Raw genomic sequence first — 51,181 nt, forward strand, 5'->3', positions numbered from 1 at the left:
GGTTGCGACGGTCAACCCTCTCACGCTCACTGCACGCGCAGAGCAGCGAATGCGAGCGACAGGGCGCAGGACAGCAAGTAAAAACTCACCCTCAGACGTCTCCAACATCCAGACGGCGAAGCGTTCAGCCACCTCGTCGACTGTACAAAGCTCCAAGGGCTCGGTCGAGACGCCCGACGCTAGATAGGCTGCAAACAAAGCATGCCCTAGCTATCAAGACTCCTGCAAAGACGCCACGAAAAGTGCGCAAGCCTCCCGCGAAACTCTCTCAGGTATCCCAGCTATCCCTCAATGTGCGACGTCCATCCAAAGTAGTGCTGAACTCCTCGTAGACCTCTCGGCTGCTCACCCCCAGAGCCTCGCACCAACGGTAAAACTCGCATACGTCAAGCCGCCGCTGCCCCGCCTCGACCTTGCTGACGTACTGCTGCGTGACTCCCAGACGCTCTGCAAGCTCAACTTGCGACATGCCAGACTTTGCTCGACGCTCACGAAGCAAAACAAGTAAGAACTCGTGCTCTGTTGTGTGCAAAGGCATGCGCTGGCGTCCGGCGTCTAACAGTTAAGGGGCGCCCAGCGTGCACACGTTTTAGGATTACACCAAAAAGGTGTACACTATTTTGATGTATTAACAATTACTTATTTACTCATGGAATCTTGCACCTCCCTGGGTGGCTCAGCCACGCCTGCCGCAAGCGCCCTCGCAACGTTAGAACTTGCGTACGTCAAGTCCAGCGGGCTGCCCTACGTTGAGTGCGGACCCGGACGGTTCGCGATGTTTGACAGTGCAAGCAACGAACTCGCTCTCTTCTTCGGCCCAGACGACCAGGACCTCCCTACGGTCGTCCCAGGTTCTTTTCTCGACACCCTGGCTTACTACGTTCTCATCGACGCTCAAAAGCACAACGCGAAATTCACCGTCATCGACAGAACTTGCTTTTGCGAAATCGCGACCATAAGAGAAAGCGGAGGGACATATATCGAATCAGCTCTAAGGGCTCTTTCGTCTCTCAGAGCTCAGCAATCAGCAAAATGAAACTGCACGCAACGAGGAGAGCTCAATGACCCCAAATCCTCGACTAAAGCAGAGAATCATTTTTCTGGATTTCGACGGAGTTTTACACTCACCAAAGGCGATAGCTGGAGCGAAACCACCACTCACTCCAAAGCAAATACTCCTCGGATGGCCCGATACGTTTACGCATCTTTATTTACTTGCAAATCTGCTCAACGGGCATGAGGATATATCGGTAGTCGTATCAAGCTCCTGGCGATTATTTCTGAGCGATACCGAACTACACGAGCTCTTGAAACCAATAGAAAATTGGTACGAAGGTTCCATCGGACAACCTGGCCTAGGCCGCGAGGAAGCGATACGAGAATTTATATCCATCAACGAAATATCGGACTTCATCATCCTCGATGACGTGCCAACATTTTTTAAAGGTGTATGGACTAATCTCATCATCTGCCCTGCTGAGGAAGGGATATCAGATGATTACGTGCATAGCAGGATTAAAGCATGGATAGAAAGCATCCCGTAGACATGGCCAAGCCCGCTCTTGAAATACATACTTTCCCAAAATATCGATACGCAAATATTCTTGGATTTTGACAAAGTTATATGCTTGAACGAAACCGTGTCATGCCACGACGCATTTTTATTATTTCAAGAGGCACATAAACCACAATCCGAAGACGACCCGAAGGACCCGCTTTGGATAACCTATTCAACGCCAAAGCAAAGCTGCTTCTGTTCGATATTCACCGGGAATTTTCACCGGCGTATGTACTCTCGAAAACATGGCAGTGGCTAGTCGACCAGTAATCTATCTCCAAAACAATTTCGCTCGGCGGTCTCGACTTCGTCGCTCATAATCCGTTCATCGACTGGTGCACGCCGAAAAAACTCACCAATCACTTCGAGCAACAGAAATACAAGACTGGCCAAATAAGCATCCTGAATACATCGAAAATTGGGTCGTAGTTGACGACGTACTTTCAGGCACCGGGTTCGACTCATATTGTCTTAAGGTAACGGGAGCACCGCCAGAAACTCGAACACAAAAGCCCAACCATCACGGACACACCACTGGAACAGAGCGCCAAGCAGGCACACCTGCCCCGCTCTGCCGGGGACTTTTACAGCGAACACGAAATTGCGCAATACTAGGCTTGAAATAGCCCCCTGATTCCCCGGACCCGTCCTATCGCTTATCTTTGAAGATAGGAACAGGACTGTGCATATGACTAGGCATACGGAGTCAATCGAGGTAGTCGTGAAGGACCAGCGCCGCAGGCGCTGGTCTCTCGCAGAGAAGGCGGCGCTGGTGCGCCGAACCTACGAACCAGGCATGAGCGTGTCATTGGTCGCTCGGCAGGAAGGCGTTTCGGCTGGACTGCTGTTCCAGTGGCGCAAGCTCGAACGCCAGGGGGCTTTGACCGCCGTCTCCGCTGGCGAGGCAGTCGTGCCCGCATCCGAACTGGCGGCTGCCCGCGCGAAAATCGCCAAGCTGCAGCGCATGCTCGGCAAGAAAACCTTGGAGAACGAAATCCTCAAGGAAGCCGTGGAGTACGCCGCAGAAAAAAATTGGATTGCGCGCTCGCCCTTGTTGCCCGGGGACGACCAGTGAAAACGGTCTGCCGGACGATGGGGCTGGCGCGCTCGCATGTGCGCGACCTGCTTGGGCGCGGTGAAGACTGGGCCGATGGCCGCAGCCATCGCACACCCAGCGACGATGCCGGGCTGCTCGCCGAACTGCGCCAGCAAATTGCCGACTTGCCCAGCTATGGCTACCGACGGGCCTGTGCCTTGGTGAACCGCCAGCGTGCGGCACGGGGCGCCCCGAGGGTCAATGCCAAACGCGTCTATCGCGCCATGGCACAAGCCGCTCTGCTGCTGCCCAAGGCGCCTCGCCGGCGCCAGTCCGCACGCACGCATGAGGGCCGTGTTGCGGTCTCGCGCAGCGACCTTCGATGGTGCTCCGATGGTCTGGAAATCAAGTGCGATTCGGGTCAAACCGTGACGGCCACCTTCACCAAGGATTGCTGCGACCGTGAGGTGATGGCTTGGCGCGCGAGGGAGGGCAAAGGGCTGCCAGGTGAGCCGGTACGCGAGATGCTCATCGAGGCCGTGGAGCGCCGCTTCGGCTCGGTCGAAGCGGTCCCGCAGGGCCAGGAGTTGGAGTTCCTCAGTGACAACGGCGGAGCCTACATCGCCGCCGAAACGAGGGCACTGGCGCGCGCTCTGGGTCTGAAGCCCATCAACACGCCCGTCTGCAGCCCGCAGAGCAACGGCATGGCCGAGAGCTTCGTCAACACCTTCAAGCGCGACTATGTGGCGCGCATGGACCTGAGTGACGCGCAGACGGTACTGGCGCAACTGCCAGCGGCCTTCGAGCACTTCAACGAGGTGCATCCGCATTCTTCGCTGAAAATGCGTTCGCCTCGGGAGTTCAGGCGGCAACAGGCTGCAGGGGCTGACCAAGTGCTTTATTGCGAATAGGGCGGGGTCGGGAATACGGGGGCAACATCAGGCTGACCGAGCTGAATGAAACCTACCAAGCGAACGATACGCAAGCAGCTGCCAGCTTACGCGTTATGCGAACTCACCAACGCCATGTCGAACAAGCCTAGCGCTAAGCATACGTGCCCCCGTCCGTGTAGGTCAGAGCATTGCGCACCATAATACGCACCCGATTGCATATTACTGATATGGCTCTGTGTATAGAAAGTCACAACACCTACCGAACAACTGGCAGTCTCTTACCTAATATAACGGTTCGAGTCCCTCCGGGCAGGCCAGTCTTTCCCCTCTGAAGCGCGACTTTTCTCAGGTCCCCTGGGAAGAACTTGGGAAGAATCAGCCTTCAGAACGACAAAGCCCCCTCGGCGCCGTGATGGCAGCCGAGGGGGCTTTTTTGCGTTTGGGCTCAGCGCGACACCTTCGGCCATGCATCCCGTATCAGCGCAGCGTCACCGGCCCATACGCTGTTTGACGTATGTATGAAGTTTTTTGATTTCGTAATACTGGGCTGCAACAGGAAGCCACCCATGCGGACAAGCGTCGCAAATCCTCTCCGCTTGTGATCAAGCTGGTGGCCTCCACATCGCTCTACCTACCGATCAAACATGACCAATACAGCGTTCTGGACTATCTCCGACTGGCAATCTGCCTACCAACGTGGCGCCGCGCCCTCAGATCTTCTGGTGCCTCTGCTAGCCAGTCTGAAGGACGGTGATACCGCCTGGATTTCCCGTTTGTCCATGGACGGCCTGCACACACGGCTGGTTCAGCTTGGGCAGCAACGGGAAGCGGTTGGTGGAGACTTGTCCAAACTCCCGCTTTACGGCATACCGTTTGCCGTCAAGGACAACATCGACGTGGCAGGGCTGGCAACGACCTGCGCCTGCCCCGAGTTCGCATTCCTGCCAGCCCACAATGCAACGGTTGTCGACCGGTTGGAGGCGGCAGGCGCCGTGGCCATCGGAAAAACCAACCTCGACCAGTTCGCTACCGGCCTGGTGGGCACGCGCTCCCCTTATGGCCCCGTGCCCAACGCATTCAAGCCCGAATTCATCAGCGGGGGCTCCAGCTCGGGCTCTGCTTCGGTAGTGGCGCGCGGCCTGGTGCCATTCGCATTGGGCACCGACACGGCCGGCTCCGGCCGCGTGCCTGCTGGTCACAACAACCTCGTGGGCTTGAAACCGACACGTGGCCTGGTGAGCAACACCGGTCTCGTGCCGGCCTGCCGCACGCTGGACTGCATCACGGTGATGGCACTGAGCGTCGGCGATGCCGATGCGGCGCTGCGCACCATGGGCGGCTTCGACGCCACCGATGCGTACTCGCGCAGCGCCCCTGCTCGTCCCGCTGCATGGCCTGCCAAGCCGGTGCTGGGCATTCCGGCATCGCCCGACTGGTTCGGCGATGCGAATGCCGAGCGCGTGTACAGCGATGCGCTGCGCCGGCTGGAAGCCATCGGCGTGGAACTGCGGCCCATCGACTTCGCCCCGCTTTTCGAGGTCGCCGCGCTGCTGTACGAAGGCCCATGGGTCGGTGAGCGCTACGCGGCCATCGAGGACCTCATGAACACCAGGCCCGAGGTCGTGCACCCCGTCGTGCGCAGCATTGTGGACAAGGCGAAGAACTTCAGCGCCGTGGACACCTACAAGGCCGAGTACCGCCGGATGGCGCTGGCACGCAAGGCAGAGGCGCTGATGCAGGGGCTGGACGGCCTGCTCGTGCCCACGGCACCCAGTATCTACACCATTGAGCAGTTGCAGGCCGATCCAGTCACGCTGAACTCGCGCATGGGCATCTACACGAACTTCGTCAACCTGCTCGACTGGAGCGCCATCGCGCTGCCCGCTGGCATGCGCGCCGACGGGCTGCCCGCCGGAATCACTCTGATCGCGCCCGGCTGGCATGAGGCACGGTTGGTCGAGTTCGGCCGACGCTGGCAGGCGGCCGCCCCCTGGAAACGTGGCGCCTCGCAGCAGGACCTGCCGCCCATCGACGCACCTGCATCAACCAATCTGGACGGACAGGTCGTCGTCGCTGTGGTGGGTGCCCATTTGTCAGGCATGCCGCTCAACGGCCAGCTCATCGAGCGCGGCGCCACGCTACTGGAAAGCACCCACACCTCTGCCGCGTACCGCTTCTACGCGCTGCCCGGCACCGTGCCTCCCAAGCCCGGCCTGGTGCGCACGGGTGATGGCGCACCCATCGCCGTGGAACTGTGGGCGATACCGGTGGAGCGCTACGGCTCCTTCGTGGCATTGATCCCTTCGCCATTGGGCATCGGCACGCTGGAACTGATCGACGGCCGCACGGTGCAGGGCTTCGTCTGCGAAGCGTGGGCCACGCAAGGGGCCGAAGACATTACGTCGCTCGGAGGCTGGCGCGCCTACATGGCTCGCAAGTAACCCCGCCCTCCCCTTTGACCATCTACTTTTCGAGCGGCCTGCGCGACAGGCCAGGCCGCTGCATTGCCTGGAGTCCGCCCATGTTCAAGACCGTACTCATTGCCAACCGTGGAGAAATCGCGGTACGCATCGCCCGCACCCTCAAGAAGATGGGCGTGCGCTCGGTGGCCATCTATTCGGACGCCGACCGCGACAGCCTGCACGTGGCAGCGGCCGACGTGGCCGTGCCCTTGAACAGCGATGGCGGTAGCAGCCCGGCGGAAACCTACCTGCGCGGCGACCGCATCCTGGAGATCGCCAGAGAAACGGGGGCCGAGGCGGTGATCCCCGGCTATGGCTTCCTGTCCGAGAACACCGAGTTCGCCGAGCAGTGTGCGGCAGCGGGCATCGTCTTCGTTGGCCCGACACCGGACCAGGTGCGGCGCTTCGGCCTGAAGCACACCTCGCGCGAGATCGCCGAGGCGGCGGGCGTGCCGCTCACACCAGGCACCGGCCTGCTGCAAAGTCTGGAGGACGCCAAGTCAGCTGCACAGCACATCGGCTATCCGGTGATGCTCAAGAGCACGGCGGGCGGCGGCGGCATCGGCCTCTCGCGCTGCGACAACGAGGCCGAGCTGATCGCGGCCTACGATTCGGTGCAGCGCCTCGGCCAGAACTTCTTCAAGGACAGCGGTGTGTTCATCGAGCGCTTCATCGCCGATGCGCGCCATGTCGAAGTACAGATTTTCGGCAACGGCCAAGGCCGCGTCGTGGCGTTGGGAGAGCGCGATTGCTCGCTGCAGCGGCGCAACCAGAAGGTGGTCGAGGAAACCCCGGCACCGCACCTGCCGCCAGCCACGCGCAAGGCGCTGCTGGCCGCTGCCGTGAAGCTGGGCGAGGCCGTGGGCTACGTCTCGGCCGGCACGGTGGAATTCATCTACGACGGCGCGCGCGATGCCTTCTACTTCCTGGAGGTGAACACCCGGCTGCAGGTCGAGCATCCGATCACCGAGGAGGTGACGGGGCTGGACCTGGTGGAGTGGATGGTTCGCATCGCCGCTGGTGAGCCGCCATCCTTCGACGACCTGCCTGAACCCAAGGGTGCCGCCATGGAAGTGCGCGTCTATGCCGAGAATCCCGTGCGCGGCTTTCAGCCCGCGCCCGGTGTGCTGACCGACGTGCAGTTTCCCGAAGGCGTGCGTGTGGACACCTGGGTGCAGACCGGCACCGAGGTGTCGGCGAACTACGACCCGATGATCGCCAAGGTCATCGCCTACGGCGCTGACCGAGAGGAAGCGCGCCACAAGCTGCTGATGGCCCTTGAGTTGACGCGCCTGCACGGCAGCGCCACCAACCTGGACTACCTGCGCAGCATTTTGCAGAGCCAGGAGTTCGTCACCGGCACCGTGTCCACGCGATTGCTGGACCGCTACGAATACGTTTCGCCCGTGGTCGAGGTGCTGGAATCTGGCACCTACACCACGGTCCAGGACTACCCGGGACGCACCGGCTACTGGGACATCGGCGTGCCGCCGTCCGGGCCGATGGACGACTATGCCTTCCGCCTGGCCAACCGCATCGTCGGCAACCACGAAAGCGCGGCCGGACTGGAATGCACGCTCCAGGGTCCGACGCTCAAGTTCCACGGCAACGCGGTGATTGCACTCACCGGTGCGCCAGCCCTCGCGACGCTCGACAACGGCGACCCGCTGCCCTGGTGGAAGCCCATCGCCGTCCGCGCAAACCAAGTGCTTCGCATCGGCAAGGCCACCAGCGGGTGCCGCAGCTACGTGGCCATCCGGCGCGGCATTGACGTGCCCGACTACCTGGGCAGCAAATCCACCTTCGTGCTCGGCCAGTTCGGCGGCCACGCAGGACGAACGCTGCGCGTGGGCGACGTGCTGCCCGTCAGCCGGCCCGACCTGGCCGCCTGCAGCACGCCAGCCCCCGCCTATGTGCCGGCGACGCCTCCCCATGAACTGGTGCCAGCCTATGGCAAGCACTGGGACATCGCTGTGCTCTACGGCCCGCATGGCGCGCCGGACTTCTTCACAGAAGACAGCATGGCGGCCTTCTTCGCCACCGACTATCAGGTTCACTACAACTCCAACCGGCTGGGTGTGCGCCTGATCGGGCCGAAACCTGAATGGACACGCAGCGACGGCGGTGAGGCGGGACTGCACCCGTCGAACGTGCATGACTGCGTGTACGCCATCGGCAGCATCAACTTCACGGGCGACACGCCGGTGATCCTGACCTGCGACGGTCCGAGCCTGGGTGGCTTCGTCTGCGCAGCGACCATCGTCAAAGCGGAACTGTGGAAAGTGGGACAGGTGAAGCCGGGCGACACGATTCGCTTCCGGCGCATAGGCTTCGAGGAGGCACTGGCGCTGGAGAAGGCGCAGGACGAGGCCATTCGCCTGCTGCGCCCGCAGACCGAGCGACCCGCTCAGAGCCTGTCCACTGCACTGGCCACGGCTTCGCAATGCGTCTTGGCCGAATTGCCCGCCGAGGGCAGCCGCCCCGCCGTGGCCTATCGCCAGGCTGGCGACAAGTACATCCTGTTGGAATACGGCCCGAACGTGCTGGACTTGCGTCTGCGGCTGCGTATCCACCTGTTGATGGAGGCGCTCAAGGCCGCCAGGGTCGACGGCGTGCAGGAACTCTCGCCGGGCGTGCGTTCGGTGCAGATCCACTACGACAGCCGGGTGATCGCGCAGTCCGAACTGATCGGCAAGCTGATCGCGCTGGAAAAACAGCTTCCAGACGTGGAAGGCATCAAGGTGCCCAGCCGCATCGTGCACCTGCCCATGGCCTTCGAGGACTCGGCCACCCTGGGCGCAGTGCAACGCTATCGTGAAACGGTGAAATCCGAAGCACCCTGGCTGCCCAACAACGTGGACTTCATTCAACGCATCAACGGACTTGGCAGTCGCGAAGATGTGCGCAAGACGGTGTTCGACGCCAGCTACATGGTCATGGGACTGGGGGATGTGTACCTGGGCGCCCCCTGCGCGGTGCCACTGGACCCGCGTCACCGGCTGCTGACCTCCAAGTACAACCCCGCGCGCACCTACACGGCCGAGGGCACGGTGGGCATCGGTGGCGTGTACATGTGCATCTACGGCATGGACTCGCCCGGCGGCTACCAGCTCGTCGGCCGGACCGTGCCGATCTGGAACAGATTTCTCAGCAATGGCCAGTTCGGCGCTGACCCCTGGCTTCTGCGCTTCTTCGACCGGGTGCGCTTCTACCCGGTCAGCGAGACTGAGCTGGACAAGTTCCGTGTGGACTTCCGCGCGGGGCGGGCACAGACACGCGTAGAAGATGCAGTGTTTGACCTGGCTGAGTACGAAAGACAACTTGCGCAGAACGCGCAGGAGATCAACACCTTCAGGGAGAAACAGCACAAGGCCTACGCGAACGAGGTGGCACTCTGGGAAAGCGACGTAAAAGCCGATGCGAGCGAAAGCGCGGCTGAATCTGCCGCAGGCCCTTTGGATGCCAACACAGTCACTGCCGACATATCCGGCAATGTTTGGAAGTTTCTCGTCGAAGTAGGCCAAGAGGTCGAAGCCGGGCAACCACTTTTGGTGTTGGAAGCGATGAAGATGGAGTTCCAGGTGGTAGCCAGTCAGGCAGGCAGGATTGCTGCCGTGCATTGCCAAGCTGGAAAGGCTGTGGCTGCGGGAGATGCGTTGATGGTGCTCGAAGCGTTACAACCGGCCGGCTCCTGAAGTCCTGTGCGGCATTCAAGGAGACCGACCTTTTCAGCTCAGCGCGGTGTGCTGGCTGGGCGATGGGGAGTATCAGGTGGGTTCGCGTCGCCAGCTACGCCTTCAGAAGCGGTGATGCAACGTGATCTCCGCACGCCGCCCCTCGCCCACCAGCCACTGCGTCGTGGTGTAGTAGGCCGTGGAGAAATAGTGCTTGTCCAGAACGTTGAACCCGCGCAGCGTCAGCGTGGTATCTGCAGTGGCCTTCCATTGCAGTGCCATATCGAAGGTGGTGTACGCCCCCAGCTTCAAGGTATTGGCGTTGTCGGCATAGCGTTTGCCGACATGGCGCAGCCCTCCTGACAGTGTCCAGTTCGAAGCGAGGTTCCAGCCCACCCAGACATTGGCGACACGTTCAGGCACGTCGGTGGGCACGTTGCCATTGCGGGACACGGTGACGCCGCCAACCGACTCGCTGAAGTCGTCGTACCGCGCCTTGAGCAAGGCCACGTTGGCATCCAGCCGGACCGTCTTGGCGACCTGCATCGACAGGGTGCTCTCCATGCCTTTGGATGACCGCTGCCCCACCTGGATGCGCAGCGCGGGGTTGGCAGGGTCACGCGTGAGCAGATTGTTCTTGGTGATGGAGTACATCGCCAGCGTCCAGTCGCCCTTGCCTTCCCAGAACGATTGCTTGAGGCCGATTTCGAACTGCCGCCCTGTGGACACGTCGAAAGCGGCGTTGGCGGCAGACAGCATCAGCAGGCCGCTCACCGGATCCGCCGCCTTGGATGCCTGGGCATACAGTGACAGGCCGGGGTGGAGTTGGTAGACCGTTCCCAAGCGCCACCCCGCATTGGAGTAGCTGCGCTTGAAGGCCTGCGTACCAGCCACCAGGTCCTGGCGCGAGAGATTTGTATGGTCAAACCGCGCACCTGCCACCAATGACCAGCGGTCCGTCATCTCCAGGCGGTCCTCAGCGAACAGCGCATATTGCTCGGCCTTGTTGCGATAGCGGGGAATGAAGGGAATGGAGCTGGTGTATTGACCGGGATCGGGGTTGTAGGGGTCCACCGGACCGGAGCTGCCCGCATAGGTGTTGTTGGAATGCCGGAATGCCGCGTGGTTGACATCGAAGCCCAGGGACACCTGGTTCTTGCGGCCGAAGAGACTGCCGCTGAAGGTCGCATCCGTGGTGTTGCCGGTCTGCGTCTGGTCATGGGCGATCTCGGTGTTTCCGGATCGGTCGATCAGGCCGGTGGAGGCGTTGTACAGGTAGGTCTCGGCGTTGCGCCAGTAGCGGTCGCTGGCTATGTGATAGAGCTTGCTGCGCACGATCACGTTGCTGGAGGGCGTCCATTGCGCCGCCAGTTCGGTCCAGCGGTCCTTGTACTGGATGCGGCTGTCGGCCACGTTGTAGTTGCGTTCGCGTACCGCCGGATCCTGAACTCCATTGATCAACGGCGTGCCGAAGTAGCGCATGGGCTTTTGCCTGCCCAGCGCGTGGGACAGTTGCACGCTGAAGTCCTGCACCGGATCCCATCGCAAGGCTGCGGAGAGGGTGCGGTTGCTGGAATCACCCCGGTCAACCCATCCGTCGGCGCGGTCGCCACTGGCATCCAGGCGGTAGGACCAGTGCTCATTGATTGCGCCGCCGCTGTCAAAGGCCAGGCCGCGTTTTCCGTCGGTGCCTACCGTGGCCTGGACCTCGTTGCGTATCGGACTGCGCGTGGGCTTCTTGGGAATCACATTGATGACCCCGCCAATGGCGCCATCGCCATAGATCACGGAAGCCGGTCCACGCAGTACTTCGATGCGGTCTACGGACCAGGTGTCGAAGGGAAAACTCACGCCCACACCGCCATATTGGCGAGTGCCGTCATACAAGCGCATGACCGACGTGGTGTCGGTGAAGCCCCGTGCCGACAGCGAACTGCCGCTGTTGCCCGGATGCCCCAGGCTGGTGATACCCGTGGAGCGGGTGATTGCATCGACCAGCGAAGTGTCTCCCCTGGCCTGCAGTTGCTCGCGCGTGATCACTTCGACACTGGCGGGCGTATCGCGTGCGCTGAGATCCAGTCGGCTGCCGGTGGCCAGCGGGCGCTCCAGGGCGCTGTCGCCGGATGAGCGCACGGTGACGGTGTCCAGGGTTGTGGAGGCCTGCCCCCAGCTTGCCGAGCAAGCGAACGCCATGGGGAGCAACACCACGGCCCGGGTCTGGCGAGAACGTTGCAAAAAGGTGGACGAAGAAGTGTGAACGATGCCTTCGGGCATCGCGGGGCCAATGGAACGGGTCATGAGCGATTTGCGTGCAAGTGAGACCTGCCGTGCCCCGCAAGGCCCGGCGGCGAAGGTGAGGCAGGCATCGGGGCCCGCCGCACAAGGCTTACACGCGCGCCGGCGGACCTCTGGGCGGAAGCGGTGCCCCCACCAGCGCGGCAATGCGCGCCGACTCCACGGGCTGCACCGCCAATCCCAACGGCTGCGGCTGTTCAAACTCCGGCGAAGGGTGAAGCAAGGCAGGCGTGACCACCAGGCACAAAGGACAGTCGAGCGAGTGGTGCGTGCCGGCACTCGCCTGTCCTTCGTCATCCAGCACGACGACCTGCATGCTGCCATTGCCCGTGCAAACCACTTCCAGGGAGCGCGGATGCACGATGGGCGACGCCACGGCCATCGCCAATGCCAGCATGAACCACGCCAAAGCAAGGCGGGGCAGCATCAGGCAGTTGCGCAAGGTTTGCATGCGTACGCATTATGGGGGGCCATCGCCCGTTGAGCGAGGCAACTGCCTGGCAAGCTGTTGTGAGTTCCATGCAAAACTGCCTTGCCATCCGCCGCCTTCAAGCGGCGGCAGCGCCTTGACCAAGATCAACCGAGCCGGATCTGCATCCGCCATTGCGCAAGAAGGTTGCTGTCGGTCCGATATCGCCGCCATAATCGCGGGCTATGCACACCCTTCGCACATCGTCATTCTGGAAGCGCCTCGCCCTGGCGTGGTTCCTGCTGACGCTGGGTGTTGCAGGGGCTTCGCCCTTCGTCAACCCCAAGACCATGGAGTTCATCTGCTCCAGCGGCGGAGCCATCACCATGGTGGTTCTTGACGACGAGGGCCAGGCCCAGGCGCCAGGTCAGCACACGCTCGATTGCTCGATGTGCCTGGCCCCTGCATTGCCTCTGCCTCCCGTCAGCCTGGCGGTGGCACAACCCCATCCTCTGGCGGCAGCCCTGCATCCTTTTGCAGCGGCCCATATCGCAGCCCTGGTCGGCGCGCCGCTTCCGCCCCGCGGGCCTCCCGCACAGGCCTGATTCCCTCGCATCGATAGCGCGGCTGCCTTGGCCGCGACACCATGGCAAGGCCTTGCGCCACGCCAGTTGCGAGGTCATTTCCTGGCCTGCCCCAAGCCCCCATTGCGCCCGCCTGTGACCAGGCCGGCGGTGCGGCGCACGGGCAATGGCCTGCCCTGGATCGTCCAACAATGATTTGCGCAGTTCAGACGGACTGCGTGCACACCCATGCTTGCCCAACGCTTCACCTGCATTCCGGCCGTTTTCCACAGGTCCTCCATCGCCTCGGCCCTTCTCACACTGGCTGCCGGCGCGCATGCCCAGGAGCCTCAGATGGCCCCCGTCACCGTCAATGCCCGCCCCGTGGTGGAAGAGATGGAGCTGGATGCGTTTTCCTCCAACTCGGCCGTGATCGCCCAGGACCAATTGCGCGACCAGAACGCGGTGGACCTGGCCTCGGCCCTGCGCCGCACGCCCGGTGTGCAGATCTCGCGCTACAACCCCGTGGGTGCCTTTGGCGGCGATCAGGGCGGCGCCGTCTATATCCGCGGCATGGGTGTGAGCCGGCCCGGCAGCGAGATCAAGACCTATGTGGACGGCTTGCCGTTCTACATGGGACTGTGGAGCCATCCCCTGCTGGACCTGCTGCCCGTCAACGGCATGCAGTCCATCACGGTCTACAAGAGCCCGCAGCCCCAGATCAACGGCAACAACTTCGCCTCCATCGACTTGCTCACGCGCCGCGCCACCGAGGACGGCGTGCACGGGGATGCCAGGATCTCGGCGGGCTCCTACGGCACCCTCACCGAACAGGCCAGTCTGCTGGGCAGAAGCGGCAACCTGGATTGGAGCCTGGCCCAGGGCTTTGCGCGCTCGGACGGCCACCGCGCCAATGCGGATGGCCGGCTCAGCAACCTCATGGGGCGCATTGGCTACAGGCTGGATGCGAACTGGTCGGTGGCGGCCAGCTTCCTGCAGGTGGACAACAAGGCCAGGGACCCTGGCGACGCACGGCTTGCCGCTGCAGCGCTGGCCCCCCAGTACAACACCAAGGCGAGCATGTTCAGCAGCTCCGTGTCCCACGTGCATGGTGACTGGCGGGGCGAGCTCAAGCTGTACAGCAACCATGGCCGGGGCGACTGGCTGGACCAGCCCGCGCCGGACGGCGACAGCATCAACAAGTTCCGCATGAGCGGCCTGCGCTGGAAGGAACAGTTCTCGCCCTGGAGGGGGGCCACCGTCACTGCAGGCCTGGACCATGACCGCATTTCGGGCGATGCCTCTTTCAACCGCGTCGCACCAGCGCCGCAGGGATTTTTCCAGGCGCCCACCTTCAGGATCACCTCCCCCTATGCGGGACTCAGCCAGGAGATCCCGCTGTCGGCGACATGGAGCCTGGTGCCCTCTGCCGGCCTGCGCATGTACGACCACAGCCAGTTCAGCTCCAAGGCGGCCCCCCATGCGGGCCTGTCGCTGGCCTCGGAGCAGTTCACCGTCTACGCCAACCTGTCGCGCGGCATCAACTACCCCGGGCTGGAGACGCCGCTGCTGGCATCGCTGATTCCGGCCCTGGGCTCCACGTGGCAGCAGCTGTCCGCCGAGGAGATGGACCACGCCGAACTGGGCTTCAAGTGGACGCTGTCGCAGGCCACGCAGCTTGACGCCAGCATCTTCCACGACAAGGTCAAGAACCGCTATGTCTTCGGCTTTCCGCCCAATGTCCCGCCCCCGCCGCAGTTCATCAACCTGGGCGGCTACACCATGCGCGGCATGGAGCTGTCGCTGCGCCAGGCGCTGGGCGGCGGCTGGTCGGGCTTTGCCGGCCTGACGCTGCTGGACCCCAGCATGGACAACCTGCCCTACAGCCCGCGCCGCGCGCTGACGCTGGGCGTCAATGGCAAGGCCGGCCCGGTGCGGGTCGCCTTCGATGCGCAGTACCAGTCGGCAGTCTGGGCGCTGAGCCGCGCGCGGGGCGCCGATGCCGCCAACACCGAGCGCGTGGCCGGCTTTGCCGTGGCCAACCTGCGAGTGGCCTATCCGGTGCCTGCCCTGGGCAGCAAGGGAGAGGTTTTCCTGGCCGTGGAGAACCTGTTCGACCGCAACTACGCCTATCGCCCCGGCTACCCCATGCCCGGCCGCTCGGCACAGATCGGCGTGGCGGCCAGCTTCTGATCCCCCGCCCGCACAGCCCGCACAAGGAGCACGCATGAGACATCTTTCTTTGAGCAGCATCGCCCTGTCGATGGCCCTGGTCCTGGGCCTGCCCGCCATGGCGGCGGCCTCGGGCGCGACGCCCCCCGCCACGGCCGGATCGGCTGATGCGGCGGCCATCCGCAGCGTCATGATGGCCACCTGGGACAAGCCCGAGGCCAGGCTGGAGGTCGCGCCCATCTCCATCGAAGGCGGCCATGCGGTCGCCGGATGGATACAAGGCGATCGCGGTGGCCGGGCCCTGCTGCGGCGCGACGCGCAGGGCCAATGGCTGGTGGCCGTCTGTGGCGGCGATGGACTCAAGGACCCCAAGATGCTGGCAATGGCTGGCCTGTCTGCATCGGCCGCGCGCAGCCTGGCCAGCAAGGTCGTGCAGGCCGAGTCCGCCATGCCCGCCCCGCGCCGCGCCCTGCTGTCCCTGTTCGACGGCATGGTCCATATGGACGCGCAGGGCCAGCATCCCCCATCCGCACATCCGGCCCATTGAGCCGATCGCATCCTCCACACCATCCACCGTCTGCCTCACGTGATGTCTGTCTCCCTCTCCTTCTCGCGCAGCCCGCTGGCCCTGTCCATCACCCTGGCACTGGCCTCGGTGGCCCATGCCCAGGGCCTGGTCGCCCCCCAACCGTTGAGCCAGGACGACTCCGCCCTGACGCTGGGCACCATCCACATCACCTCCAAGGCCTCCGGCCCGCTGTCCACACGCAGCGTGTTCAGCTCCGTGGACATCGTGGGCGCGGACATGCTGGAGAACGAGCATGTGGACTACAGCTGGGAGCTGCTGTCCAAGGCGCCCGGCGTGCAGGTCACGCAGTTCAAGCAGGGCACGGATGCCGGGCGCTTCTCTTTCCGGGGCTTCAATGGCGAAGGCCGCATCAATGCGGTCAAGCTGTTGATCGATGGAATCCCCAGCAATGACAACGCCGGGGGCATGCCCTTTCTGGACGCGGTCTTCCCGCTGGACATCGAGGCCATCGAGATCGTGCGCGGCACCAATGACGCGCGCTACGGCCTCAACAACATCGCCGGCAATGCCAACGTGATCACCCGCACGGGCGGCAACGAGGGCCGTGCCAGCGTGACCGTGGGCAGCTTCGGGACCCAGGAGTTGCAGGTGTCCAAGGGCATCGAGAGCGGCAACTGGAGCCAGAACTACTTCCTGGCCTGGCGCGATTCGGACGGCTACCGGGACCATGCCGATGCCCGCAAGCTGTCCCTGTCCGGCAAATGGTTCTACACCTCGGACGATGGCCGCTGGCGCACCGGCGTGATCGCGCGCTACTACCGCAACAAGGCGCTGGAGTCGGGCTACCTCAGCTACGAAGAAGCCATCAAGGCGCCGCGCAGCTCCCCGGCCTACGCGGCGGCCGACCGTGGCGAGCGGGAAACCGGCCAGCTCAGCGCCCACCTGGATGGCGAACTGACGCCCGAGCTGTCGCTGTCCGCCAAGGTCTACGCCAACCAGTACGAGAACCAGCGCTGGGTGCGCTTCTCGGCAGCGGGATCGCAGCAGGAGCGCTACAACGACGAGCAGCAGCAAGGCGCCATCACCACCCTGACCTGGCGCCCCAAGGTGGCCTGGGCGCATGAATTCACGCTCGAAGGCGGTCTGGACGCCCAGCGGCAAAGCAACCTGGGCCAGCGCTACCGCACCACGGAGCGCGTGCGGACCTCGCAGTTCCGCGACTGGGACTTCGACCTCCATACGCAGGGCGCCTACGTGCAGGCCGTGATCCGCCCCATCGAAGCCCTGCGGATCATCCCGGCGCTGCGCGTCGACAATGTCGATGGCCACTTCATCGACCGCCTGGCCGGCACGCGCGCCCCCGTGCATGACTACGGCCTGATCAAGCAGCCCAAGATCAGCATCGCCTACACCCTGAGCCAGCAGGCCAGCGTCTACGCGAACTGGGGCCGGACCTTCCAGATCGGCTCGGGCATCGACGCCTACCGCACGCAGGATCGCAACCTCAGGCCCTCCATCAATGATGGCTGGGAAGCGGGCGTCAAGTTCTCTCCCCTGCCCTGGCTCAACGGCCGCCTGGCCTACTGGGAGCAGCGCGCCTCGGGCGAGGTGGCCCGGGTGCTGGGCGTGGACGGCCTGCCCGACCCGGGCGGCCTGGGCAACGTGGGCAAGACGCTGCGCAAGGGCTACGACATCCAGCTCAACATGAAGCCCCATGCCCGCACCACCGCCTGGATCGCCTACTCCCACCAGGTGGCGCGCATCACCGCGCCCGACCCCAGCGCACCCGCCACCCTGGGCAAGGAAATCGAGAACGTGCCGCACTACCTGGTCTCGGCCGGCGTGGACTGGCAGGCCACGGACCGGCTGAAGCTGTCGGCCTGGGGCAATGCCCAGGGCGACTACTACCTGGAGCGCACCAATACCCAGGGCCGCGCAGGCAAGTTCGCCGTGCTGAACCTGGGTGCCAGCTACCGGCTCTCGGACACCATGGACCTGGGCCTGCAGGTCAAGAACGTCACCAACCGCAAGTACGTCTACGCCTGGTATGACAGCGGCTCCTCGGGCTACTCGCCCGCCGACGGGCGCGGCGTCTATGCCAGCATGAACCTGCGCTTCTGATGGACACCTTCCAGCCGTCCACCGCACCAGTCGCGTACCAGTCACGCACCAGGCACGCACCCGACACACACGACATTTTTGCCAACGAAGGAGAAACCCATGAAACGCCACGTCCGTTTGCTTGCCCTCGCCGCCGCCATGATCAGCGGATTCGCCAATGCCCAGGTCAGCGTCAGTGATGCCTGGGTGCGCGCCACCGTGCCGCAGCAAAAGGCCACTGGCGCGTTCCTGAAACTGCAGGCCGCCCAGGACAGCAAGCTCGTCGCAGCGACTTCGCCCCTGACGCCGGTCGTCGAAGTCCATGAGATGGCCATGCAGGACAACGTGATGAAGATGCGCCAGGTGCCGTCCATCGCGCTGCCAGCAGGCAAGACCGTGGAGCTCAAGCCCGGCGGCTACCACGTGATGCTGCTGGACCTCAAGCAGCAGGTGCAGGAAGGCCAGACCGTGCCCCTGACCCTCATCATCGAAGGCAAGGACGGCAAGCGTGAATCCGTGCAGGTGCAGGCGCCCGTACGCCCGCTGGCCACCAAGGCGGCGCCCTCGGGCCACGATCACAAGCACTGACACAGGGCCCATGCGCTGCAGCAGCTTCCGCATCAAGCGCTGGGTGGCCTTCGGGCCACCCGCCTGGCCGTGGGCGTTGCCGGGCGCACGACAGCGGCGCGACCAGGGACGGCGCTTTGCCGCATGGATGGCTGCGGCGCTGCTGTTCGCCTTTGTGCACCCTGCCCTGGCGATGGTGCTGGCATCGGGCCAGGGCAGTGGCGACCCGCTGGCGCGGCTGGCCATGGAAGTCTGCACGCCCCTGGGACTGCAGCAGGCGCAACCGGTGTCTGCTGCAGGCGAGCCCAAAGCCGATGGTCAAACCACGGCCGCTGGCCAGGCGCATTGCCCGCTGTGCCGGGTCGTGGGCGATGCCCCTCCTGATGTGTCCCGCGCGGACCTGCGCTTTGCCGCGCCGCCGCCTCCCACCCCGCTGCCGCCCCAGGCCCTGCGCCCGCGGGACACCGTGCTGCGCGTGGTGCTGAGCACTCCCCCCAGGGCGCCTCCCCTTCCCTGAAGCCCGAAAGGGCCGCACGGGCGGCATGCCGTCGCCCATTCCCGAATTCCTTTCCCATGCCAAGCCGCGACCCGTGTCGCAGCCTGCAGGGTTACCCACGCCTGCGCGCAGCCATGGCCCCAGCGCAGGCACCAAGAAACCGTTTACCCATGCGTACCACTTACTTTGACAACTCCCGCTTTCCCCTCGCCCTGATCGCCACCGCGCTGCCGCTGCTGCTGGCCGCCTGCGGTGGCGGCGGAGGCGGTGACAACGGCCAGCCCACCACGCCCACCACGCCCACGGGCCCCCAGCCCGTGGCCATCGAGTTCGCCGCCAAGGCCGGCAACCTGCCCGCCAAATGCGGCACGCCCATCCCCGGCATGGGAACCAGCCAGGCCACGGTGGACCTGCATGACCTGCGCTTTTACGTCAGCGGCGTCTCGCTGATCAATGACAAGGGCGAGGCCGTGGCCGTCACCCTGGACGTCAACGACTGGCAGACCAAGGAGGTGACGCTGATCGACCTGGAGGACGGCACCGGCGCATGCGCCGACGCAGGCACGCAGGCGCAGAACACGCAGGTCAGGGGCACGGTGCCCGCAGGCACGTACAAGGGCATCAAGATGACCGTGGGCGTGCCCTCCTCGGTCAACCACACCGACTATGCTGTCGCACCCAAGCCGCTCGATGTGCAGGCCCTGGCCTGGTCCTGGCAGGCCGGCCGCAAGTTCGCCCAGATCGAGGTCAACCCCGTGGGCGGCGTGGCCCGCCCCGCGCCGGCCGCCCCCGGCAAGACCTTCTACGTCCACCTGGGCTCCACCGGCTGCACGGGCAACCCCGTGACCGGCGAGACGGTCAGCTGCGCGCGTCCGGACCGCATGGATTTCGGGTTCGGCGATTTCAATGCCGGCACCCAGAAGGTGGTGCTGGACATAGCGCAGCTGCTGCAGGGCTCGAACGTCAAGGAAGACCTGGGCGGCGCCGCCGGCTGCATGTCCGGGGCCACCGATCCGGAATGCGTGCCCATCTTCAGCGCGCTCAAGATCGATCTGACCACGGGCCGCTCCATCAATGAAGGCAGCGGCCAGACCGTGTTCCGTACCGAGGCCAAGTAATGCACAAGCCCCATTCGCTTCGGCGGGTGGCGGCATGGACCGCCGCCCTGTGCGGCCTTGCCGGGGCCATCGCCCTGGCGGGCTGCGGGGGCGGCGACACCGCCGTCCACGATGACTCCGGCAGCAGCACGGGCTGGTCCTGGGTGCTGCCCTCCTTTTTCCCCACCCCCAAGGTGCCCGACACCAATCCCATGACGGCAGAGAAGGCCGAGCTCGGCCGCTTTCTGTTCTATGACAGGCGCCTGTCGGGCAACGGCACGCAGGCCTGCGCGAGCTGCCACATACAGTCCAAGGCCTTCACCGATGGCCTGACGACCTCACTGGGCTCCACGGGGCACGCACATCCGCGCAACGCCCAGAGCCTGGCCAACGTGGTCTACAACGCCACGCTGACCTGGGCCAACCCCTCGCTGGTCACGCTTGAAAAGCAGATGGAGACGCCGCTGTTCGGCACGGACCCGGTGGAGATGGGCGTCAACGACAACAACAAGGAGGAAATCCTCGCGCGGCTGGCTGCCGACACCGGCTACGGCCCGCGCTTCGCCAGGGCCTACCCGGACCAGGCAGCGCCCATCACCTGGGGCAATGTGATCCACGCCATCTCGGCATTCCAGCGCACCATTCTTTCGGGCAACAGCAAATATGACCAGTACCTCAAGGGCAGCACGGCACTGAACCCGGCCGAGCAGCGCGGCATGAACCTGTTCTTCGGCGAAAAGGCCGAATGCTTCCACTGCCACAGCAGCTTCAACTTCAACGACCAGATCGTGCACGCGGGCAGCCGCATCGTCGAGACCCCGTTCCACAACACGGGCCTCTACAACATCGGCGGCACCGGCGCCTTCCCCGAGCCCAACCGGGGCGTCTACGAACTGACCCAGCTCTTCAAGGACATGGGCAAGTTCCGCGCGCCCAGCCTGCGCAATGTGGAAGTCACCGGCCCCTACATGCATGACGGCAGCATCGCGACGCTGGAGGAAGTGCTGCAGTTCTATGCAGCCGGGGGCCGCAACATCACGTCCGGCCCGCATGCCGGCGACGGGCGCGCCAACCCCAACAAGAACGACTTCATCAACCAGATCGCCCTGACGGCCGACGACCGCGCCGACCTGCTGGCCTTTCTCAAAACCCTCACGGACCATGAGCTGCTCACCAACCCCAGGCTCGCCGATCCCTTTGCACAGCAGGCAGGCCAATAGCATGCAACGCACCTTCCTCGCGCAACGCACGCCGCTGGCGGCAGCCATCGCCATCGCCATCGCCTTGTCGGCAGGCAGCGCCGCCGCGCACACCCTGGATGACGGCATACCGCAGACCAACGGCCTGCGCATCGACATGGCGGCGGTGGCCGCCTATCTCCATGGCGATTCCACCTTGCCGGCGCCCAGGCTGGCCGGCACGCTGGGCCTGGGCGACACGCCTGACGACCAGCGCGGCTGGCGGCTGGAGCATGGCACCCTGGGCGCCGGCCTGCGCGTATCTCCCCAACTGGGGGCCAACATCGCGATGGGCTGGCACGACAGCGACCCAGCCCACGTGGAGGCCGCCTGGATGGAGGCGCGCAGCGGCTCAGACGCCGAACTGACCCTGGGCGCAGGCCGCAACCGCGTGCCCATGGGGCAGGTGCTCACGCGTGCCGGGCACTTCGACCGCTACGGCCAGATGCCGCTGGCCAAGCGGGCGGCCTTCAACGGCGACTGGATCGAGGATGGCGTCAACGCCGCCTGGCGTCCCCACCTGCAAGGCGCCATGTCCTGGCTGCAGGGCATTGACCTGGGGCTTTGGCGCGCCCGGCGCTTTCCCGGCAGCGACAACGCCGCCTGGGCGCCCGTCGTGCATGCCAGCGCCGCCTGGACCTCGGTGCAGGCAGACGTCTTCTACAGCCGGATGCAGCCCAAGGGCCGCGGCGCCTATGTGCAGCGCTCCAACAGCGGCCACATCCACACGGCGCCACAGTGCAACGCCAGCCTGCGCGACATCACCTGCTTCGACGGCACCGTGGACCTGGCCGGGGCCAGCGCCACCTGGACCACGCCGTTGCTAGGCGTCCAGCTCACCGCAGCAGGCATCTGGCGGCGCGAAAGCGGAAACCTCTATTCCCAGAACGGCGACACCCGCTACCAGGGCCGCACGCTGGGCGGCTGGCTGGAGGTGCTCTGGCAGCCGCACGCGCGCTGGGAATTCGGTGCCCGCCAGGAATGGCTCAGAAGCACCAATCGCGTCAGCGGGCCGGGCGCCCTGCTGGTGGCCACGGACGCCAACCTGCTGCCCAACAACCCATCGCGCCGCTTCACGGCCATGGCCGGCTGGCGCCCCGTCAAAAGCGTTCTGATCGCGCTTGAAGCCGGGCGCGAGCACATTGCCGGCAAAGGCCATACGGTGGCAGGCCTGCGGCTGATCTGGACCCCCGATGCCCTGTTGGAAAGGAACTGGAAATGACCACAATGCTTCGCCGCCAGGCGCTTGGAATGCTGCTGGGCACGGGCTGTACCCTGACACTGCCGCTGACGGCACGGGCCCATGACTTCCGGGCGGGAGACCTGGTCATAGACCACCCCTACGCCACGCCCTCCATCGCCGGCTCCAGCAACGGGGCGGCGTATTTGCGGGGGATCAGGAACAAGGGAAAGAACGCCGACCGGCTCATCGGGGCAAGCACGCCAGCGGCCACACGCGTGGAGCTGCATGAGATGAAGATGGAGGGCGACATCATGCGCATGCGCGAAGTGCCCTTCATCGAACTGCCCGCAGGCCAGGAGGTCCAGTTGCGCCATGGCCAGTCACACCACCTCATGCTGATCGGACTCACGCAGCCCCTGCGCGAGGGTGATCGCTTCGACCTGACGCTGCAGTTCGAAAAGGCTGGCGAATACAAGGTCAAGGTCTGGGTGCAGCAACCCAAGCGCATGCCATCCGGACACCAACACCCGCATTGAACGGACATGCGGCAGGAGCCGTGCCCCACAGGTCGAGATGCAGCCATGAACTGCTGCAATCGCCACCATGGGGCTTGCCGGCAGCTCAGTCTTCGTCCAGCGCCTCAAACCGCTCGGCCAGGAAATCCAGCAGCGCCCGCACGGCCGGCAGCAGCCCGCGCCGAGAGGCGAACACCGCGTGGATGATCTCGCGCCGTGGCGCCCAGCCCGGGATGACGTGGACCAGTTCACCGCGCGCGATCTGCTCGCGCACCATCATCGAGGGCAGTTGCACCACGCCCACCCCCGCCAAGGCCGCCGCGCGCAGCGCCAGCATGCCGCGCGTGACCAGGCGCGGCCGGTGGCGGATGGCCGCCTGCGTGCCGTCCGGGCCGATCAGGTGCCACACATGCTCGTGCTGCGGCAGGCCCAGGTCCATGCTCGGCAAGCCTGCCAGATCGGCGGGCACCTGGGGGATGCCGCCTGTCAACAGCTGCGGGCAGGCCACCAGGCATTGCCCGCGCTCGGCGAGCATGCGCATCACCAGGTCGCTGTCTTCCAGCGGCGGCGGGCGCACGCGGATGGCAACGTCGATTCCTTCGCCCACCACGTCCACGCGGCGGTTGGTTTCCTCGAGGTGGATCTCCACGCGCGGATACGCGGCCATGAAGGCCGCCAGCATGTCGGCGATGCGCGCATCGAGCAGCGCCACCGGGCAGGTCATGCGCACGATGCCGCGCGGCTCGGCGTGGGTCAGCGCGATGGCCTCGTCGGCGGCGTCGGCCTCCACCAGCATCGCCTTGCAGTGGCCGTAGTAGGTCTGGCCGGTCTCGGTGACGGCAAATCGCCGCGTGGAGCGCTGGATCAGGCGCGTGCCGAGACGCTCCTCCAGCTGCGCGATGCGCCGGCTCAGCTTGGATTTGGGCATCCCCAGCGCGCTGCCCGCGGGCGCAAAGCCGCCGTGGTCCACCACCTGCACGTAGTAGTAGAGGTCGTTCAGGTCTTTCATTGCACACCGTCTTCATCGTTCCTCAGATAAGACTCTGATGGCAAATATTAACGACTACCGCGTTCATCGTTCAAATCCTATTCTCCTTCCATCAGCCAAGACCTTTGTCTGGGCGACCCAAGGAGATTCACCATGACCAAGCCCTACGTCCGCCTGGACAAGAACAACGCCGCCGTGCTGCTGGTAGACCACCAGACCGGCCTGCTGTCCCTTGTACGCGACATCGACCCGGACAAGTTCAAGAACAACGTGCTGGCGCTGGCCGACATCGCCAGCTATTTCAAGCTGCCCACCATCCTGACGACCAGCTTCGAGAACGGCCCCAACGGACCGCTGGTGCCGGAGCTCAAGAGCCAGTTTCCCCAGGCGCCCTACATCGCCCGGCCCGGCAACATCAACGCCTGGGACAACGAGGACTTCGTCAAGGCCGTGAAGGCCACGGGCAGGAAGCAACTGATCATCGCCGGCGTGGTGACCGAGGTGTGCGTGGCCTTCCCGGCACTGTCGGCCATCGAGGAAGGCTTCGACGTCTTCGTGATCACTGACGCCTCCGGCACCTTCAACTCCATCACCCGCGATGCGGCGTGGAATCGCATGTCGCAGGCCGGCGCGCAACTGATGAGCTGGTTCGGCGCTGCCTGCGAACTGCACCGCGACTGGCGCAACGATATGCAGGGGCTGGGCACTCTGTTTTCCAACCACATCCCCGACTACCGCAACCTGATCACGAGCCACACCACGTTCACACAGGGCAATTGAGTCCAGGGCAGGACGGCCCGCCAGCGACTCGCGAGTTTGTCAGCCGGACTGCAGGCTTGCGGCGTCTCCCAGGCCAGGGGCAGAAGTCATTACACTTGTCGCCAAGCCGAAAGGCCCGGTGTGTCGTAACACCTATCTGGAGAGGTTGCAGCCCCCACCTTCAAGCGGGGTTTTGTCATGCCCAAATTTAAGAGGCTGGTGCGCCCGTGCGCGCCAGCCTGCATGGTTTCGGGCGAGATGGGCCTACCCGCGAGGATGGCCGCACGGCTCCGGACGTGTTACGAACATCTCGTCCACCCGTCGCCCTTCGTAAGGCAGCGTGTGGTGCTCAATGAGCCCGGAGCAAGAACCATGACCGCATCTTCACCCGCTTCCCGACCACCCCCTTCCCTCACCACCCGCCAAGCGGGAAAAGCCAAGGCTTGCCGCAGGCATCGCAGGACCCACTGCACCATGCGGACCGCTCTGGCCTTCATGCAGCGATCCCTGGAATTCCTGGTACGCGTGGCAGGCGAACACGACAACGCCAACTACGACGACGACGGCACCGATGCCGATGTGGAGCTGGCCGTGGAACTGGCGCTGGAGCACATCAGGCGCCTGCGCGCAGCGGGGCCCATGGAGCGCGAGGCCTTCGCCCAACACTGGAACATGGCGGCGGCCGCCATCCGGCTGGGGGCGCTTGCCTACGGCCGAACCGACAGCACCTACTACCGCATGCTGGGCTTTGTGCAGCAGCAGTTCGAGGTGTCGGCGGCCATGGTGGAATTTGTGGATGAGGCACAGGACTGAGGCCCCGGCCCCGGTGGCGCTCAGCGCCAGCAGTCTCCCACCGTTCCCAGGGGCGAGATGCCCTTCACGCCCAGGGCGTTCAGGGTGTAGTCGCCGCAGCGCCTGTCCGATGCCTGGCGGCCTGTGCGCGTGGCCTTGAGCGTGTAGCCGCCGTCATTGGCGGCCGTGGCCATCGTCAGGGTGTAGTGGCCGTTCTCGGACTTGTCCCCCCAGGGCAGCCTGAGGTTGGCGACGGAGCTTGTGTAGCCGCCGTTCTGCGCCCGCCAGCGCTCCTGCCGGGCGGCGGCCTCGCCCAGCAGGCTTTGCGCTTCCACGCGCCGCGATCGCAGCACGTATTCCTGGTAGGAGGGGTAGGCGATCGCCGAAAGAATGGCGATCACCGCCACCGTGATCATCAGCTCGATCAGCGTGAATCCATGTAGCTTGCTGCGCACGCATTTCTCCTCTGGGGCCCGCAGGGCCAGCCAGACGGCCGGGGCCGGCAGGCCCCTGTGTGTAGTGGATGGGTGTGTAGTGGATGGCATGGCGGTCACGGGTTCGCTGGCTGGCGGCGCCAGCTCTGTCGCCCCCGGTCCACTCCGCTGTTGATATCGTCGCCCCCGGTCTTGACTGGGTCTCCTGCCCCGCTTGGCTTTCCGCTGGAGTCGAAGATCTTCGCGCCGCTGATGGTGGGCTTGCCCGGCCCCACCTCGCGGCCGTTGACCTGCTGGCCTGCCAGGTTGTCGGAGGCGTTGAAGATGCCGTCGCCGTTCACATCGAAGGCGACATAGTCGGTCTTGCCCCCGGTGTCGGGATCGATGGCGTAGATCGTGCTGGCCAGGCCTGCGGAGCAGGGGTCGCCCAGCGGTGGCCGGATGGAGGTGAACACCAGCCCCCGCCCGTACAGGCTCATGTCGTAGACCAGTCTTTCTCCGTCGCGCGGCAGATCGACGTACCAGCCCCAGCTGTGCACATTGGAGTCGGCGGTGCTGGTGGCGTCCTTGTACCAGGTGACCGGGTTGGCCGACAGGGCGAACTTGCCCGGAAAGCCGCTCACCTGGGTGAACTGCTGGGCCTGCAGATCCCCACGCCCCTTGCCGGCGGTAGGCAGCGGCTGCGGCGCAGTCGTGGCGGGTGTGCCGTAGCGATCCCAGACGCCGAACACCGATTGCCGGCGCATGTCCAGCTTGTCGTCATCCGTCATGAAGCGGCCCGTGCCGAAGGCCACCACATCGCCCTTGCCGCTGGAGTGCCGCACCACGTAGGGCGCGGTGGTGATGGACAGCCGCTTGCCGCCGCTGCGTTCGGACTCGCGTGCCACAAAGAACAGTTGCGCATTCCATGAGCCGCTGGCACCGCTGGCCAGGTCCACGCGCCATACATTGCCCGCAAGATCACCGGCATAGGCCAGGTCCACCTTGCCATCGCCGTTGTTGTCCACCACGGCGGCGCGCGACAGGCCGTTTTTCGGCGCAGGCAGCGCGTTCAGCTCCGCGGCCGTCATGCCTGCCGCGAAATCAAAGCGCCGGATGACCTCGCCACTGGAGACATCCAGCACAAACAGGCTGGACTCGCCGGAGGCGCTGTTCGACGCCTGGTAGCCATTGGACAGGAATACCACCCACCTGCCCTTGGACCGGCCGGCATCGTTGAGCCGCGCAACGACAGGCGCGGGCATCGAGTAACCCATGCGGTCGTCCTGTTCAACCCCGAACTCCCACAGCAACCGGGGGGAGGTGGGGTCCGTGACGTCCAGCGCGAAGACCTGCCGCCCGCCCGCGCCCAGGCTGCCGACCAGCACCCTGTGCCAGGCGTTGCCGAAGTAGACATCCGAGACCACGGGCGTCCCGTCCACGAAGTAGCGGTGGGGAGCGCCGCCCGCGCCATACCGGGACGCCAGGACATTGAGCGAATCCTTCACGCCCGATGGAATGAAGGCGAACTCCTCCTTGCCCGATGCCGCGTCGAAGGCGTGCAGCATGCCGTCGTTGGCACCCACATACAGCATCTCCTTGGCAGCCTGTTTCGCGGCAAAGGCGGCATAGGTGGTGCTGCCCTCCAGCTTGTCCGCGGCGGAGGCGCGGTACAGGCCGCCCTTGACCCGCACCAGCGAGGAATTGACGATGTCGCCCAGCACATTGGGCTTTCCGCTGGCCAGGGGCTTGCGCACGCGCAAGTCATCGCGCACCTCGCCACGCAGGAACTCGATGCGCTTTTTTGCCTGGCCATCGGCGGAGTTCGTGGCCGGGTCCGTGTTGAGCACGGCCAGCCAGGACGCATCGGAGCGCTGCCCGCTGAGACTGGAGTACGTGAAAGGGCTCAGCGACACGGCACTGCCGGTCCTGCTGGGATAGTAGATCTTGCGGTCATCGGCGGACCGCGCCGACAGGAGTTCCGCCGCGCTCCAGACCAGCGTTCTGTCGCTGGTGGTGAGCTTCTCGCGGATGACATCGCCGCTCCAGTACTGGACCTCGAACGTGGTCCGGTACAGGTCGGCGCCTTCGCCCAGTGTCGCCGTGGGCATGTCCACGCTGACCGCCGTCACGGAACTGATGCTCTGCAGGATGTCGTTGAACGCCTTGGTCAATTGGTCCTTGAGCGTGCCGGCATTGGTCACCAGAAAATAGTTGTCCGGATCTCCCGTGATCTTGGAGGGGTCGCGGTCCGGCACACCGTACTTGGCGGCATACCACAGCGGTCCCTTCAGGAAGCTGCCCGCGTCGGTCGCATTGCCGGGAGTGAAGCTGCGGGTGGCCGTGAGTCCCAGGTTCGAGCATTCCGTGCGCTGCTGGGCCGAGATGCTGCCCCGGCAGTAGCCCGGATCGCGATTGGGGGGCGTGTTGTAGGCGTAGTAGGCCGAAGCCGTGTCCTTGTCACGCACCTCCAGGTACATGCCGTCCTTGGTGGTGCCCGAGATCACATAGCCCATGTGCTGCCCCAGGCCGCCAGAGGCGTATTCGGACACCATGTCGATCTTCACCGTGCCATCGGCCTGCAGCGCGACCGTGTAGCGCGCGATGGCGTCCATGTCATGGTCGGCGCCCTGCTCCACGTCCTCGTAGTTGATGCGGAACTCCGCATAGGGACGCCCGCCATTGACCGAGGCATCGATGTCCGCCTTGCCCGTGTTGGCAATGTTGACCACGTAGTAGTCGACGATCTGGTTGGTCGGCGTGAAGACCGCATTGTTCACGGTGCTGCCACCGGCACTGCCGGAGACGGTCTTGGCAAACGGCGCAATGGTCACAAAGCGCTTGCCGCCGATCGGAAAGCGTATTTCCGGCAGCGGTGACGCAATGGCCACGGAGTAGGTCCTCAGCGCATTCTTGCCCTGGCTGTTGCCGAAGATGGCATTCCTGGCGCCGAAACGGGCCACACCGGCGGCATAGTAGGTGCCTTCCTTGCTGGGCTCCTCGGGAGACAGGCCGCGCGCCCAGGACAGGTCTGCAATGGTCTTGACCGAAGGAGCCTGGTCGGCATTGGCCGACGTTGACTGGCCGATGAAGAAGTTCTTCCCGTCCATGCGCTCTGCCGAGCCGATGGCCGCCACCTCGTCAGAGACATTGAAGCCATTGAGGGCGCTGGCGCCGAGGCTCGCGTAGCGGCTGCCGGGCAGCTTGCCGTCGTAGGAGGGATTGATGTCGCTGAGCACCGTCATGACGGGACGGGAGCAGTACTGGTAGCCGCCCCCGCCTTCGGCCTTGGCCTTGTAGGGCGTTTCCCAAGCGGGCTTGGACAGGCCCAGGGACGCATCCTTGGAGGAGCCGCCGGCGTAGTCATAGATGCCGAGGGCCTGGGACGCGCCGCCGAAATAGCGCATGGTCTCGAACATCATCTCGCTGATGGGATTGCCCCACATGGCACACTTCGAGGGCTTGTCCAGCGAACTGATGGGGCCGGACGTGATCCAGCCGCATTCCACGTATTTGCCGCCGGTGTAGCCGATCAGGCGCTGGCGGTCTATGTTGGCGACCACGCCATTGACAGCCGTCCTGAACTGGCCCGTCTGAGGGTCGACCTCCTCTGCGAAATTGCTGATATTGCGACGCAGCACGCCGCCGGCGATGTTTTTCTCGTACGAGCCTGTGAGCAGGCCGAAGTACATCTTCCCGTTCTCTCCGAAGTCGTGCAGCAGCCCCGTGGGCTTGTAGATGGTCTTGCCGCCGTTGGGATAGGCCTTGCAACTGCCCTCGAGCAACTGGGCATTGCTGCTGGAGCAGGCCTCCACAAGCAGGTTGTAGTCGGTGATCCTGCTGGTGCCTCGCGCGCACGAATTGCCGCCTGCACAGTTGCTCTGCCCTGCAAAGCCCTCCTGGGACACCCAATCCCAGATCTGGAACGAGGAGTCATTGAGCACGCGCAACTGGGTGACGGCGTCAGTGGTCTCCTTCAGCGTGGTGACGGCAAACAGATGGCGCGTGCCGACCGCCGGCGGGCGCAGCGGCGCATAGTCCGAAATGCTGTAGACCTCGAGATCCCGCGCAGGGTCATAGGCCTTGCCCCAGCTGTGCGCATCCCTGGGAATGTAGGCGGTCTGCAAAACGGTGCGCGAAGCCGTGTCCTCCGCACGCATGCCGCCATAAAGCACGCGGCGTATGGCGTCCATGCGCGATGTGCCCAGATAGTTCAGGAAGTCGCCACTCCAGTTGTTCGAGCACTTTTTCCTGTTGCTTCCGGTCGCTGCCTGCGAGGGCACGAAAACACCCTTGGAATAGCTGTAGCAGACGTTGTTGTTGAAGTAGCCGTAGTAGTCGATCTGGTCCGGCTTGTACCCGACATCGATCACACCGTCTCCGTTGAGGTCGGAGGCATCGTTGTAGGCCTCGTAGTACAGCTTGTGGTCACGCCCCATCACCAGCATGTTCAAGGGCGCCAACGCCTGGTTCACGAACAGCGGCATCTGGGACAGCACGGTGTCCGCGCGCCCCTGGGCATGCGCCGGCGTACTGGCCAGTGCCAGTGCGCACGTCCACAGCGCCAGGGCCGGCCACGCGAGTGCCCGGCCCTGGCGCGCCCTCGGGCCATGCCTGGTTTTCCAACTTGCAATGCGAGCCATTGAAGCTCCCTCCCCCTGCTTACTTTATGAACATGTTGACGCTGGACCGCAGGCACAGCGCATCCGCTCCGCAGGCCTGGGCCTGCGACTTTTCCGTGGCCTGGGCATTGACCTCATAGAAGTCCGTGCAGCCGGTGGCGGGTGCATCCAGCGCGGACGTCGCACTACCTGACTTGGGACAGGCGGTCGTGATGTATCGGGGATACCAGTACCCATCGGGCTTCTGAAACCCGGCCGCCTTGGCCTTGGTCGTCCGAAAATCCGTACCGAGCCCGATGGAGTCCGTACGCACGTCGGACACCGAGCAGGGAATGCCGCTGCCCTCGGCCACCGGAGTGCCGGCGCCATTGCAAGACTTGAGCGCGACGGCATGCTCCAGCAGCTTGCGCTCGCCTTCTCGCAGCGTGCCATCCGCGGTTTCATACAGCCGCTGGCTATCCACCATGTTGGCAGCGATGCGCGCCTCCAGCGTGGCCACGCGCATGCCGACCACCACCAGCAACAACACCAGCAGCAGCATGATCATGGACACCAGCAAGGCATTGCCGCGCTGGCGCCCGTGCAGGACACAGGACATGCAGCGGCGGCTCCGGGCTCCGATCGGCGCGGTCATGGCATCAGATTCCTCAGGGTGAGCGTGCCGGTGGCCAGTTGCAGCAGGGCGCCGGCATTCGCATCGCATCGGGCCGCGGCGCCGCCCAGTTGCGCCCAACGCTCGCAGACGGTGGAGGCCATGCCCTGCGTCACCTTGCCGGAGCTTTCCAGCAAGAGGGCAAGGCGCAGGGAACGGATGGCTTCCTGCTGCCCGGGCAACGTGGCCGCGAAGGCATCGACCCTGCGTATCGCGCCGGGCGCTGTCTGCCGATCGATGCCGAACTCGAAATGCACCGCCCGCACGCCATCGGCAAGCGGCACAACCTCCTGCGCAGCCCGGCACACCAGCACACCACTTTCGACGGTGTATTTCTCCGCGAACATGCCGGTCGCCGGCGCCGGAGCGTCATAGGGGCCGGCGGCTCCCAGGTTCGCGGGCGTGCCCGCACAATCGGTTTCCGCAGCGTCCCGGGGCTGGAAGCGAAGGCAGATGCTCTGCGCGTCAGCCGCGTAGAGCGCCTGTCCCTGGGCGAACTGGCAGCCGTTGGGATGGGGCGAGGAATCGGCAGGAAATGCGTCGAACATCGCCTGCGAAGGGTCTCTCCTGTAGCCTGCCTTGGAGAACTCGGAGTCCAGCACGGCCAGTGCCAGCCGGCTGTTGCCGAGGTTCTCGCTCTGCCCCACGCGAAAACCGAAGCTCGACAGCCCCTGCATGTAGATGGTGGTGGCAATCAGCACGAGGAACAGGCCGATGGCCAGCGCCACCAGAATCTCCACCAGGGACAGGCCCGCCTGGGACGGCATACGCATGCGGCACGCCCGTGCGCCCGGCCCGCGCTCAAAGCCGCGACCGCAGCGTGAATGTGCAAAATTCATTGTCGCTTCCATCCAGACATTGGCCTTTCTTGACCGGCCAGGCCACCGTCACGGACACCAGGCCATCGGCATCGGCGCTCACGGCGAAGGAGCTGTCGATGCGGTCCGCGGTGAGATCGGGTACCAGCTTGCGGGCCCGGTCGCCCCAGCAGGCCAGGCGCTGCTCCCGCGGCTGCGGCAAAGGCTGGCAGGCCGCAGGGGCCGCGGGCATCGCCGCACCCTCCAGCTTCTGATAGCCGGCCAGTTCCTCCACGGGCGCGCCCTTCGCGTCAAGGACCGTGGCCGTATCCCCCCGCAGGGTCTCCAGCAGTTCGGAAGCCAGCATGGATGCCATCTGGCGCCGCTCGGTATCCACGGTGTATTCAATGGCACGCACATGGATGCGCACGGCGCCCAGCAGCCCCACGGCCACCAGCAGCACGGCAACGAGTACCTCGATAAGGCCTGCGCCGCGTTGCCTGCGAGAAGGAAAAGGAATGGACATGTTGCAGACCCGTTGCACGCGCATCAGCAACTGCCGCCGGCAGGCAGCCGCTGCTGGCGCACAAGCCCGGCGCGAGTCACTCTCAGGCAGTGCATGCGCGTGGCATGGCGAGCCGTGACGGTCAGCGTGTACAGCGTGCTGGCGCCGGAGAACTGCTTGGCGGTCCCCGTGGTTTCGAACAGGACGCCCTGGGAAGAATCACCGGAGGGCGACACGGTCACGGCATCAGGCACCCGGGCCTCGCGCACCAGTTGCCCTCCCGACTTGGCGGACCATGTCTGCCCCGCGCCCACGAAGCTGCTTTCCACCCGTTTGTAGACCGCTTCGGAGCGAGCCAGCTGCAGCAACGACTGCAACTCGAGCGCAGCCGAGCTGACGCGCTGGTTGGCTATTTGGACGATGAAGGAAGGAGCGGCCAGGGCGGCCAGAATCGCGACCAGCGCCACCACCACCATCATCTCGATGAGGGTGAAGCCACGGGGCCGTTGCCACCTGCCGCCTGGACAGCCGTTGCGCGTGTAACCGGGATTTTTCATGCAAGCGTGCTTCTCGTTGGCGGGGGACCATGCGACAGGCCTGCAAGCCCTGCGCCATTGCTCTTGATTGATGTTTGCAATCGTAATGCAAAGGCAATTTAGAACACCTATTGACACAGGTCATGGGACAAATATAGGACTTGTCTTATAAAAACCTGCGCAGAGCGCAACACCCCATCCAGCAAGCCCGGCCCGCCGTCCACGCACGCAAGCTCGGCGGAACGGCCCGCGCGACGGGCATGGCCACGGTGGCGATAAGGCAGATCGCGAAGTCAGGCAGGCAGGCCTCGCATCAAGCGCCTGAAAATCCACGGCAGCATGAGCGGCCGCAATCCAGCCGCAGCGCGATTGGCCATGCGAATATCCCGTCTGCTTGCAGCCCGAGGAAGAAAAAGTTCTCGCCCAAAGCAAAAATCCCCAGTGCATTTCTGCACTGGGGATTTTCTTGTTTGGGGTGGCTGATGGGGCTCGAACCCACGACAACAGGAATCACAATCCTGGACTCTACCAACTGAGCTACAGCCACCGTTGAAGCATTCGATTATATGCCAAAAACCAGCAGGCAAATGCTTTGGAACAGGCGTTGCGTGACGGATCGGGTGCAGCAGGAACAACGGCGCATCGGGGGACGCGGGCAAAGGGCAGGATGGCGCCATCCTCCATGCAGCCGCAGCCGGCAGGGACCTTGTCCGGCGCACCTGAAGCGGCCGGGGACAAGCTGCCGGGCACAAGCAGTCCCCCTGCCGCCCAAAGCAAAAATCCCCAGAGCATTTCTGCTCTGGGGATTTTTTTATTTGGGGTGGCTGATGGGGCTCGAACCCACGACAACAGGAATCACAATCCTGGACTCTACCAACTGAGCTACAGCCACCGTAGAAGAACGCTATTCTATTCCAAAAAACTGCTTGATTTCTGAAATTTCTGTTTTTCTAGAAATTTCCCTCATCAGGGGCGCGGGACCTTGATCTGCACCTTGAGCTGTTTCTTGAGAAGCTCGTAGTATGCCATAGCTTCCGCCACGGCCGAGCTTCGCAGGAAGTCCTGCTTCTGCGCGGCAGCCGCCTGCGCATCATCGGCCGGACGCTCGACGATGCGGTTGATCTTGACCACGGCATAGCCTTGCGCGCCCAGGTCAACACCCGTCCACGCAGGCAGTTGGGCCGTGGGCGCACGCATGGCAGCGTCCACCACTTCGCGCGACTGGCCTTCGGGCTGGTCACGGCTGATCACCTTGGCTGCGGGCAATTGCGCCGCGTCAGGCTTGGCCTTCCAAGCGGCGAGCTTGGCTTCGCCATCGGCCTTGGCCAGTTCGGCGGATTTTTGCGCCACATACAGGGTGCGCAGCTTGTCGCCGACCTCGGCCATGGGCAGCGTGCGGGCAGGCGTGTACTCCACCACGCGGCCGGCCACCAACTGGTTGGAACCCAGCTCCACCGCATCGGTGTTGCGCTTGTTGTTGAGCGAATCGCTGGAGAACAGCGCCTCCAGGAAACGGGGATTGGCCAGGGGGCCCTTGACATTGGGGCCGGGCTGGCGCGTCACATGGTCTGCCTTTTGCACGGTGAGCTTGAACTTCTCGGCCACGGGCTGCAGGCTGTCCGACTGCTCGTAGACCGCGTTGGAGAAGCCTTCCGCCAGTTCGGCGAACTTGCGCTGCGCCTGCTGCTGCTTGAGTTCAGCCTCCAGCTTGGGACGCATCTGCTCGAAGCTCGGCGCCTTGGGCTTCTTGATGTCCACCAGCGAGATGATGTGGTAGCCGAAGTCGCTGTGCACCACGTCGCTGATGTCGCCGACCTTCATGCCGAAGGCTGCGTCCTCGAACGGCTTGACCATGGCGCCACGACCAAAGTAGCCCAGGTCGCCACCCGATGCAGCGGAGCCGCCGTCCTGCGAGTTGGCCTTGGCCAGTTCGGCGAAGCGCTTGGGGTCCTTGCGCAGCTCGGCCAGCAGTTCCTCGGCCTTGGCCTTGGCCTTCTCCTGCTCTGCCGCGGGGGCATCCTTGGATGCGTTGATCAGGATGTGGCTGGCGCGGCGCTCCTCGGGACCGGCCAGGCGCTCGGCGTTCTGGTTGTAGTAGGAACGCACATCGTCTTCGCTCAGCGTGATGCCGGCCTCGATGCTGGGCACATCCAGCAGCAGGTATTCCACCTTGGCCTGCTCCAGTTGCTGGAACTGGCTGGTGTGGGCGTCGTAGTAGGCCTTGAGGTCGGCCTCGGTGGGCTGGACCTTGCTGGCGTAGGCGCTGGCTTCGAAGCGTGCCACCTGCACTTCGCGGCGCTGGTACAGCGCATCGATGGCCTGCTTGACCTGGGCGTCGGTCGCAAAGGCCGTGCCCGTGACGCCACCCATCACCTGGTTCATGGACAGTTCGCGGCGCAGATTGGCCTCGAAGCCCTCAGGCGTCAGGCCCTGCGATCCGACCAGGGCGCGGTAGGCTTCGGCATCCATGGAGCCATCCGGCTTCTTGAGCGCGGCAATCGCGGGGATTTCCTGCAGCGTGCGCACCAGCTGTGCATCGGATGCGGCCAGGTGCATCTTCTGCACGGCAGCGGCCAGCACCTGGTCACGCACCATCTTCTCCAGCGTGGCGTAGCGCGCCTGCGGCGAATCCAGCAGCTTGGGGTCGACGTTGGGGTTCTCGGCGCGCAGGCGGTCGCTTTCCATGCGGTGCGCGTTCTCCCAGTCGGCCTGTTTGATCTCATGTCCATCCACACGCGCGACGATCACGCTGGATTCGGTGAAGTAGTTCTGGTTGACCCCCACGAAGATGAACGAGGGAATGATCAGCAAGAACAACAAGATCATCACGAACTTGGAATGCTTGCGGATGGATTCGAACATGGTCTGTCTTTCAGTGGCAGAAATAGAAAAGGCGAACTTTCGTTCGCCTTTTGTTCTTGGTGGGTGCTGACGGGGTCGAACCGCCGACCTACGCCTTGTAAGGGCGCCGCTCTACCAACTGAGCTAAGCACCCCACCTTGACTGGTGTCAGTTCAGGGCATCCTTCAATGCCTTGCCCGGACGGAACTTGGGAACCTTGGCGGCCTTGATCTTGATGGTCTCGCCGGTGCGGGGGTTGCGGCCCGTGCGGGCGGCGCGCTTGCCAACGGCGAATGTACCAAAACCAACGAGCGACACTGTACCACCCTTTTTGAGGGTTTTCTTCACAGCCTCAATCGTGGAATCCAGTGCGCGAGCAGCCGCAGCCTTGGAGATGTCGGCGTTGTTAGCGATGTGCTCAATCAGTTCGGTTTTATTCACAAGATGCCTCTGGAGAAATAAGTGAATGGAATGTCTCTGCGGCCACCAACTTGGCGCGACCAGAAACCCGGCGCGACGGATACGGAATCTGGCTTGCCGTTCGACGCTTGCCTCGGGGCAGGCATCGGTGAATTAAAGCCATCGACCTTCCAGGTGTCAATGCACGCTGTGCATCGCAACGACAGGGCACGATTCTATGCGGTTTTGGCGCCAGCTTTGGCTTTGCGGCCGGTTTTTTGCGCGCAGCGGGTGCTAGCGGCTTCACGAATTGACAAGGGTTGACAATGGACTTGCCCGCCGCAGGCCTTGCCAGTGCTGCAATGTGCCTCACCGCTTCGCATCCACGACGCCGCAGCCGCTGCCCTGCCTGATTCAAATGCTTCCAAAAATATAGCAACGCCAGACAGTTTGACGTGTCTGGCGCAGGATCCCGGGAACGGCCGGAAAGGCCCTCAGTGCGTGACCCGTGCGCGGATCTCGGGCAGGGCTTTTTGCAGGTAGTACACCATGGACCAGACGGTGAGCACCGCCGCCACCCAGATCAGCACCTGGCCCCAGACGCCGGTGTCGATCATGCCGAACACCCGGCCGTCGTACAGCAGGAAGGGGATGGCCACCATCTGCGCCGTGGTCTTGAGCTTGCCCAGCATGTGCACGGCCACGCTCTTGCCCGCGCCCAGGTGGGCCATCCATTCGCGCAGGGCCGAGATGGCGATCTCGCGGCCGATGATGATCAGGGCCACGAACACATCGGTGCGCTGCAGATGCACCAGCACCAGCAGCGAGGCGCAGACCAGGAACTTGTCGGCCACGGGATCGAGGAAGGCGCCGAAGGCCGATGTCTGGTTGAGCTTGCGCGCCAGGTAGCCGTCCAGCCAGTCGGTGGCCGCGAAGACGATGAACATGACCGTGGCGACCAGGTTGCGGGTCGCCACGTCGAAAGGCGCATAGAACACCCCGACGATCAGCGGAATCGCGACGATCCGCGTACAGGTCATCAAGGTGGGGATTGTGAGAAACATGGCCGCCATTGTGTCACGTACCTTGGTGTTTGAGGTTCTGTTTGCGGGCCTGCGGTGCAGCCCGCGGGACAGTCGTTTCAATGCAATGCACGGTAGATATCTTCAGCCAGCGCGGCCGAGATGCCGTCCACGCTGCACAGGTCTTCCACCGTGGCTTCCGACACGCCGCGCACGCCGCCGAAGCGCTGCAGCAGGCGCGCGCGCTTCTTGGGGCCCACGCCCGGAATCTCCTCGAGCTTGCCGCCGCCCACGCGCACCTTGGCGCGCGCCGCGCGCATGCCGGTGATGGCGAAGCGGTGGGCCTCGTCGCGGATCTGGGCCACCAGCATCAGCGCGGCCGAGTCGTAGCCCAGGTAGATCTTCTCGCGCCCGTCGGCAAAGACCAGTTCTTCCAGGCCGACCTTGCGCCCCTCGCCCTTTTCCACGCCCACGATGCGCGAGACATCGAGCCCCAGCTGCTCGAAGACTTCGCGCGCCATGCTGACCTGGCCCTTGCCACCGTCGACCAGCACCAGGTCCGGCAGTTGCGGCTGCTTGCCGGTGAGCTCGGCACCGCCCGCCTCTCTTTGCGCCTCGGCCACGCGGCTGTAGCGGCGCGTCAGCACCTGGCGCATGGCGGCATAGTCGTCGCCGCCCGTGATGCCTTCGATGTTGAAGCGCCGGTATTCGCTGCTTTGCATCTTGTGGTGATGGAAGACCACGCAGGAGGCCTGCGTGGCTTCGCCCGCCGTGTGCGAGATGTCGAAGCATTCGATGGTGAGTTCGTCCAGGTTCTCGCAGGCCAGGTCCAGCGCCTCGACCAGGGCGCGCGTGCGCGCCTGCTGCGAGCCTTCTTCAGCCAGCAGGCGGGCCATCTGGATGTCGGCGTTCTTTTGCGCCATCTCCAGCCAGATGCGCCGCTGCTCGCGCGGCTGCTGCACGGCGGTGATGCGCACGCCGCTTTGCTCGCTCAGCAGCGCCAGCAGTTTCTTGTCCACCGGGTGGCTGACGATGAGCACGGGCGGCACGGCCACGCCGGTGTAGTGCTGGGCGATGAAGGCCTCGAGCACGATCTCCTCGACCGGGCGCGCGGACTCGGCAAGACTGGCCTCTTCCTCGCCGGCGTAGACCGAGGCGGCATCGCCCAGGTTGGCGGGAAAGTACGGCCGGTCGCCCAGGTGGCGGCCGCCGCGCACCATGGCCAGGTTCACGCAGGCGCGGCCGCCCTGCACCTTCACGGCGAGGATGTCCACGTCGCGGTCGTCGGCGGTTTCTATGACCTGCTGGTGCAGCACGCGCGACAGTGCCGTCATCTGGTTGCGCACCTCGGCGGCCTGCTCGTATTCCATGCGCCCGGCGTGCTCCATCATGCGGGCCTCCAGCTGGCGCAGCAGTTCCTGGGTCTCGCCGCGCAGCATGGCCTCGGCATTGCGCACATCCAGCGCATAGGCTTCGGGCGAGATCAGGTCCACGCAGGGGCCGGAGCAGCGCTTGATCTGATAGAGCAGGCAGGGCCGCGAGCGATTGGCGAAGACCGTGTCCTCGCAGGTGCGCAGCCTGAAGACCTTTTGCAGCAGCTGGATGCTTTCCTTGACGGCCCAGGCATTGGGATAGGGGCCGAAGTAGCGGTGGCGCTTGTCCACGGCGCCGCGGTAGTAGGCCATGCGGGCGAAGAGCTGGTGGGCCGGCTCGCCATCCCGGCCGTCGCGCGCGGCGACGCCGGTGATCTTCAGATAGGGATAGCTCTTGTCGTCCCTGAACAGGATGTTGTACTTGGGTTGCTGCGTCTTGATCAGATTGTTTTCGAGCAGCAGGGCCTCGGCCTCGGAGCGCACCACCGTGGTCTCCATGCGGGCGATCTTGCCCACCATGTGACCTATGCGCGTGCCGCCATGGTTCTTGGTGAAGTAGCTGGAGACGCGGCGCTTGAGGTTGATGGCCTTGCCCACGTACAGCAGCGTGCCTGCCGCGTCGAAATAGCGGTAGACGCCGGGCAGACCCGGCAGCGCTGCCACCTGGGCCAGCAGTTCATCGGAATGGGGTTCGGACATGCGCCTATTGTGGCCGCTGCCCGGGCCCGCCGCAGCGGGCCTGCGGGTTCTTACTCGGCCTCGATCTTCGAGGACTTGACCACCTGGGCCCAGTTGGCCCAGTCGGTCTTGACCATGGCGCCGAGCTGCTGCGGGTTCATGTAGTCGGCCGTGGCGCCCTGCTCCTGCGCCTTTTGCTTGAAGGCCGGGTTCTCCACCACCTTCTTGAGGTCGGCCGTGAGCTTGTCGATCACAGGCCTGGGCGTGGCGGCGGGCGCGAACACGGCAAACCAGGAGGTGGCGTTGACGCCTGCGTAGCCGGCCTCGGCCGTGGTGGGCGCATCAGGCAGGCTGGGCAGGCGCTGCGTGCCGGTGACGGCCAGCACGCGCAGCTTGCCGCTTTGCACATGGGGCATGAAGGGCGGCGCCGTGCCGAAGGTCAGGTCCACCTGGCCACCCAGCAGGTCCTGGAGCGCGGGGCCCGTGCCCTTGTAGGGGACGTGGACCATCTTGATGCCGGCCTGCTGCTCCAGCATGGCGCCGGTCACGTGCTGCAGCGATCCGTTGCCGGAAGAGGCGTAGTTCAGCTTGCCCGGGTTGGCCTTGGCATAGGCCACGAGTTCGGCCAGCGTCTTCACGGGCAGCTCGGACCGCACCACGATGATCTGCGGCGCCGACAGCACATTGGCCACGGGCTGGAAGTCGCCCTGCTCCCAGGTGCGGGTCTTGGTCAGGTGGGGCGAGATCACGTGGTAGCCCGAGTACTGCATGAGCAGGGTGTAGCCATCGGCCTCGGCACGCTTGACCAGGCTGGCCGCGATGGAGCCGTTGCCGCCGCCCTTGTTGTCCACCACCACCGACTGGCCGATCACCGGCGCCAGCGCCTGGGCCGCCATGCGCGCGGCCAGGTCGGTGGTGCCGCCGGCTGCGGCCGGCACGATCATGGTGATGGTCTTGGCGGGGTAGCCGCCCTGGGCCAGCGCGGCCGTGCCGCCCAGGCCCAGTCCTGCGATGGCCATGGCCACGGCTGCGATCTGTCTGCGTTGAATCTTCTTCATCTTTGTCTCCTTGGTTTGCTCGGTTCTTGTGAATGAGAATGCGCGGCGGGTTCAGCCCTTGGCCAAAGCCCGTTCGCGGATGGCTGCGAACTCGGGCGGCGGCTGGTGCAGGTCCAGCCGCGCGCCGGCCTTGGCGATCTGGCTGGCCGTGTCATGGCCGATCAGCGCGGGCAGGCTGCGCGCGGCCGCGACGATCTGCGCCAGGTCCACGCCGGTGTCGTAGCCCATGAGCTGCAGCGCGTGGACGATGTCCTCGGTGCAGGCATTGCCCGATGCGCCGGGCGCATAGGGGCAGCCGCCCAGGCCGCCGATGGAGGCATCGAAGCGGTCGCCGCCCGCCTCGATGGAGGCCAGCACATTGGCCAGCGCCATGCCGCGCGTGTTGTGGAAATGCAGGGTCATGCCCAGCTGGGGCCAGCGCTGCCGGAAGGCGGCCACCATGGCGTGCACCTGGGTCGGGAAGGCCATGCCCGTGGTGTCGCACAGCGTGATGCCCTGCACGCCCAGATCGGCAAAGCGCTGCACCCAGCCGAAGACTTCCTGCTGCGGCACATCGCCCTCCATGGGGCAGCCAAAGCAGCATGACAGCGAGACATTGACGGGCACGCCCGCCTGCTGCGCCGTGGCCACGACCTGGGCCAGCGCCGCGAACGACTGGCTGCGCTGCATGCGCAGGTTGCACAGGTTGTGGGTCTCGCTGACCGACATGACCAAGTTGAGTTCGTCCGTGCGCGCCTCGATGGCGCGCTCGGCGCCCCGCGCATTGGGCACCAGGGCGGTGTAGACGGTGCCGGGGCGGCGTTCGATCTCGCGCATGACGATTTCGCCGTCGCGCAGCGCGGGAATGGCGGTGGGCGAGACAAAGGCCGTGACCTCGATCTTGGACAGGCCGGCCTGCGACAGCGCATTGACCAGGGCGATCTTGTCCTCGGTGGGGACAAAGGCCTGCTCCATCTGCAGCCCGTCGCGCGTGCCGACCTCGTTGAAGAAGACGCGGCGGCCCGCGCCCTGCCAGACATCCGTGGTGTGGACGGCGTTCATTGGATCACTCCCTTGCTGCGCAGCAGCGCAATCTGTTCGGCCGTGAGGCCGGCCTCGGCCAGCACCGCGTCGGTGTCGTCGCCCACATGGGGGGCGCTGGTGCGCACCGTGCCCGGCGTGAGCGAGAGCTTGGGCACGATGCCCGGCACCTCGATGTCGTCGCCGTCGCGCGTGTGCTGGCTGAGGATCATGTCGCGGGCGCGGTAGTGCGGGTCCTCGGCAATGTCCTTGGCGGTGTAGACCTTGCCGGCCGGCACGCGTGCGGCGGCCAGCTGGTCCATCACGGCCTGCACGCTCTGCGTGCGCGTCCAGCCGCCGATGACGGCATCGATCTCGGCAATGCGCGCCACGCGGCCCGCGTTGTCGGCCAGTTGCGGATCGTCGGCCAGGTCCTGGCGGCCGATGGTGGCCATCAGGCGCTTGAAGATGGAGTCGCCATTGCCGGCCACCAGCACCCAGCCGTCCTGGCAGGGATAGGCGTTGGACGGCGCGATGCCCGGCAGCGCGCTGCCTGCGGCCTCGCGCACGGCGCCGAAGGCGCTGTATTCGGGCAGCAGGCTTTCCATGACGTTGAACACGGCCTCATGCAGCGCCACGTCGATGACCTGGCCGGCACCGCCGTTCACCTTGCGGTGGTACAGGGCCATCATCACGCCGATCACGCCATGCAGCGCGGCCAGCGTGTCGCCAATCGAGACGCCCACGCGCACCGGCACGCGGCCTGGCTCGGCCGTCAGGTGGCGCAGGCCGCCCATGGCCTCGCCGATCACGCCAAAGCCCGGCAGGTCGCGGTAGGGGCCGGTCTGGCCGTAGCCCGAGATGCGCAGGATGACCAGCCCGGGGTTGAGCGCATGGAGCTCTTCGGGCGACATGCCCCAGCCCTCCAGCGTGCCGGGACGGAAGTTCTCCACCAGCACATCGGCCTCGGCGATCAGGCGCCGCGCGATGTCCTGGCCCTCCTGCTGGCGCAGGTCCAGCGCCACCGAACGCTTGTTGCGCGACTGCACCTGCCACCAGACCGAGGTGCCGTTCTTGATCAGGCGCCAGTTGCGCAGCGGATCGCCCGCGCCCGGCGCCTCGATCTTGACCACGTCGGCGCCGAATTCGCCCAGCGTCTTGCCGCAGAACGGCCCGGCGATCAATTGCCCCATCTCGACCACGCGCACGCCGCTGAGCGCGCCGGGTGTGGGGGCCTGCCTTGTCTGTTGTGTCATGGGTTAGCGCTTCCTCTTTGTCTCCTGCGGCCGGCCTCCGATGGCATTGCCGCGGCGCCGATCTTGCCGCCGTCCGCGCCGGCCGCAAAACGCTCAAGCGCGACGCTGCCATCGCAAACCGGCATGGCAGAACCCGGTCGGGCGGGGCCGGGCGATAATCGCCACCCCATGAAACTCGACCCGATTTCGCTGCGCCTGTTCGTGGCCGTGATGGAGGAAAGCGCCATCGCCCGCGCCGCCGCACGTGAACACATCGCCCCCTCGGCCGCCAGCCGGCGGCTGGCCGAGCTGGAGAGCCAGCTGCAGGTGGAGCTGTTCACCCGCAGCAACCGCGGCAGCGTACCCACGGCCGCCGCCTATGCACTGCTGAACATGGCGCGCGGCGTGCTCAATGACCTGGACGGCATCGGCGAGCAGATGCGCGAGTACGGCAGCGGCCTGCGCGGCCATGTGCGCGTGATGGCCAACATCTCGGCCATCACGCAGTTCCTGCCCTCCCAGCTGCAGCGCTTCCTGGACCAGCATCCGCATGTGGACGTGCGCCTGCAGGAGCGCGTGAGCAGCGACATCGCACGCGCCGTGGCCGACAACGAGGCCGACATCGGCATCCTCAACCAGGGCAGCTACGGCGAGAAGATCCGCCTGCGCCCGTACCGGCGCGATCGCCTCATCGTCATCGTCCCCCAGGGCCATGCGCTGGCTCGCCGGCGCTCGCTGCGGCTGGCCCAGGTGCTGGACCATGACTTGGTGGGCATGCACGCCGGCAGCGCGCTCAACCACCAGATCACGCGCGCCGCGGCCGACCTGGGCCTGCAGCCCCGGCTGCGCATGAAGGTCACGGGCTATGACGCGCTGTGCCTGATGGTGGCCTCGGGCCTGGGCGTCGGCATCCTGCCCGAAGGCAGTGCCCGCCTGTACCTGGGCGCCCTGCCGCTGCGCTGCATTGCGCTGGACGAGCCCTGGGCCGAGCGCCAGCTGATGTTGTGCGTACGCTCGCAGGAGGCCCTGCCGCCCGTGGCCCAGTTGCTGGTCGAACACCTGTGCGAACCCTGATTCCGATGCTTGCCTTCAACCCCATCCCCCCGGCCCCTCTGCCAGAGCAGGCCGCTGCACGGACCTGGGACATCTTCTGCCAGGTCATAGACAACTTCGGCGACATCGGCGTGTGCTGGCGCGCGGCGGCCGACCTGGCCTCACGCGGCCAGCGCGTGCGGCTGTGGATGGACGACGCCAGCGCCCTGACCTGGATGGCGCCCCGGCCGCACCCGGCCGGACTCAGCGTGCACGGCTGGCCCACGCAGGCGCAGGACATTCCGCAGGCCGTGGGTGATGTGGTCATCGAGGCCTTCGGCTGCGAGATTCCGCCGCCCTTTCTGGCGGCCATCGCGCGCCGCGCGCCGCTGTGGATCAACCTGGAGTACCTGTCGGCAGAGGACTATGTGGAGCGCTGCCACCGCCTGCCCTCGCCGCTGATGTCGGGGCCGGCTGCGGGGTTGACGCGCTGGTTCTTCTACCCGGGCTTCACGGCCGCCACGGGCGGCCTGCTGCGCGAGCCGGACCTGGCCGCGCGCCAGGCGACTTTTGCTTCCGAGGGCCGGCAGGCCTGGCGCACACGCCACGGCATAGGCACCGGTGATTGCGCCATCTCGCTGTTCTGCTACGAGCCCCCTGCCCTGCCGCACTGGCTGTGCCAGCTGCATGCTGCGCCGCCCGCACCACAGGCCACGCATCTGCTGGTGACGCCCGGGCGCGCGGCAGCCGCGGTGCAGCAGGCCATGGCCGGCGTGACCGCCGTAGACCAAGGTGCGGTGACCCGGCATGCGCTGCAGCCCTGCCCCCAGCCGCAGTTCGACGAAATGCTCTGGGCCTGCGACCTGAACCTGGTGCGCGGCGAGGATTCGCTGGTACGCGCGCTGTGGGCCGGCCAGCCGCTGGTCTGGCACATCTATCCCCAGCACGACGACGCCCATCACGACAAGCTAGACGCCTTCCTGGACTGGCTGCAGGCGCCGGCCAGCCTGCGCGCCTTCCACCATGCCTGGAACGGCATGGCACCGGCAAGCACCCTGCCCGCAATCACGCCTGCGCTGCTGCGGCAATGGCAGGACTGCGCACTGGCCGCGCGCGCGCGGCTGCTGCAACAGACCCCATTGATTGAGCAGCTGCAAGCTTTCGTGACCGAAAAAAGCTAGAATGCACGTTTTGCCTCCCTGGAGGCGCCGTTGCGGGCGACCGCCAGCCGGCCGCCATCGACCAACCAGGGTTGCACCCGCCGCGGAACTGCGGCAGGCGCACCGTCCCAGCGACTTCGCTTGCCTGCCCTGTTGAGCGGCTTCAACCTCAGCCAAGCAAGCTATGAAAATCGCTCAAGAAATCCGCGCCGGCAACGTGATCATGCACGGCAAGGACCCGATGATCGTCCTGAAGACCGAATACGCTCGCGGTGGCCGCGGCGCCGCCACCGTGCGCATGAAGCTCAAGGCCCTGCTGTCGAACATGGGCACCGAAGTCGTGTTCAAGGCCGACGACAAGATCGACAACGTGATCCTGGACAAGAAGGAGTGCACCTACTCCTACTTCGCCGATCCGATGTACGTCTGGATGGATGCCGAATACAACCAGTACGAAGTGGAAGCCGCCAACATGGGCGACGCCATCAACTACCTGGAAGACGGCATGCAGGCCGAAGTCGTGTTCTACGACGGCAAGGCCATCTCCTGCGAACTGCCCACGTCCGTGGAACGCGAAATCACCTGGACCGAACCCGCCGTCAAGGGCGACACATCGGGCAAGGTGCTCAAGCCCGCCAAGATCGCCACCGGCTTTGAAGTGCCCGTGCCCCTGTTCGTGAGCCAGGGCGACAAGATCGAAATCGACACCCGCACGGGCGAGTACCGCAAGCGCGTCTAAACAACGCTTGCAGTTCCCTCTGCGAAGCCCCTGGCAGTCTCTGCCAGGGGCTTTTTCTTTGGGCGCGCGGCATCCATGCAGATATTTACCCGGGTTTAATTGACTTGCAGATTTTACCCGGCTAATATCCAGCACATGACTACCGACTCTTGCATGGCGGGCGCCGAGCCCGCACCCAGCTACACCATCTTCCAGGGCCATGGCCGCCTGCTGCAGGGGGACAGGCCTGCCGTCCTGCAGTTCCTGCAAAGCCATGAACAGCAGCCGCAAGGCAGCGGATCGGCGCCGCCGCTGTGGGTTTTCGACGACCACAGCGGCATGCGGCTGGACCTGGACTGGCGCAGCGAACTGGCCGCATCGCCCGCACCCGGACAAGCCGCCGCACCGCGCAGCGTGGGCCGCCCCAAGCTGGGCGTGGTGGCACGCGAAGTCACATTGCTGCCACGGCACTGGGAATGGCTGAACCGCCAGCCCGGCGGCGCCTCCGGCGCACTGCGCAGACTGGTGGACGAGGCGCGTGGCAAGCATGCCGCACAGGATGCCGTGCGCGCCGCCACCGAGGCCGCCTACCGATTCATGAGCGAGATGGCGGGCGACCTGCCCCATTTCGAGGACGCCAGCCGCGCCCTCTTTGCGCACCAGGCCGACGCCTTTGCAAGGCACACCGCCACCTGGCCCGAGGATGTGCGAAGCTATCTGCAGCAACTGAGCAGCGCTGCCTGGTCCTCGCCGCCATCGCCAGCGCAGGACTGAAGCCCCCGCCTTCCATTGCATTTTCTCGTCGCATTAACAGACACAACATGACGAAACCTAACGAACCTCTGCCCCAGGCTGCTGCGCCTGCCGCATCCAGCCCCGCCGGGCCGCCCATCGCCCACGGCACCCAGCCGCTGTGGCGCACCTTCCTGGTGTTCCTGGGCCCCATGGTCCTGGCCAATATCCTGCAGTCGCTGTCGGGCACCATCAACAGCGTCTTCATCGGCCAGATGCTGGGCGTGCAGGCCCTGGCGGCCGTCGCGGCCTTTTTTCCGGTGATGTTTCTCTTCATCGCCTTCGTGATCGGCCTGGGCGCAGGCTCCTCGGTGCTGATAGGCCAGGCCTACGGTGCGCGCATGCACGACAAGCTGCGCGCCATCGCAGGCACGGCCATGTGCATAGGGCTGCTGTTCGGCGCCGTCGTGGCCCTGTTCGGCGGACTGTTCACCGAGCCGCTGATGCGTCTGCTGGGCACGCCGCCCGACATCATGGAGCAGGCCACGCTGTATTCGCGCATCGTGCTGCTGGGCATGCCGGGGCTGTTCGTGTTCCTGCTGGCCACCTCGCTGCTGCGCGGCGTGGGCGACACGGTCTCGCCCATGCTGGCCCTGCTGATCTCCACCGGCACGGGCCTGGTCTGCACGCCGGCGCTGATCGCGGGCTGGGGCGGCCTGCCGCGCCTGGGCGTGGCCAGCGCGGGCGTGTCCATGATCCTGGGCTTCACCCTGGCGCTGGCCTGGCTGGGCTGGCGGCTGCGCCGCATAGCCAGCCCGCTGGCGCCCAATGCCGCGCTGTGGAAGGCCATGCGCATTGACCGGACCCTGCTCAAGAGCATCCTGCGCGTGGGCATTCCCACGGGCGTGCAGATGATCGCCTCGTCCATGGCCGGGCTGGTCGTCGTGTCGCTGGTCAACGGCTTCGGCTCCAGCGCCACGGCAGCCTATGGTGCGGTCAACCAGATCAACTCGTTTGCGCAGTTCCCGGTCATTTCGGTGGCCATCACGGCCTCCATCCTCGGCGCCCAGGCCATCGGCGCTGGCCGCAGCGAGCGCCTGGGCGCCATCACGGCCACGGCCATACGCATGAACCTGGTGCTGGGTGCCGCCCTGGCCCTGATCGGCAGCCTGTTCGCGCGGCCGCTGCTGGGCATGTTCATCACCGACGAGCAGGTGCTGGTGCTGGCCATCGAGCTGCTGTACATCGTGCTGTGGAGCGGCCTGCTGCTGGGCTGCTTCATTGCCCTGTCGTCCATCATGCGTGCCAGCGGCGATGTGGTCATTCCCACGGCCATCACCATCACGGTGCTCGCCGTGCTGGAGCTGCCCATGGCATGGTGGCTGAGCCGCAGCTTCGGGCTGATGGGAATCTGGATGGCCTTTCCGCTGTCCTACACCCTGACGCTGTGCCTGCAGACCGCCTACTACAAGCTGGTGTGGAAGAAGCGCCCGATCCGCCGCATGGTGTAAGGCGTGCGCCATGCAAAACAGGCTTCCCGAGGGAAGCCTGTTTTTTTGGGGGTGGGCAAAGCGTCAGGCGTTCAGGTCCAGCACCACGCGCCCTTCGATCTTGCCTTCATGCATGCGCGCGAAGATGTCGTTGATGTTCTCCAGCCGGTCGGTGGACACGGTGGCCTTGACCTTGCCCATGGCCGCGAAATCCAGCGACTCCTGCAGGTCCAGCCGCGTGCCCACGATGGAGCCGCGCACCGTCACGCCGCTGAGCACCATGTTGAAGATGGGCAGCGGGAAGCTGCCGGGCGGCAGGCCGTTGAGCGATACCGTGCCGCCGCGCCGCACCATGCCCAGCGCCTGCTCGAAGGCCTTGGGCGAGACCGCCGTCACCAAGGCGCCGTGCGCGCCGCCGATCTCTTTTTTCAGATAGGCCGCAGGGTCCGTGGTCATGGCATTGACCGTGACCTGTGCGCCCAGGCGCCGGGCCAGCGCCAGCTTGTCGTCATCCACATCCACCGCCGCCACGTTCAGGCCCATGGCCTTGGCATATTGCACGGCCATGTGGCCCAGGCCGCCAATGCCCGAGATCACCACCCAGTTGCCGGGCCTGGTGTCCGTGACCTTCAGGCCCTTGTAGACCGTGACGCCCGCGCACAGCACGGGCGCGATCTCGATCAGGTCCACGCTGCCGGGCAGCAGGCCCACGAAATTGGCATCGGCCAGCGCGTACTGCGCAAAGCCGCCGTTGACGGAGTAGCCGGTGTTCTTTTGCTGCTCGCACAGCGTCTCCCAGCCGCCCAGGCAATGCTCGCAATGGCCGCAGGCCGTGTACAGCCACGGAATGCCCACGCGGTCGCCCTCCTTCACGTGAGTGACGCCCGCGCCCACGGCGGCCACGTAGCCCACGCCTTCGTGGCCTGGGATGAAAGGCGGATTGGGCTTGACGGGCCAGTCGCCCTGCGCCGCGTGCAAATCGGTATGGCAGACGCCGCAGGCCTCGATCTTCACCAGCACATGGCCGGGATCGGGCCTGGGCACCGGGACTTCCTCGATGGTGAGCGGCTTGCCAAACTCCCGCACCACGGCGGCCTTCATGGTCCTGTTCATTCGCGCCATCCTTTCTTTGCGTCAAAGTAGGTACAGCATTTCAGCGAAGCGACCTGAACGCCTTGATCAAAATCAGGCCTTGGACCATCAAGGAAAAAAAAGCGGGCAAGGAAAACCTTGCCCGCTTTTCAGGGATGCGAATGCAGGCCTTACACGGGCTGGCCCACCAGGTCGTGGCCCTGCGTGCCCACGATGCGCGCCTTGACGAAGTCACCCACCTTGTAGGTCTTGCTGGCCTTCTCGGGCGGCAGCAGGTGCACCAGGCCGTCGATCTCGGGGGCATCGGCATAGCTGCGGCCCACGCCACCCTTCTTGCCCAGGCCCACGGACTTGTCCACCAGCACCTGCATGGTCTGGCCGACGCGCTTTTGCAGGCGTGCCGTGGAAACCTCCTCGGCCACGGCCATGAAACGCGCGCGGCGCTCCTCGCGCACTTCCAGGGGCAGCATGCCGGGAATCTCGTTGGCGGCAGCGCCTTCGACCGGGCTGTAGGCAAAGCAGCCCGCGCGGTCGATCTGCGCCTCGCGCAGGAACTGCAGCAGGTGCTCGAACTCCTGCTCCGTCTCGCCGGGGAAGCCGGCGATGAAGGTGGAGCGGATCACCAGATCCGGGCAGATCTCGCGCCAGCGCTGCAGGCGCTCCAGGTTCTTTTCACCGTTGGCGGGGCGCTTCATGCGCTTCAAGACATCAGGATGGCTGTGCTGGAAGGGCACGTCCAGATAGGGAAGCACGCGGCCCGTGGCCATGAACGGAATGATCTCGTCCACGCTGGGGTACGGGTAGACATAGTGCAGGCGCACCCAGGCGCCATAGGGCTCGGCGATCTCGGCCAGCGTCTGCACCAGTTCGAGCATGCGTGTCTTCACCGGCTTGCCGTCCCAGAAGCCCGTGCGGTACTTCACGTCCACGCCATAGGCCGAGGTGTCCTGGCTGATCACCAGCAGCTCCTTGACGCCGCCCTCGAACAGCGCGCGCGCCTCCTTGAGCACATCGCCCACCGGACGCGAAACCAGATCGCCGCGCATGGAAGGGATGATGCAGAAGGTGCAGCGGTGGTTACAGCCCTCGGAAATCTTCAGGTAGGCGTAGTGCCTGGGCGTGAGCTTGATGCCCGCCTCGCCAAAGGCGCCCGGCACCAGGTCGATGAAGGGATCGTGCGGCTTGGGCAGATGGGTGTGGACGGCATTCATCACCTCCTGCGTGGCATGCGGACCGGTCACGGCCAGCACGCTGGGGTGCACTTCCTGGATCAGGTTGCCGCCGTCCTTGCCCGCCTTGGCGCCCAGGCAGCCCGTGACGATGACCTTGCCGTTCTCGGCCAGCGCCTCGCCAATGGTGTCCAGGCTCTCGCGCACGGCGTCATCGATGAAGCCGCAGGTGTTGACGATCACCAGGTCAGCGCCCTCGAAGGTCTTGGAGGTCTGGTAGCCCTCGGCGCTGAGCTGGGTAAGGATGAGTTCGGAGTCCGTGAGTGCCTTGGGGCACCCGAGGGAGACGAAGCCCACGCGCGGAGCGGCCGCGCCGGCAGGGGTTGTCATGGTTGTTGCGTCGCTCGTGGGGGTCATAGGGGCGATATTGTCCCAGTTCTGCGCGAACTTGGTAAACCGCCCCCGAACTTATCCCTGCAAGCTCAGCTATTGCGCTTGATCCCGAGCGCGCCCAGCATCTGCTCGGTCTGCTTTTGCATCTGCTCCTGCATCTGGGCGAACATGTTCTGCGACTGCTCCATGTAGCTGCTCATCATGTTCTGCATGGCGGGCGGCTGCATGCGCATGAACTGGCTCCAGGCCTCGGGCGAGGTGCCCTGGGCCTGCTCGGCCAGCTTGTTCTGGAAGTCGGTGAACATCTGCACGTTCTTTTCCAGGTAGGAGCCCATGTAGCCCTGCATGGCGTGGCCGTAGAAACGGATGATGTTGGCCAGCACGGTCTCGGAGAACATGGGGGCGCCGCCCGCCTCTTCTTCCAGAATGATCTGCAGCAGGATGCTGCGCGTGAGGTCTTCGCCCGTCTTGGCGTCCTTGACCACCACGGGCTCGTTGCCCATCACGAGCTGCTTGACTTCCGTCAGCGTGATGTAGGAGGACGTGTTGGTGTCGTAGAGACGGCGGTTGGGGTATTTCTTGATCACGCGCTGGGCGCTGGGGGCGGCGGCTGTTGTCGTCTCTTGCATTGCAATGCTTCTCCTCTTGTACCTGCTGTACCTGTTTGCGCCTGCTTGCACCGGCTCGTGCGGGCAATCGGCTATTGCACTGCAACAGATTCTAGGCAGCACCTGCAGCACCCGGCGCAGCAGTAACCCTGATGGGGATCAACGCATGCGACACGGCAAATGGCCGCCATGCAACCGTTGGGGCAAAAAAAATCCCGCTTGAAGCGGGATTTCTTTTTTGCAGCCCCTGGTGAGACTGCTGTGTTTGGTAGGCGCGATTGGACTCGAACCAACGACCCCCACCATGTCAAGGTGGTGCTCTAACCAGCTG

The 51,181-nt window shown here is 65.1% G+C and carries 42 protein-coding genes and 3 tRNA genes (1 of these 45 running past the window's edge); 22 read left to right on the forward strand and 23 right to left on the reverse strand.

Annotation, left to right across the window (positions count from 1 at the left end):
• Window positions 1–187, forward strand: partial view of a helix-turn-helix transcriptional regulator gene (locus L995_RS31655; RefSeq protein WP_082001467.1) — the end only. Its footprint begins 197 nt before the window's first position; the window shows 187 of its 384 coding nt (coding positions 198–384); its start codon lies beyond the left edge, outside the window; the stop codon is at window positions 185–187.
• 81 nt (window positions 188–268) lie between these two features.
• Here the strand turns inward: L995_RS31655 and L995_RS02355 are convergent, their stop codons facing one another.
• The gene (locus tag L995_RS02355) at window positions 269–538 is read right to left on the reverse strand and encodes a helix-turn-helix domain-containing protein (protein WP_082001468.1); all 270 of its coding nucleotides are present in this window, start codon (window positions 536–538) and stop codon (window positions 269–271) included.
• A 523-nt stretch (window positions 539–1,061) separates the two neighbouring features.
• Here L995_RS02355 and L995_RS32735 point away from each other — a divergent pair.
• The 4 genes from L995_RS32735 (at window position 1,062) to uca (ending at window position 9,644) form a co-directional block, all read left to right on the forward strand.
• Window positions 1,062–1,544, forward strand: coding sequence for an HAD domain-containing protein (locus tag L995_RS32735; RefSeq protein WP_156135973.1), 483 nt, complete (start codon window positions 1,062–1,064; stop codon window positions 1,542–1,544).
• A 702-nt stretch (window positions 1,545–2,246) separates the two neighbouring features.
• A protein-coding gene (locus L995_RS02365) for an IS3 family transposase (protein WP_231574336.1) occupies window positions 2,247–3,505 on the forward strand; the annotation gives its coding sequence in 2 pieces (ribosomal slippage) (window positions 2,247–2,577 and window positions 2,577–3,505; 1,260 coding nt in all).
• Between the two features lie 626 nt (window positions 3,506–4,131).
• Window positions 4,132–5,928: an allophanate hydrolase gene (gene atzF, locus L995_RS02370; RefSeq protein WP_047468746.1), complete on the forward strand. Its 1,797-nt coding sequence runs from the start codon at window positions 4,132–4,134 to the stop codon at window positions 5,926–5,928.
• An 80-nt stretch (window positions 5,929–6,008) separates the two neighbouring features.
• Window positions 6,009–9,644: an urea carboxylase gene (uca, locus tag L995_RS02375; RefSeq protein ID WP_047468863.1), complete on the forward strand. Its 3,636-nt coding sequence runs from the start codon at window positions 6,009–6,011 to the stop codon at window positions 9,642–9,644.
• A 102-nt stretch (window positions 9,645–9,746) separates the two neighbouring features.
• On the opposite strand, the gene L995_RS02380 is transcribed toward uca, so the two are convergent.
• Together L995_RS02380 and L995_RS02385 are read right to left on the reverse strand one after the other, a co-directional pair.
• Complete coding sequence (locus L995_RS02380; RefSeq protein WP_047468749.1) at window positions 9,747–11,921, reverse strand: TonB-dependent receptor; 2,175 nt, start codon at window positions 11,919–11,921, stop codon at window positions 9,747–9,749.
• A gap of 88 nt (window positions 11,922–12,009) precedes the next feature.
• Window positions 12,010–12,369: a DUF2946 family protein gene (locus L995_RS02385; protein ID WP_016452463.1), complete on the reverse strand. Its 360-nt coding sequence runs from the start codon at window positions 12,367–12,369 to the stop codon at window positions 12,010–12,012.
• A 203-nt stretch (window positions 12,370–12,572) separates the two neighbouring features.
• On the opposite strand from L995_RS02385, the gene L995_RS02390 reads away from it, so the two are divergent.
• The 10 genes from L995_RS02390 to L995_RS02435 all read left to right on the forward strand — a co-directional run bounded on the left by L995_RS02390 (window position 12,573) and on the right by L995_RS02435 (window position 22,808).
• Window positions 12,573–12,932, forward strand: coding sequence for a hypothetical protein (locus L995_RS02390; RefSeq protein ID WP_016445422.1), 360 nt, complete (start codon window positions 12,573–12,575; stop codon window positions 12,930–12,932).
• Between the two features lie 312 nt (window positions 12,933–13,244).
• A complete protein-coding gene (locus L995_RS02395; protein WP_047468866.1) occupies window positions 13,245–15,083 on the forward strand; it encodes a TonB-dependent receptor in 1,839 nt (612 codons plus the stop codon).
• Between the two features lie 34 nt (window positions 15,084–15,117).
• Complete coding sequence (locus tag L995_RS02400; RefSeq protein WP_047327172.1) at window positions 15,118–15,609, forward strand: copper uptake system-associated protein; 492 nt, start codon at window positions 15,118–15,120, stop codon at window positions 15,607–15,609.
• A gap of 42 nt (window positions 15,610–15,651) precedes the next feature.
• The gene (locus L995_RS02405; protein ID WP_047468756.1) at window positions 15,652–17,712 is read left to right on the forward strand and encodes a TonB-dependent receptor; all 2,061 of its coding nucleotides are present in this window, start codon (window positions 15,652–15,654) and stop codon (window positions 17,710–17,712) included.
• Window positions 17,713–17,811: 99 nt separating this feature from the next.
• Complete coding sequence (locus L995_RS02410) at window positions 17,812–18,279, forward strand: copper chaperone PCu(A)C (RefSeq protein ID WP_013803107.1); 468 nt, start codon at window positions 17,812–17,814, stop codon at window positions 18,277–18,279.
• 10 nt (window positions 18,280–18,289) lie between these two features.
• The gene (locus tag L995_RS02415) at window positions 18,290–18,775 is read left to right on the forward strand and encodes a DUF2946 family protein (protein WP_046239726.1); all 486 of its coding nucleotides are present in this window, start codon (window positions 18,290–18,292) and stop codon (window positions 18,773–18,775) included.
• 149 nt (window positions 18,776–18,924) lie between these two features.
• Complete coding sequence (locus L995_RS02420) at window positions 18,925–19,872, forward strand: MbnP family copper-binding protein (protein WP_047468762.1); 948 nt, start codon at window positions 18,925–18,927, stop codon at window positions 19,870–19,872.
• Window positions 19,872–21,071, forward strand: a complete 1,200-nt coding sequence (locus tag L995_RS02425) for a methanobactin export MATE transporter MbnM (protein WP_047468766.1) — start codon at window positions 19,872–19,874, stop codon at window positions 21,069–21,071. Before L995_RS02420 ends, L995_RS02425 begins: the two co-directional genes overlap by 1 nt.
• Before the next feature lies 1 nt (window position 21,072).
• Window positions 21,073–22,311 (forward strand): hypothetical protein, encoded by a 1,239-nt coding sequence (locus L995_RS02430; RefSeq protein ID WP_047468769.1) that lies wholly within the window; start codon window positions 21,073–21,075, stop codon window positions 22,309–22,311.
• The gene (locus L995_RS02435) at window positions 22,308–22,808 is read left to right on the forward strand and encodes a copper chaperone PCu(A)C (protein ID WP_047468770.1); all 501 of its coding nucleotides are present in this window, start codon (window positions 22,308–22,310) and stop codon (window positions 22,806–22,808) included. The genes L995_RS02430 and L995_RS02435 overlap by 4 nt, the downstream gene beginning before the upstream one ends.
• An 85-nt stretch (window positions 22,809–22,893) precedes the next feature.
• Here L995_RS02435 and L995_RS02440 read toward each other — a convergent pair whose 3' ends face one another.
• Window positions 22,894–23,796, reverse strand: a complete 903-nt coding sequence (locus tag L995_RS02440) for a LysR family transcriptional regulator (protein WP_047468773.1) — start codon at window positions 23,794–23,796, stop codon at window positions 22,894–22,896.
• Between the two features lie 132 nt (window positions 23,797–23,928).
• On the opposite strand from L995_RS02440, the gene ycaC reads away from it, so the two are divergent.
• Together ycaC and L995_RS02450 are read left to right on the forward strand one after the other, a co-directional pair.
• Window positions 23,929–24,555, forward strand: coding sequence for an isochorismate family cysteine hydrolase YcaC (gene ycaC / locus L995_RS02445; protein WP_047468776.1), 627 nt, complete (start codon window positions 23,929–23,931; stop codon window positions 24,553–24,555).
• A 453-nt stretch (window positions 24,556–25,008) separates the two neighbouring features.
• Entirely contained in the window at window positions 25,009–25,347 is a 339-nt protein-coding gene (locus L995_RS02450; protein ID WP_052195740.1) for a hypothetical protein, read from the forward strand.
• A gap of 20 nt (window positions 25,348–25,367) precedes the next feature.
• On the opposite strand, the gene L995_RS02455 is transcribed toward L995_RS02450, so the two are convergent.
• The 16 genes from L995_RS02455 to L995_RS02530 all read right to left on the reverse strand — a co-directional run bounded on the left by L995_RS02455 (window position 25,368) and on the right by L995_RS02530 (window position 42,477).
• Complete coding sequence (locus L995_RS02455) at window positions 25,368–25,781, reverse strand: type IV pilin protein (protein ID WP_197065099.1); 414 nt, start codon at window positions 25,779–25,781, stop codon at window positions 25,368–25,370.
• A 95-nt stretch (window positions 25,782–25,876) separates the two neighbouring features.
• A complete protein-coding gene (locus L995_RS02460; protein WP_047468778.1) occupies window positions 25,877–30,382 on the reverse strand; it encodes a pilus assembly protein in 4,506 nt (1,501 codons plus the stop codon).
• A 19-nt stretch (window positions 30,383–30,401) separates the two neighbouring features.
• The gene (locus tag L995_RS02465; protein ID WP_047468781.1) at window positions 30,402–30,995 is read right to left on the reverse strand and encodes a pilus assembly PilX family protein; all 594 of its coding nucleotides are present in this window, start codon (window positions 30,993–30,995) and stop codon (window positions 30,402–30,404) included.
• A complete protein-coding gene (locus tag L995_RS02470; RefSeq protein ID WP_231574337.1) occupies window positions 30,992–31,852 on the reverse strand; it encodes a prepilin-type N-terminal cleavage/methylation domain-containing protein in 861 nt (286 codons plus the stop codon). The genes L995_RS02465 and L995_RS02470 overlap by 4 nt, the downstream gene beginning before the upstream one ends.
• Window positions 31,815–32,336: a type IV pilus modification protein PilV gene (gene pilV / locus L995_RS02475; RefSeq protein WP_231574338.1), complete on the reverse strand. Its 522-nt coding sequence runs from the start codon at window positions 32,334–32,336 to the stop codon at window positions 31,815–31,817. Before pilV ends, L995_RS02470 begins: the two co-directional genes overlap by 38 nt.
• Before the next feature lie 23 nt (window positions 32,337–32,359).
• Entirely contained in the window at window positions 32,360–32,872 is a 513-nt protein-coding gene (locus tag L995_RS02480; RefSeq protein ID WP_047468788.1) for a GspH/FimT family pseudopilin, read from the reverse strand.
• Window positions 32,873–33,322: 450 nt separating this feature from the next.
• Window positions 33,323–33,398: transfer RNA gene (locus L995_RS02485), tRNA-His, on the reverse strand.
• Between the two features lie 269 nt (window positions 33,399–33,667).
• A tRNA-His gene (locus L995_RS02490) sits at window positions 33,668–33,743 on the reverse strand.
• 74 nt (window positions 33,744–33,817) lie between these two features.
• Window positions 33,818–35,713: a SurA N-terminal domain-containing protein gene (locus L995_RS02495; protein WP_047468790.1), complete on the reverse strand. Its 1,896-nt coding sequence runs from the start codon at window positions 35,711–35,713 to the stop codon at window positions 33,818–33,820.
• Window positions 35,714–35,770: 57 nt separating this feature from the next.
• Window positions 35,771–35,846 (reverse strand) — tRNA-Val (locus L995_RS02500).
• A gap of 14 nt (window positions 35,847–35,860) precedes the next feature.
• Complete coding sequence (locus L995_RS02505) at window positions 35,861–36,133, reverse strand: HU family DNA-binding protein (protein ID WP_012204727.1); 273 nt, start codon at window positions 36,131–36,133, stop codon at window positions 35,861–35,863.
• A 452-nt stretch (window positions 36,134–36,585) separates the two neighbouring features.
• Window positions 36,586–37,155: a CDP-diacylglycerol--glycerol-3-phosphate 3-phosphatidyltransferase gene (pgsA, locus tag L995_RS02510; protein WP_026062576.1), complete on the reverse strand. Its 570-nt coding sequence runs from the start codon at window positions 37,153–37,155 to the stop codon at window positions 36,586–36,588.
• Window positions 37,156–37,232: 77 nt separating this feature from the next.
• Window positions 37,233–39,185, reverse strand: coding sequence for an excinuclease ABC subunit UvrC (uvrC, locus tag L995_RS02515; protein WP_016445352.1), 1,953 nt, complete (start codon window positions 39,183–39,185; stop codon window positions 37,233–37,235).
• A 50-nt stretch (window positions 39,186–39,235) separates the two neighbouring features.
• Window positions 39,236–40,222: a Bug family tripartite tricarboxylate transporter substrate binding protein gene (locus L995_RS02520; RefSeq protein ID WP_016453010.1), complete on the reverse strand. Its 987-nt coding sequence runs from the start codon at window positions 40,220–40,222 to the stop codon at window positions 39,236–39,238.
• Between the two features lie 51 nt (window positions 40,223–40,273).
• Complete coding sequence (locus tag L995_RS02525) at window positions 40,274–41,263, reverse strand: hydroxymethylglutaryl-CoA lyase (protein ID WP_047468797.1); 990 nt, start codon at window positions 41,261–41,263, stop codon at window positions 40,274–40,276.
• Window positions 41,260–42,477 (reverse strand): CaiB/BaiF CoA transferase family protein, encoded by a 1,218-nt coding sequence (locus L995_RS02530; RefSeq protein WP_047217675.1) that lies wholly within the window; start codon window positions 42,475–42,477, stop codon window positions 41,260–41,262. The genes L995_RS02525 and L995_RS02530 overlap by 4 nt, the downstream gene beginning before the upstream one ends.
• A 168-nt stretch (window positions 42,478–42,645) precedes the next feature.
• Here L995_RS02530 and L995_RS02535 point away from each other — a divergent pair, with 168 nt between their 5' ends.
• The 5 genes from L995_RS02535 to L995_RS02555 all read left to right on the forward strand — a co-directional run bounded on the left by L995_RS02535 (window position 42,646) and on the right by L995_RS02555 (window position 47,609).
• On the forward strand, window positions 42,646–43,530 hold the full coding sequence (locus tag L995_RS02535) for a LysR family transcriptional regulator (protein WP_017406152.1): 885 nt from the start codon (window positions 42,646–42,648) through the stop codon (window positions 43,528–43,530).
• Between the two features lie 5 nt (window positions 43,531–43,535).
• The gene (earP, locus tag L995_RS02540; protein ID WP_047468799.1) at window positions 43,536–44,669 is read left to right on the forward strand and encodes an elongation factor P maturation arginine rhamnosyltransferase EarP; all 1,134 of its coding nucleotides are present in this window, start codon (window positions 43,536–43,538) and stop codon (window positions 44,667–44,669) included.
• A gap of 163 nt (window positions 44,670–44,832) precedes the next feature.
• A complete protein-coding gene (gene efp / locus L995_RS02545) occupies window positions 44,833–45,387 on the forward strand; it encodes an elongation factor P (RefSeq protein WP_016445346.1) in 555 nt (184 codons plus the stop codon).
• A gap of 153 nt (window positions 45,388–45,540) precedes the next feature.
• Complete coding sequence (locus tag L995_RS02550; protein ID WP_017406154.1) at window positions 45,541–46,140, forward strand: DUF2239 family protein; 600 nt, start codon at window positions 45,541–45,543, stop codon at window positions 46,138–46,140.
• A gap of 47 nt (window positions 46,141–46,187) precedes the next feature.
• Window positions 46,188–47,609 carry an MATE family efflux transporter gene (locus tag L995_RS02555; protein WP_046983666.1) on the forward strand — a complete coding sequence of 474 codons (1,422 nt, stop codon included), beginning with the start codon at window positions 46,188–46,190 and terminating at the stop codon, window positions 47,607–47,609.
• 63 nt (window positions 47,610–47,672) lie between these two features.
• Here L995_RS02555 and adhP read toward each other — a convergent pair whose 3' ends face one another.
• From adhP to phaR, 3 genes are all read right to left on the reverse strand, one after another.
• Window positions 47,673–48,701 carry an alcohol dehydrogenase AdhP gene (gene adhP / locus L995_RS02560; RefSeq protein ID WP_016445343.1) on the reverse strand — a complete coding sequence of 343 codons (1,029 nt, stop codon included), beginning with the start codon at window positions 48,699–48,701 and terminating at the stop codon, window positions 47,673–47,675.
• 149 nt (window positions 48,702–48,850) lie between these two features.
• On the reverse strand, window positions 48,851–50,239 hold the full coding sequence (gene rimO / locus L995_RS02565) for a 30S ribosomal protein S12 methylthiotransferase RimO (protein ID WP_047468807.1): 1,389 nt from the start codon (window positions 50,237–50,239) through the stop codon (window positions 48,851–48,853).
• A gap of 92 nt (window positions 50,240–50,331) precedes the next feature.
• A complete protein-coding gene (gene phaR / locus L995_RS02570; protein WP_016445296.1) occupies window positions 50,332–50,871 on the reverse strand; it encodes a polyhydroxyalkanoate synthesis repressor PhaR in 540 nt (179 codons plus the stop codon).
• Window positions 50,872–51,181 lie beyond the last annotated feature (310 nt).

This window comes from Delftia sp. ZNC0008 (assembly GCF_000799035.1).
Classification (GTDB): domain Bacteria; phylum Pseudomonadota; class Gammaproteobacteria; order Burkholderiales; family Burkholderiaceae_C; genus Comamonas; species Comamonas tsuruhatensis.

What these genes read in the sequence shown, in the direction of transcription:
- pilV (WP_231574338.1), bottom strand. Translation starts at nt 32,336, where the DNA reads ATGTCCATTCCTTTTCCTTCTCGCAGGCAACGCGGCGCAGGCCTTATC.
- L995_RS02430 (WP_047468769.1), top strand. Translation starts at nt 21,073, where the DNA reads ATGCAACGCACCTTCCTCGCGCAACGCACGCCGCTGGCGGCAGCCATC.
- L995_RS02405 (WP_047468756.1), top strand. Translation starts at nt 15,652, where the DNA reads ATGTCTGTCTCCCTCTCCTTCTCGCGCAGCCCGCTGGCCCTGTCCATC.
- L995_RS02520 (WP_016453010.1), bottom strand. Translation starts at nt 40,222, where the DNA reads ATGAAGAAGATTCAACGCAGACAGATCGCAGCCGTGGCCATGGCCATC.
- efp (WP_016445346.1), top strand. Translation starts at nt 44,833, where the DNA reads ATGAAAATCGCTCAAGAAATCCGCGCCGGCAACGTGATCATGCACGGC.
- uvrC (WP_016445352.1), bottom strand. Translation starts at nt 39,185, where the DNA reads ATGTCCGAACCCCATTCCGATGAACTGCTGGCCCAGGTGGCAGCGCTG.
- L995_RS02425 (WP_047468766.1), top strand. Translation starts at nt 19,872, where the DNA reads ATGCACAAGCCCCATTCGCTTCGGCGGGTGGCGGCATGGACCGCCGCC.
- L995_RS32735 (WP_156135973.1), top strand. Translation starts at nt 1,062, where the DNA reads ATGACCCCAAATCCTCGACTAAAGCAGAGAATCATTTTTCTGGATTTC.
- L995_RS02390 (WP_016445422.1), top strand. Translation starts at nt 12,573, where the DNA reads ATGCACACCCTTCGCACATCGTCATTCTGGAAGCGCCTCGCCCTGGCG.
- earP (WP_047468799.1), top strand. Translation starts at nt 43,536, where the DNA reads ATGCTTGCCTTCAACCCCATCCCCCCGGCCCCTCTGCCAGAGCAGGCC.
- L995_RS02550 (WP_017406154.1), top strand. Translation starts at nt 45,541, where the DNA reads ATGGCGGGCGCCGAGCCCGCACCCAGCTACACCATCTTCCAGGGCCAT.
- L995_RS02555 (WP_046983666.1), top strand. Translation starts at nt 46,188, where the DNA reads ATGACGAAACCTAACGAACCTCTGCCCCAGGCTGCTGCGCCTGCCGCA.
- L995_RS02440 (WP_047468773.1), bottom strand. Translation starts at nt 23,796, where the DNA reads ATGAAAGACCTGAACGACCTCTACTACTACGTGCAGGTGGTGGACCAC.
- L995_RS02435 (WP_047468770.1), top strand. Translation starts at nt 22,308, where the DNA reads ATGACCACAATGCTTCGCCGCCAGGCGCTTGGAATGCTGCTGGGCACG.
- ycaC (WP_047468776.1), top strand. Translation starts at nt 23,929, where the DNA reads ATGACCAAGCCCTACGTCCGCCTGGACAAGAACAACGCCGCCGTGCTG.
- L995_RS02450 (WP_052195740.1), top strand. Translation starts at nt 25,009, where the DNA reads ATGCGGACCGCTCTGGCCTTCATGCAGCGATCCCTGGAATTCCTGGTA.
- L995_RS02535 (WP_017406152.1), top strand. Translation starts at nt 42,646, where the DNA reads ATGAAACTCGACCCGATTTCGCTGCGCCTGTTCGTGGCCGTGATGGAG.
- L995_RS02525 (WP_047468797.1), bottom strand. Translation starts at nt 41,263, where the DNA reads ATGAACGCCGTCCACACCACGGATGTCTGGCAGGGCGCGGGCCGCCGC.
- L995_RS02530 (WP_047217675.1), bottom strand. Translation starts at nt 42,477, where the DNA reads ATGACACAACAGACAAGGCAGGCCCCCACACCCGGCGCGCTCAGCGGC.
- pgsA (WP_026062576.1), bottom strand. Translation starts at nt 37,155, where the DNA reads ATGTTTCTCACAATCCCCACCTTGATGACCTGTACGCGGATCGTCGCG.
- uca (WP_047468863.1), top strand. Translation starts at nt 6,009, where the DNA reads ATGTTCAAGACCGTACTCATTGCCAACCGTGGAGAAATCGCGGTACGC.
- L995_RS02395 (WP_047468866.1), top strand. Translation starts at nt 13,245, where the DNA reads ATGGCCCCCGTCACCGTCAATGCCCGCCCCGTGGTGGAAGAGATGGAG.
- L995_RS02400 (WP_047327172.1), top strand. Translation starts at nt 15,118, where the DNA reads ATGAGACATCTTTCTTTGAGCAGCATCGCCCTGTCGATGGCCCTGGTC.
- phaR (WP_016445296.1), bottom strand. Translation starts at nt 50,871, where the DNA reads ATGCAAGAGACGACAACAGCCGCCGCCCCCAGCGCCCAGCGCGTGATC.
- L995_RS02410 (WP_013803107.1), top strand. Translation starts at nt 17,812, where the DNA reads ATGAAACGCCACGTCCGTTTGCTTGCCCTCGCCGCCGCCATGATCAGC.
- L995_RS02380 (WP_047468749.1), bottom strand. Translation starts at nt 11,921, where the DNA reads ATGACCCGTTCCATTGGCCCCGCGATGCCCGAAGGCATCGTTCACACT.
- L995_RS02480 (WP_047468788.1), bottom strand. Translation starts at nt 32,872, where the DNA reads ATGAAAAATCCCGGTTACACGCGCAACGGCTGTCCAGGCGGCAGGTGG.
- L995_RS02495 (WP_047468790.1), bottom strand. Translation starts at nt 35,713, where the DNA reads ATGTTCGAATCCATCCGCAAGCATTCCAAGTTCGTGATGATCTTGTTG.
- L995_RS02415 (WP_046239726.1), top strand. Translation starts at nt 18,290, where the DNA reads ATGCGCTGCAGCAGCTTCCGCATCAAGCGCTGGGTGGCCTTCGGGCCA.
- L995_RS02355 (WP_082001468.1), bottom strand. Translation starts at nt 538, where the DNA reads ATGCCTTTGCACACAACAGAGCACGAGTTCTTACTTGTTTTGCTTCGT.
- L995_RS02470 (WP_231574337.1), bottom strand. Translation starts at nt 31,852, where the DNA reads ATGAATTTTGCACATTCACGCTGCGGTCGCGGCTTTGAGCGCGGGCCG.
- L995_RS02465 (WP_047468781.1), bottom strand. Translation starts at nt 30,995, where the DNA reads ATGACCGCGCCGATCGGAGCCCGGAGCCGCCGCTGCATGTCCTGTGTC.
- L995_RS02385 (WP_016452463.1), bottom strand. Translation starts at nt 12,369, where the DNA reads ATGCAAACCTTGCGCAACTGCCTGATGCTGCCCCGCCTTGCTTTGGCG.
- L995_RS02420 (WP_047468762.1), top strand. Translation starts at nt 18,925, where the DNA reads ATGCGTACCACTTACTTTGACAACTCCCGCTTTCCCCTCGCCCTGATC.
- rimO (WP_047468807.1), bottom strand. Translation starts at nt 50,239, where the DNA reads ATGACAACCCCTGCCGGCGCGGCCGCTCCGCGCGTGGGCTTCGTCTCC.
- adhP (WP_016445343.1), bottom strand. Translation starts at nt 48,701, where the DNA reads ATGAACAGGACCATGAAGGCCGCCGTGGTGCGGGAGTTTGGCAAGCCG.
- atzF (WP_047468746.1), top strand. Translation starts at nt 4,132, where the DNA reads ATGACCAATACAGCGTTCTGGACTATCTCCGACTGGCAATCTGCCTAC.
- L995_RS02460 (WP_047468778.1), bottom strand. Translation starts at nt 30,382, where the DNA reads ATGGCTCGCATTGCAAGTTGGAAAACCAGGCATGGCCCGAGGGCGCGC.